Annotated in this window: 34 protein-coding genes, 1 pseudogene and 1 riboswitch; of the genes and pseudogenes, 24 read left to right on the forward strand and 11 right to left on the reverse strand. The window is 49.7% G+C overall.

Features of this window, described 5'->3' with window-relative positions:
- Both ABD846_RS04740 and ABD846_RS04745 read left to right on the forward strand, forming a co-directional pair.
- Nucleotides 1–845, forward strand: an 845-nt coding sequence (locus ABD846_RS04740) for an IS3 family transposase (protein WP_344823187.1), incomplete at its 5' end; no start/stop codon positions are given.
- 42 nt (nt 846–887) lie between these two features.
- Nucleotides 888–1,436, forward strand: a pseudogene (locus ABD846_RS04745) (nucleotidyl transferase AbiEii/AbiGii toxin family protein); the annotation flags it as partial.
- A 95-nt stretch (nt 1,437–1,531) separates the two neighbouring features.
- Here ABD846_RS04745 and ABD846_RS04750 read toward each other — a convergent pair.
- The 4 genes from ABD846_RS04750 to ABD846_RS04765 all read right to left on the reverse strand — a co-directional run bounded on the left by ABD846_RS04750 (nt 1,532) and on the right by ABD846_RS04765 (nt 5,136).
- Nucleotides 1,532–2,263 carry an XAC2610-related protein gene (locus tag ABD846_RS04750; RefSeq protein WP_344823189.1) on the reverse strand — a complete coding sequence of 244 codons (732 nt, stop codon included), beginning with the start codon at nt 2,261–2,263 and terminating at the stop codon, nt 1,532–1,534.
- Between the two features lie 187 nt (nt 2,264–2,450).
- Nucleotides 2,451–3,260 carry a helix-turn-helix domain-containing protein gene (locus ABD846_RS04755; protein ID WP_344823191.1) on the reverse strand — a complete coding sequence of 270 codons (810 nt, stop codon included), beginning with the start codon at nt 3,258–3,260 and terminating at the stop codon, nt 2,451–2,453.
- Between the two features lie 129 nt (nt 3,261–3,389).
- Nucleotides 3,390–4,118, reverse strand: coding sequence for an SDR family NAD(P)-dependent oxidoreductase (locus tag ABD846_RS04760; RefSeq protein ID WP_344823193.1), 729 nt, complete (start codon nt 4,116–4,118; stop codon nt 3,390–3,392).
- Between the two features lie 25 nt (nt 4,119–4,143).
- Nucleotides 4,144–5,136 (reverse strand): SDR family NAD(P)-dependent oxidoreductase, encoded by a 993-nt coding sequence (locus tag ABD846_RS04765; RefSeq protein ID WP_344823195.1) that lies wholly within the window; start codon nt 5,134–5,136, stop codon nt 4,144–4,146.
- A 236-nt stretch (nt 5,137–5,372) separates the two neighbouring features.
- On the opposite strand from ABD846_RS04765, the gene ABD846_RS04770 reads away from it, so the two are divergent.
- Complete coding sequence (locus ABD846_RS04770) at nt 5,373–5,942, forward strand: Crp/Fnr family transcriptional regulator (protein WP_344823197.1); 570 nt, start codon at nt 5,373–5,375, stop codon at nt 5,940–5,942.
- Between the two features lie 81 nt (nt 5,943–6,023).
- Nucleotides 6,024–6,998 (forward strand): aldo/keto reductase, encoded by a 975-nt coding sequence (locus ABD846_RS04775; RefSeq protein ID WP_344823199.1) that lies wholly within the window; start codon nt 6,024–6,026, stop codon nt 6,996–6,998.
- A gap of 62 nt (nt 6,999–7,060) precedes the next feature.
- Here the strand turns inward: ABD846_RS04775 and ABD846_RS04780 are convergent, their stop codons facing one another.
- From ABD846_RS04780 to ABD846_RS04800, 5 genes are read right to left on the reverse strand one after another with little or no spacing between them, the layout of a single operon-like run.
- The gene (locus ABD846_RS04780) at nt 7,061–7,972 is read right to left on the reverse strand and encodes a helix-turn-helix domain-containing protein (protein WP_344823201.1); all 912 of its coding nucleotides are present in this window, start codon (nt 7,970–7,972) and stop codon (nt 7,061–7,063) included.
- Nucleotides 7,973–7,981: 9 nt separating this feature from the next.
- Nucleotides 7,982–8,335 (reverse strand): hypothetical protein, encoded by a 354-nt coding sequence (locus ABD846_RS04785; protein ID WP_344823203.1) that lies wholly within the window; start codon nt 8,333–8,335, stop codon nt 7,982–7,984.
- Entirely contained in the window at nt 8,332–8,535 is a 204-nt protein-coding gene (locus tag ABD846_RS04790; RefSeq protein ID WP_344823205.1) for a hypothetical protein, read from the reverse strand. Before ABD846_RS04790 ends, ABD846_RS04785 begins: the two co-directional genes overlap by 4 nt.
- A gap of 10 nt (nt 8,536–8,545) precedes the next feature.
- The gene (locus ABD846_RS04795; RefSeq protein WP_344823207.1) at nt 8,546–8,989 is read right to left on the reverse strand and encodes a DUF2147 domain-containing protein; all 444 of its coding nucleotides are present in this window, start codon (nt 8,987–8,989) and stop codon (nt 8,546–8,548) included.
- A 6-nt stretch (nt 8,990–8,995) separates the two neighbouring features.
- Nucleotides 8,996–9,784 (reverse strand): SDR family oxidoreductase, encoded by a 789-nt coding sequence (locus ABD846_RS04800; protein WP_344823209.1) that lies wholly within the window; start codon nt 9,782–9,784, stop codon nt 8,996–8,998.
- A 268-nt stretch (nt 9,785–10,052) separates the two neighbouring features.
- On the opposite strand from ABD846_RS04800, the gene ABD846_RS04805 reads away from it, so the two are divergent.
- Entirely contained in the window at nt 10,053–10,916 is an 864-nt protein-coding gene (locus ABD846_RS04805) for a class I SAM-dependent methyltransferase (RefSeq protein ID WP_344823212.1), read from the forward strand.
- A gap of 86 nt (nt 10,917–11,002) precedes the next feature.
- Here the strand turns inward: ABD846_RS04805 and ABD846_RS04810 are convergent, their stop codons facing one another.
- Complete coding sequence (locus ABD846_RS04810) at nt 11,003–12,637, reverse strand: esterase-like activity of phytase family protein (protein ID WP_344823214.1); 1,635 nt, start codon at nt 12,635–12,637, stop codon at nt 11,003–11,005.
- 291 nt (nt 12,638–12,928) lie between these two features.
- On the opposite strand from ABD846_RS04810, the gene ABD846_RS04815 reads away from it, so the two are divergent.
- From ABD846_RS04815 to ABD846_RS04885, 15 genes are all read left to right on the forward strand, one after another.
- On the forward strand, nt 12,929–13,594 hold the full coding sequence (locus tag ABD846_RS04815; protein WP_344823216.1) for a hypothetical protein: 666 nt from the start codon (nt 12,929–12,931) through the stop codon (nt 13,592–13,594).
- A 59-nt stretch (nt 13,595–13,653) separates the two neighbouring features.
- A complete protein-coding gene (locus ABD846_RS04820; RefSeq protein WP_344823218.1) occupies nt 13,654–14,172 on the forward strand; it encodes a GNAT family N-acetyltransferase in 519 nt (172 codons plus the stop codon).
- Nucleotides 14,173–14,267: 95 nt separating this feature from the next.
- Nucleotides 14,268–17,186, forward strand: a complete 2,919-nt coding sequence (locus tag ABD846_RS04825; protein ID WP_344823220.1) for a sensor histidine kinase — start codon at nt 14,268–14,270, stop codon at nt 17,184–17,186.
- A gap of 9 nt (nt 17,187–17,195) precedes the next feature.
- Nucleotides 17,196–17,936: a LytR/AlgR family response regulator transcription factor gene (locus tag ABD846_RS04830; protein ID WP_344823222.1), complete on the forward strand. Its 741-nt coding sequence runs from the start codon at nt 17,196–17,198 to the stop codon at nt 17,934–17,936.
- A 707-nt stretch (nt 17,937–18,643) separates the two neighbouring features.
- Entirely contained in the window at nt 18,644–20,611 is a 1,968-nt protein-coding gene (locus ABD846_RS04835) for a T9SS type B sorting domain-containing protein (RefSeq protein ID WP_344823224.1), read from the forward strand.
- Nucleotides 20,612–20,637: 26 nt separating this feature from the next.
- Nucleotides 20,638–21,675: a PorP/SprF family type IX secretion system membrane protein gene (locus ABD846_RS04840; protein ID WP_344823226.1), complete on the forward strand. Its 1,038-nt coding sequence runs from the start codon at nt 20,638–20,640 to the stop codon at nt 21,673–21,675.
- 39 nt (nt 21,676–21,714) lie between these two features.
- Nucleotides 21,715–21,779: riboswitch (Fluoride riboswitch) on the forward strand.
- A 50-nt stretch (nt 21,780–21,829) separates the two neighbouring features.
- Nucleotides 21,830–23,101, forward strand: a complete 1,272-nt coding sequence (locus tag ABD846_RS04845; protein ID WP_344823228.1) for a voltage-gated chloride channel family protein — start codon at nt 21,830–21,832, stop codon at nt 23,099–23,101.
- Nucleotides 23,102–23,156: 55 nt separating this feature from the next.
- Nucleotides 23,157–23,837 (forward strand): response regulator transcription factor, encoded by a 681-nt coding sequence (locus ABD846_RS04850; protein WP_344823230.1) that lies wholly within the window; start codon nt 23,157–23,159, stop codon nt 23,835–23,837.
- Nucleotides 23,834–25,201 (forward strand): sensor histidine kinase, encoded by a 1,368-nt coding sequence (locus ABD846_RS04855; RefSeq protein ID WP_344823232.1) that lies wholly within the window; start codon nt 23,834–23,836, stop codon nt 25,199–25,201. Before ABD846_RS04850 ends, ABD846_RS04855 begins: the two co-directional genes overlap by 4 nt.
- A 120-nt stretch (nt 25,202–25,321) precedes the next feature.
- Complete coding sequence (locus tag ABD846_RS04860; RefSeq protein ID WP_344823234.1) at nt 25,322–26,569, forward strand: TolC family protein; 1,248 nt, start codon at nt 25,322–25,324, stop codon at nt 26,567–26,569.
- Between the two features lie 3 nt (nt 26,570–26,572).
- Nucleotides 26,573–27,628, forward strand: coding sequence for an efflux RND transporter periplasmic adaptor subunit (locus ABD846_RS04865; RefSeq protein ID WP_344823236.1), 1,056 nt, complete (start codon nt 26,573–26,575; stop codon nt 27,626–27,628).
- Nucleotides 27,629–27,649: 21 nt separating this feature from the next.
- Nucleotides 27,650–27,955, forward strand: coding sequence for a DUF190 domain-containing protein (locus ABD846_RS04870; protein ID WP_344823238.1), 306 nt, complete (start codon nt 27,650–27,652; stop codon nt 27,953–27,955).
- The gene (locus tag ABD846_RS04875) at nt 27,952–31,098 is read left to right on the forward strand and encodes an efflux RND transporter permease subunit (RefSeq protein ID WP_344823240.1); all 3,147 of its coding nucleotides are present in this window, start codon (nt 27,952–27,954) and stop codon (nt 31,096–31,098) included. Before ABD846_RS04870 ends, ABD846_RS04875 begins: the two co-directional genes overlap by 4 nt.
- A gap of 119 nt (nt 31,099–31,217) precedes the next feature.
- On the forward strand, nt 31,218–31,907 hold the full coding sequence (locus ABD846_RS04880) for a response regulator transcription factor (protein WP_344823242.1): 690 nt from the start codon (nt 31,218–31,220) through the stop codon (nt 31,905–31,907).
- On the forward strand, nt 31,891–33,198 hold the full coding sequence (locus ABD846_RS04885; protein ID WP_344823244.1) for a sensor histidine kinase: 1,308 nt from the start codon (nt 31,891–31,893) through the stop codon (nt 33,196–33,198). Before ABD846_RS04880 ends, ABD846_RS04885 begins: the two co-directional genes overlap by 17 nt.
- 40 nt (nt 33,199–33,238) lie before the next feature.
- Here the strand turns inward: ABD846_RS04885 and ABD846_RS04890 are convergent, their stop codons facing one another.
- Nucleotides 33,239–33,862, reverse strand: a complete 624-nt coding sequence (locus tag ABD846_RS04890; protein WP_344823246.1) for a hypothetical protein — start codon at nt 33,860–33,862, stop codon at nt 33,239–33,241.
- 333 nt (nt 33,863–34,195) lie between these two features.
- Between ABD846_RS04890 and ABD846_RS04895 the strand changes: the two genes are divergently transcribed.
- The 4 genes from ABD846_RS04895 (at nt 34,196) to ABD846_RS04910 (ending at nt 41,303) form a co-directional block, all read left to right on the forward strand.
- Nucleotides 34,196–35,581, forward strand: a complete 1,386-nt coding sequence (locus ABD846_RS04895; RefSeq protein ID WP_344823248.1) for a TolC family protein — start codon at nt 34,196–34,198, stop codon at nt 35,579–35,581.
- A gap of 20 nt (nt 35,582–35,601) precedes the next feature.
- Nucleotides 35,602–38,820, forward strand: coding sequence for an efflux RND transporter permease subunit (locus ABD846_RS04900; RefSeq protein ID WP_344823250.1), 3,219 nt, complete (start codon nt 35,602–35,604; stop codon nt 38,818–38,820).
- Nucleotides 38,821–38,830: 10 nt separating this feature from the next.
- Complete coding sequence (locus ABD846_RS04905) at nt 38,831–39,946, forward strand: efflux RND transporter periplasmic adaptor subunit (protein WP_344823253.1); 1,116 nt, start codon at nt 38,831–38,833, stop codon at nt 39,944–39,946.
- Nucleotides 39,947–40,082: 136 nt separating this feature from the next.
- Nucleotides 40,083–41,303 carry an MFS transporter gene (locus ABD846_RS04910; RefSeq protein ID WP_344823255.1) on the forward strand — a complete coding sequence of 407 codons (1,221 nt, stop codon included), beginning with the start codon at nt 40,083–40,085 and terminating at the stop codon, nt 41,301–41,303.
- The last annotated feature ends 435 nt before the right edge of the window (nt 41,304–41,738 follow it).

Raw genomic sequence — 41,738 nt, forward strand, 5'->3', positions numbered from 1 at the left:
CTGTCAAAAAAGTGGTAAGGCCCGGTGATCGGAAGAACATTGTTGCTTACCTGGGTCAAACTTTCCAGGTAAGTATCCGCCGGGCCTGCAAGACCATTAATCTGGCCAAATCATTGTATTACTATGACTCCGTCAGGGATGATAGCGAAGTGATCAGTAAGCTCCGTGAACTGGCAGACAATAAGCCTGCAGAAGGTCAGGACAAGCTGTATGCGCGCATCCGTCAACAGGGATATAACTGGAACTATAAACGGGTGCGCAGGGTATACCTGCTCATGGGATTGAATAAACGCAGCAAGCGCCGTAAACGATTGCCGGTACGGGTTAAGGAACCATTGACCCGGACAGGAGAGCTGAACAGGAGCTGGTCTATGGATTTTATGCATGATACATTAATGAACAGCAGAAAGTTCCGTACACTTAATATCATTGACGATTGTAACCGCAAGGCTCTGGCTATTGAAGCAGACTTCAGCTTCCCGGCTCAAAGTGTGGTGGCTACGCTGAAAAAGGTAATACACGAATACGGCAAACCTAACAAGATCAGGGTAGATAACGGACCTGAGTTTATCAGTACGCTATTTACAGACTGGTGCCAGCAACAGGAAATATCCGTCCAACATATACAACCAGGTAAACCTTGTCAGAATGGATACATAGAACGATTTAACCGGACTTACAGACAGGATGTACTAGACGCTTATCTGTTTGAAAGTATCCACCAGGTAAGAATGATCACTGAGGATTGGATCAATGACTACAATAACCAAAGACCACATGAAGCATTAAACGGATTAACTCCGAAACAATTTGAAGAATCGCTTAGCTTTGAATTGTTAGTTTAAAACCGGTCCTACTTTGGGGAGGGTTACAGTGGGACATCGCTTAGCCTGCAAACAGGTCACCGTATGTCTATTGATATCGATCTTTTTACTGATGCCCCTTATGGTTCTTTAGACTTCGGAAAAATTGACCGCTATCTGAGAAATTCCTTTACTTATGTCAGCCCGGCGAGGCTGCCGGAGATAGTCGGCTTGGGCATGTCCTATATTGTGGGAAGTACACCGGAAAATTCCTTCAAACTGGATCTGTTCTATGTTACCGACCCGTTTATATTTCCAGTACTTAATGCGGAGCGTATCCGGTTGGCACCTACACCAGAAATTGCCGCCATGAAAATGGATGTGGTGCAGCGTGGTGGCAGGAAAAAGGACTTTTGGGATATACATGCGCTAATGGATCAATACACTCTGGCAGATATGATCAGGTTTCACAAAGAACGATACCCTTACTCGCATGACGGTACTTTACTGAATACTAATCTTACCAACTTTGCAACAGCAGACGAAGATTTCGATCCGGTGTGTTTATTAGGTAAGCATTGGGAAATTATAAAGCTGGATATTATCGATACCATGGGCGGTGTTCAAGGCTAACTATATCAATCTGTCATCGCTTCTTTCACTGGTTACTATCACACAGGAAAAACGCTCCCCATTCCAGTAAGTTCAGTCTCTCTGTCTACCTGTGCTTACATTCTAAATAGTAATGTGTCAAATAAACTATTGAGACCCTCTACCTGCAACACCTGTTTTTCGATACCGTTAAGTGTTGTATAAACGCTGGTAGTGACCTGATCAGGATTTGTCAGATTCAGCTCTGCACGCTTTAAAAGGATCAGGCTATCTGCACTCCAGATATACACCGCCTTTGTATGAATACAACTTGCACAACCTTCATAATAAGACTCGATTGTTTTGTTTGCGGCGTTGAATCTGATGTTGCTCAATTGAAGATCTTTCCGATAATGCAGCAATTGATCTGCTGCACTGAACAGAAATACGAATGGTGTTGTCTGGCCGTGAATATCCGGTTCAGAGTGAATGATGAAATCACTATTACCGTCACCGTTTAAATCTGTGACTTCAAAAGAATAAGCATAAGCATCAAACGGAATGCTATCCGTTTGCAATAGCCGGTCCTTATTGGCCTGGAAAAGAATCAGTCCGCTATCGGTGCAGGCTATCAGTGCGATTTTCCGGTTATTGATCTCCTCGCCATGCAATACATATTTGTCGCTATCATCCCTGTAAGTGTAGTCATTTAAAAAGGATAATCTTTCAATGGAATCCCTTAGCGACTGATACAGGGAAAGCTTTGTTTCCGTCGGGTCATGCCCTTCTCCTGACGCTGATTGAGCATGATAAGAACAACTTGCAAGCGTCGTCAACAGGGATAGCAGACTTATTATTAATAACCTCATTGAAATAGTATAGTTATGGATTGTAGTTTCGTTGAACTGCCAGTTGCTGCGCAAAGTGACGGACCCGGAAATAAGCATCTTCATGCTTTAGCTGGTTTATTGCCAGTAAAGATAATCGTAAACGGGCGCCGATCCTGAAAAGAACGCGAATAATGACCTCTTCCGGCATTACAGGTTACCTCATGGTTTACCTGTGTTCCGTCAACTGGCTGGGTGCCAGACCGAATTGCTTTTTAAAAGCAAATGAAAAATGCGACAGGTTTTCAAAACCTACTTCGTAACACACATCCAGTGGTTTCTTCTTTTTCTCCGTCAGCTGGTAATAAGCCAGTTCCAACCGCTTTTGTGTCAGCCAGCGTTGCGGTGTAGTGCTGAAGGCTTTTTTAAAATCCCGCTTAAACGTAGTAAGGCTTCTGCCCGTGAGGTAACCGAATTTTTCCATCGGCAGGTTGAACATAAAATTCCTTTCCATGTAGTCTACCAGGTTCAGCTTTCCCGGCTCTTCAAAATTGGCCAGCACCTGGTCGATCTCCTTATTGAGTGTCCTCAGAATGCTGATGGCCTCGGCAATCTTGATAGCTGCCAGATCCGCCGGTAAGTCCTTCATATCAAAATAAGGGATCAGCGAAGCAAGGCAGCTTTCCAGCAAGGGGTGATTGCTGAAGCTGTAGATCTTCGGGAATCTGAGCGGGGCGGACGGTATATCCTTGCCGGCATAAAAATCCTTCAGCTTTTCTACTGATAAATGCATGACGACCGTCTTATGCGGCTGGCCGTCTTTGGGATAATTGATAATAGTGGCCAGCTGGTTCCTTGGGATCAGGAAAATATCTCCCTTTTTAAAATAGTACGTCGCATCTGCCTGTACGATCTTCGTTTCGCCGGAAAGAAACCATACCAGCATGTGGTGGTCGAACATAATATCCGACTTGAAAAATTTATCCTCATAGCTGGAGAGCTTTATATCTTCGGTAATATACCGGGCCTGGTAATCCATTGGTTTATTTTTAAGGAGATCAGTAGATCAAAGTTAGCGGATGAAACACACACTTTACTTTGTTTAAAAGGCCAAACTTTAAAAAAGTGGGAGGAGCATTACTAAGATTCGCCCCTCCCCCTGCAGTTGTTAAACAGACTGCCCGCCGTCTACCAGGAAGTTCGCCCCCGTCAGGAAGGAAGCCTCTTCGCCTGCCAGGTAATGGATCATACCGGCTACCTCCTCCGGTTTGCCCATTCTTCCTGCAGGAATACTCTGCAGCAATTGGTGTTCCAAGGTTTCATTTAAGCCGATCTTTTGCATGATCTCGGTTGCTACAGGCCCCGGGCTTACCGCATTGACGCGGATCTTCCTGGGCGCCAGTTCCAGCGCGGCTATTTTTACCACCGCATTGATGGCCGCTTTACTGGCTGCATATACGGACGCGCTTTGAGGAGATATAGTGGCAGAAGTAGAAGAAAGCATGATCACGGAAGCGCCTTCGTTGAGCAAAGGAATAAACCGGCTCAGCGTAAAGTAAGCGCCTTTGAAATTAATGTCCATCATTTCATCAAACCGGCTTTCTTCCATCTCCTCAATGGTAGCGAATTTGGTAATGCCGGCGTTGATCAGCAGGATGTCCACCTTGCCGAATTGTGCTTTCACTTCAGCTGCAAGTTGTTCAATATCCGGCACCCTGGACTGATCGGCCACCAGCCCCGTTATGTTGAGCTCTTGTGCAGCCGCCGCTACCGCATCTTTTCTTCTCCCGGTAATCACAACCCGGGCACCGCTTTCTTTCAGTCTTTTTGCAGCGGCATATCCGATACCACTGTTACCGCCGGTAATCACCGCTACTTTATTTTCTAAATTGTTCATTGTTCTGTTTTTTAAAAAGTGAATATTATAGGTCAAACTTCAAACCGGTCATATCTTCTGTGAGCGTCCAGAGTTGTCTGGCACTGGCTTCATCCAGGGAATAGGGATGTACACCCTTCTGGCCGGTAATATCAGCACATAAAGGGGCTATGTCTGCATCCTCGCAATACACACCGCCAATATCGTTTAACAGAGGTGATGTAGCGCACCACACCGTTGTTGCAGCGCCTTGCGGAATTGTTTTTAATGATGCAGCCACCTCGGGCAGCATTTGTCCGTCAGCATCTACGAATCCCATTTTCTGAAACAGTTCCAGCGGGGCTTCCCTACCGAGTTCCGTGCCGCCGATAGAGCCCGGATGCACCGCGTATGCCCTTACCTGGTATGCGCGCGCACGATGGTCCAGCTCCATGGAGAAAAGATTGACGGCTGTTTTAGATTGTCCGTAGCCCAGCAAAGTCTCATACTCCCGGTGTTCAAAATTGGGATCTTCAAAATGGAAGGGAGCGAAATGATGCCCGTGCGAAGAGACATTGATTACCCTGGCGCCATTGGCCTGTTTAAGTGCCGGCCACAATTTTGCTGTAAGCCGGAACGGAGCCAGGTAATTGGTGGCTAATTGCGATTCTATACCTCGGCTGTCCCTGCGCAACGGCACCCACATAATACCCGCGTTGTTGATGAGCAGATGCAGCGGCCTTCCGGAAGCAAGGAACCTGTCTGCAAATGCATCAACAGATACCGGCGACATCAGATCCATAGCGGCTATCTCCACGTTCGGAATACCTTGCAGGTTTTTGGCGGCCTTGTCCATGTCCCGCGCCGGTACGATAACCGTTGCGCCTGCCGCAGCAAGGGTACGGGTGGTTTCCAGTCCTATGCCCGTGTTGCCGCCGGTGACGATGGCTATTTTCCCGGTAAGGTCCATTCCTTTAATGACATCGCCGGTTGTTGATGTTGCGTTGAAGCCGGAGCCGGCTGGTCGTTGCAGCGCTCCCTGATAATTGTTCTGTTCCATTTTTTAATTTGTTTTGTTGGAACAAAAGTAGAGCGCCCTCAAAGCTGTGGCTTTGTTTAAAAGGCCGAATTTGTTTGTTTAAAAGACCAGTGGGAAATTGTATAGGTTTCCATCCAATCATCTCCTTGATTGACCGCTGTATTATCGAGGATCAATTCCGGCGGAGCAGCATACCAGGAACGCATCTTTTGCCAAATGGCAAATGGCCGGAGGGCCAGGATAGTTAACTTTGAGCTATGGAAGCTTTCATCGACTATATCCTGCAATTCGGCAATCTGAACAGGCAACAGATCGATCTTATCCTCAGCAAAGCATCAATCCTGACCTTACGCAAGGACGACTACTATTGGGAAGCGGGTAAGCGGGTGAATCAGGTCGGTTTTCTTACCGAAGGGATAATACGGGTGCATTACTACAATCATAAAGGAGAAGAGATCACCCGCTACTTTATCGACGAAAATCACCTGATCTTATCGGGACCTGTCCCCGAAGAAATGTACACGCCTTCGGAATACCTCTCAGCCGTTACCGATTGCAGCCTGATCGTATTTTCAAAACAGGACTGGAAGGAAATTACCAATACGATTATCGGCTGGGACGCAATCATTCAAAAGATAACGGCCAGATACCATAAGGAAAAGATAGCACGGAGAAGCGAACTGGTATCGCAGGATGCCGCAACCCGTTATCTTGAGTTTATGGAGCAGTTCCCTTCGCTGGCCAACCGTGTGCCGCTGTCCTACATTGCTTCCTACCTGGGCATCACCCCATCCTCTTTGAGTCGGATCAGGAAAAATATACGCTGATACTGCTTTTTGCCAAATGGCAAGTGTTATCCTGATTCGTTGAGCAACCTTTGTGTGATCTATCTTAAAAAAAGACAAAGCATGAACACACGAACATTAGGATCCGGCGGATTGGAAGTATCGGCATTAGGATTTGGCGCTATGGGCCTCAGCTTCCCTAACGCACCCACGAGGACTGAAAGCATACAGCTGATACGTTCTGCCGTTGCGCTCGGCATTACCTTTTTTGACACGGCACAGGGCTATGGCGATAATGAGCTGCTGGTGGGCGAAGCTCTGGAACCTTTGCGACAGCAACTGATCATTGCCACCAAGTTCGGATTGAAAAACGGTAATGTGCGGGAAGGCCTGGACAGCCGGCCGGAAACGATCAGGGCGGTGGCCGAAGCTTCACTGAAGCGATTAAGGACCGACGTGATCGACTTGTTTTATCAGCACCGGGTTGATCCGGAAGTACCTGTTGAAGACGTGGCTGGTGCGGTAGCAGACCTGATCCGTGAGGGCAAAGTAAAATACTTCGGACTCTCCGAAGCCAATGCGGACACCATTCGCCGGGCACATGCCGTATTGCCGGTAACCGCTCTGCAAAGCGAATACTCGATGTTTTATCGCGAACCGGAAACCGACATTATTCCCGTATTGGAAGAACTGGGTATCGGCTTTGTTCCCTTTAGTCCGCTGGGCAAGGGATTCCTGACCGGAACCATCAATGCGGATGTGACCCTGGACAAAGAGGACACCCGGAATATGCTGCCGCGGTTCAGCAAAGAAAACCGGGAAGCCAATCAGGCATTGGTAGACCTGGTGACTTCCATTGCCAGGGATAAAAACGCCACACCGGCACAGATTGCCCTGGGCTGGCTGCTGGCGCAAAAGCCGTTTATCGTACCCATACCCGGTACGTCTAAGCTGCAGCGCTTAGAGGAAAATATTGGTGCGCTCCGGGTGACACTCACCCGCGATGAGCTGGACCACATCCATGCGGCGCTCGCCACTATTAAGATTGTCGGCGAGCGCTATCCCGCATCCATACAGGCAGCAACGGGAAGGAAATAACAGTAAGGAAACCGAATCGGGTTCCTTGTATAAAGCAGTGAAGTTGTTTGGCAAAAGCGTCCTCAACTGAACCCTGCCCGGAACGCCAGCGGACTTTGATTGGTCTTGCTTTTAAACAATTTGCTGAAGCTCTGCGGATGCTCGAAGCCCAGCTCATAGGCGATCTCCGCAACGGATAAGCTGGTGGTAGAGAGTTTTTCCTTGGCTTTATCAATGAGCTTTTCGTGGATGTACTGCTGGGTGCTTTGCCCGGTCAGTGTTTTGAGCAGGCCGCGCAGGTAGCTCTGCGAGATGTGGAGCTGGTCTGATAGGTACTGTACGCTGGGCAGTCCCTGGGAGCATAAGGCCTCATCGGTGAAATAAGCATTCATGAGCTGCTCCAGCCGGTCGAGCACCTGGTGATTGCTTTTCCTGCGGGTGAGGAACTGCCGCTGGTAAAAACGCTCGGCATAGTTCAGCAGGGTTTCCAGGTGGGAGATCAGGATGTCCTGGCTGAAGCGGTCCATATTGTTGTGGTACTCCGTCTTCAGGTTGTCGATGATGCCATTGATGATCGCCTCTTCTTTGTCGGACAGGAAGAGCGCTTCATTGACTGCGTAATCGAAGAATTCATACTGCTTGATCTTTTTTGCCAGCGCCGTGCCCCACAGCAGATCGGGATGCACCAGCAATACCCAGCCGGCGAGATCGTCATCAGGACCGGGTCCGGAGCCGCGTAGTATCTGGTTCGGCGCTACGAAGTACATCATGCCTTCATCAAAATCATATGTCTGCTGCCCGTAAAAGAGCTTGTTGGAGAATCCACGCTTTAAGGAGATATAATAAAAATCGAACATCGCGCTTAATTCCACCATGCCTTCAGGCATTTGCAAGGCAGCATAATTCACGACGCTGATCAGCGGATGCTCCGGCTTAGGCAGGCCGAGGATACGATGTGCATCGGCAATAGTCTTTATTTTTAAGGGCGCTGACATACAACAAATTTAATTTCTAAAAGGGTATTTCAACCAGATCATTACCAATGGGATAACCAGGAAAGGAATTTCCATTATAACCATGTGCATATTTCCCGCACGCAGCGCCAATGCCATGATCAGCACGATAGACAGGGCATTCAACAAATTACCCAGGAAGAACGTCCTGGGAAACAACAGCAATACACCGGTCAATATAGCCAGGGTGCCCATAACGGGAATTATCCATTCGCTGATGCCCAGCGCGTCCATCATTTTTACAGACTGAGGATTGCCTTTGTAATGAAACGTATCCCAACCATGCTTGAAACTGAGTGCTGCCGATACGATCAACAGGACCAGGGAGGCGATATTTCTTATCATTTCAGAAGGTAGTTATTAAAGAAGTAACCTAACGCAATCGCAACCGGAACACCTATCGCTGCACTGGTCAACGCTTTCCGGGCTTTGTTCGGAAATTGCTTCCGGTGACGGAAATACAGAAAAAAGCCAATGGGCGGAATTGCATTTGAAATCATAAACCAGAGCCGGGACAGCTCGTCTTCTCTGTTGTTGCTTTTCATGTTTTATGCTTTACGGAACGCGTTTAAACTTCATGGTTTTCCCCAGCAACGAAAAGCCGATATAGCCACGAAAATCCATTTCGTTATCGCTTTTCAGCTTTGCCTTTACCCGGTAATTCCGGCCTTCGGAAGGATTGTACAGGTTGCCGCCGGTGTATTCGCCATCTTCATAAGAAAGGTTGGTGATATTGGTAATGCCGTACCGCGACCGGCCACGCAGACTTTTGTCGGGATTCTTGTCATCTTTTTTGGGCGTCTTTCCATCCGCTTCAAACATATCGGAAGCGTACAACAGCCTTCCGGAATACTTCCCGCCTGCTTTGTAGAATTCAAACTTCAGCCTGGGATCAGCATCTGTGCTTTCCCAGACCCCGAGTATCTTATCAGCAGGTATTTGTGCAAAGGATACGATGGATACCAGCAGCATGAGGGCTGTAAGCAATGACCTTTTCATTTCCTGTTACTTTTGAGGGTTAGTATTTAAAGCTTTGAATTTTTTGAACTCCTTGTGCCCGAAGCGGATCAGGGCATCAGGCATGATCCTGCCGGCCATTTTGATAACGCCTATCAGGAACGGCCTGAGCTCTTTCCTGTCGTTCAGCAATTGTTTGATGGCAATGCGCACCATTTGATCTGCATCCATCATCTGCTTGGGGTTGACAGGCATTACCCAGTCGTTCTGAAGATTGGTATTGACGCCCGGCGGTATCATTTCAAACACTTTTATATTCGTATCTTCCAGCTGCAACCGCAATGCCTGCGTGTAAGCATGGACCCCCGCTTTTGAAGCACTGTAAACCGGTGCAAGGGTATAGGGCATTAAAGCAATACCTGACGAAACATTAATGATGGCAGCTGATTGTTGCTTTTTTAGATGCGGCAGGAACTGATGTACCATCCGGATGGTGCCGGAAAGATTGGTGGCAATTTCACGGTTGATATTGTCCAGGTCCGGGCTGGCATCCTGCAGATCGATCAGCCGCATCAGTCCGGCGTTGTTGATGAGTATATTCAGGCTGGGGAATTGCCGGGTGACTTCCTTATACAACTGTTCGATATCCTGCGGCTGGCTTACATCACTCTGGAAGATATGTACCTGAGGGAACTTACTTTTTGTTGCGTTCAGGGCATCGGCATTGCGACCGGTAACGATGATATGTGCCCCTTGTCCGGTAAGTTGTCTGACCAATTCAAGTCCGATCCCGCTGGTGCCACCGGTGATCAGGACGGTGCTGTCTTTTAATTGCATATAGCTGCTTTTTTGTAGATACAAAGGTGTAGCCGTATGCAAAAAGACCTGTAGCGTAAACGACTTTTGATGTAGCCGAAAGTGAAAGGAGCTTAATAGTAACTGCTGAGGGCGGTTTCTGTTTTTCAATAAATGGGATATGCTTTTGCAGGCCGGAAGCCGATCGCCGGCAACCCGGACAATGGCGTCATACGTTTTAAAGTAGCTTTTGCAATCTTCCGCCTCATAATCGTTTACATTTGAGTGTACCGCAAAAAAATACATACCTATGTCGTCCAAAGATTACAGCAGCGTGAGCCCTTCGGCCAAATCCCTATTGATGCTGAAAGGCTATACCAATATTCCTTTTGCACGGGAAACGGCGGCCTTACTGCAGGGTCCTGAAGTATTCGGACTGAATTTTGAAGATAAGGATCTGGGATTCTGGATGCGGGTGATGCATTTTGAAAGCCGCTACTGGAGCATCGATCAACTGCTGCGCGACGCCGGGACCAACAATATACTTGAATTATCGTCGGGCTATTCGCTTCGCGGCCTGGACCTGTGCCGGAAGAATGCTAAGGTACATTATATAGATACCGACCTGCCGGATGTGGTGGGCGTAAAACAACGCATGATTGAACACCTGCAACTGTATGCGGACCTGAAAGGCTTGCTTGACCTGCGCCCCCTGAATGCGATGGACGAACAGGAGTTTGAACAGGTAAGCGAAAAATTTGATGAGCAACCGCTCGGCATTGTCAATGAAGGCCTGCTCATGTACCTGAATATCGACGAGAAAATTCAGTTGTGCCACTCTGTCCGCAAAGCACTGCTAAAAAACGGGGGGTACTGGATAACAGCAGATGTATATGTGAAACGTCCGGCGGAGCTGATGAGCAAATTGCCGCAAAGCGCATCTGAGTCTGCCTTTTTTGAGCAGCACCATATCGAAGAGAATAAGTTTGACAGCTACGAACAGGCAGCATCATTCTTTCGCGAACAGGGTCTGGAATTTGTGAAAGAGGCCGTTCCGGATTATGCTTCGCTCAGTGCAATGCCACACCTGGTAAAGCTCCTGCCGGAGGAAGTACGGAACAGCAAACAGGCTCCGCCTAAAATACAGGCTACCTGGATGCTCAAAGCAATCTAAACTTTTACGGGGTCGCCGCTGAGCGGTATGCATGAAAAAGGGTCGCATCTTCATCAGACGCGACCCTTTTACTGTTCAATAACTGCTTAGTGCATCACGACCATCCTGATCGTTCCGGATACCGACTCCGACTGGTAGCGGACGAAATACAGTCCGTTCTGCAAGCTGGCTATATTCAGCTCCAGCTGCTGCGTTCCGGCCTGCATGGCTCCTTTCACCGGTGCGATCATTTCCCTGCCCTGTATATCGGTAACAATTACCGTTATTGTTCCGGCTGTGGCTGCGCTGATCGACAGAACTGCTTTGTCCGCTGCCGGGTTCGGATACAGGTTTACAGAAAGCTTGCGCTGTTCTATATCCCTAACGCTTACAGGAACCGAAGGTGCAATGAAGTTCGGAATCTTGTTCGCTCCTTTAAGACCATATACTACGATGTGGCTGAGATTCGTAGTAGCGACAGGCACTCCGTTTGCGGAGGGGCAGGTCTGACCGAAGTCATTGTCGTTGCATAGTGCAATCGTACTGTCGTTGATGATCGTAATTCCTTCCGCCTTATCGAGGCTCGCATCCCAACCATTCGCCAGCAAATCCATCACCAAAGTTTTTTCAACGGCTTTAATACCTGCGCCGGCCAGGCCTGCAGAATCCACCAGTGCTTCCGCCGTGAGCCCACCGTACAAACCGGAACTGATCACAGTAGCAGAGGCAATATTAATACGGTACATACGCTTGATATCAGTAGTACCGCGTGCAGCAGCTTCGAGTACCAGGAAGGTAGAGTCGTTGATCGCGGTCATATCACCGAGCTTCCAGTCCTGAAGACGGATCTGGTTGGCACCGGATGCTCCGATAACACCATCATTCAGATATGCAAACATCCTCGTCGCATTCGTAACAGGGTCGATCTCGATGATCCGGTGTACACGGGAAGCTTCGCCAACTGCTTTTGTAGGGTACAGCAACGGACTCTGAATAATAGCATACACTTTACCACTCGGACTGATAGTCATATTCTCGAAACCACGGTTGTTCTTACGGTATTTGAAGCAGGTATCGATCAGCACATCCTGCGGTTGCGCGCCGCTGAGATTTGCATAAGGCGAGTAGCGCTTCTGCACTACTGCGTTCGTATCGAGTTTCCATACGGAAGGACCATTCTCTTCCGCCAGCCAGAAGTTTCCTTTCTTATCCACGGAGATTGCCTCACAATCGATACTCCAGGCATCCTTGGGAGCAATCTTTGACGCGAAATTGGTGCAATCCTGAACGGTATCGGTAGAAGCCTGTTCGGTAGCCGTACTTCCGAAACCTGTCGGCAACAGATATCCGACAGTCGGTGTTTTATCCGGACGCCTGATGGAAAGTGTCTTCAGGATCTGCACGGAGTCTCCCTGAATGCGCACGCGATGTATCTTCGGTGCATAAGAGGGAAAGCAAAACAGTTTATCGTACGTAGGACGGCAGGAAGAAGTGTTTGCACTTCCGCAATCCACGTTCACGCCCCTGTCGGAGCAGGTCCAGAACTCTTTCCCATCCGTACCGGGAATCACATACAATGCGGAAAAACCCGCCTCACGGAACGTAATTCCGTCGAAAGTTCCGATTGTGGCAGAGTAATTATTTTTATAGTCGGCAATTTTTGTAATCTGCGCGCTACTGCTGTTATGCAGGCACAGTAATGCCGCTACAGATAATATTGTGTTTGTAACTGTTTTTTTCATCCGGATCTGTTTTGAGCTGCAAAGCTATTCCGCACGTATTTCGGGATTGTTACAATCGTATTAAGCCTGTGTTATCAGCATGTACATTCAGAAACGGAAATCTGACATCTCCCACGGTTCAGGGACGGCAAGGCTCGAGCTTCCCATGCTGTATACCTGCGGAGGTAAACGGCCAGGCGAAATCCTGCAAAATGACCTTATCCGTACCTTTCCGGAATGAGGAATAAGGTGAATGACACTCCAAGCTGCGAAGCAATAAACAGAGGTTCTTTACGTTTCTTTCGCATGCGTATGCTTCGCCTTCTGCTTTTACTGTTGCCCTTTCAGCTCACTGCACAGCAAAAATATACACTGACTGCTGAAGCAGATGTGGCTTTGAAGTTTACGATACTTAACGACCCGGCAGATCATTACCGCCGCTGGAGCAATAAGGCGATTGCCGCCGGAATACTTATTGACGATGAAGATCCGACCAGGATCGGATTCTACGGCAGGGTCGGATTAGCGGAAGACATCATACGGTTCCCGTTACGCATCAATTCGGCCAGCTTCGCAATGGAGCGGCTCTATATTCCGCTGAGCGGACTGATCGTCTTCCCTACCCGGCTGGAACAGCTGAAGATCTGCGCGGGTATCGGCATTGATATAAATCTTGATTACGGTGCATCCATACGGCAAACCGATGCCATCGGCTATTTCCGGCTGGACCTGGAAAAGGCAGGATCGGAAACCGAACAACTCGGTAATAAAATCATTCCTTCAATGCAGGTGGGATGCATGTATGAGCTGAATCCGCAAAAGCATCAATGGGCCGTCAAACTATTGCTCCGGCAAGCGGTAATGCGGGTACTATCTGGAGAACAGACCGTGAATTACTCCATCAACCAGCAAGCGATGACCTTACGCTTCAATCCAAGGCCGACCTATCTCAGTCTGGGTATCGTACACTTCTTTTAGAACAGGTAACAGCGCACATGGTTTCAGAGCCTTAAGTATCTTTGTGCCTGATCGACGCCATGACCAACCGTTACATTATCCCTGCCACACCGGATCACCTTACGGATCTGCAGCATATCAGCCGTCAGACTTTCGTGGAAGCATTTGCCGCGGACAACAGCGAAGAAAATATGCGCCATTACCTGGAAGAACGTTTGTCTGCTGCGCAACTGTCAACGGAACTGAGCAATCCCGATTCGGCCTTTTTCTTCGTCCTGGATGAAGATGCTATTGCCGGTTACCTGAAACTGAATTTCAATACGGCACAAACGGAACCGATGGGCAATACGCACGTTGAGATTGAAAGGATATATGTGCTCAGAGCATTTTATGGAAAACAAATGGGTCAGGCACTTCTCGAACAGGCATTTCAGACAGCGCGTGAAAGCAATGCCTCTTTTATCTGGCTGGGTGTATGGGAACACAATTACCGCGCTTTGCGCTTTTACGAAAAGAACGGTTTTGTTGCGTTCGATCGCCATCCCTTTATTCTTGGCGATGATGTGCAGACAGATATCCTGATGAAAAGGGAGCTGTAGACGGGCCGCTTTATCGCGCACGCTTTACTGTTGCAGATACGCTTCTTTCCTTTCCATTGCCTATTTTTAAGGTCTGAAACAAGCGCCCGGATCCTTTGAAACCGATAATCAGATACTGTCTTCCTTTACTGCTGTTGCTCCTGTCGTTGCATTCCCGCGCGGATTATACTTCTGTATCCCATTATGCCTGGGGCGGAGGATTGCCCGGGAGGTACGCTTTCACACTTGATCAGGATAAACTGGGTTACATCTGGATAGGTACCGAGAACGGTCTGGCACGGTTCAATGGCTACGAGTTCAAACTATTCACAACCAAAGACGGACTCCCGGATAATGAAATTCTGTTCTTATCGCTGGACCGCCGGAACAGATTGTGGTTCTGCCCCTTTGCCAATACCGTCGGGTACATAAAGGATGACCAGATTTACAATTCAAGAAATGATTCGGTATTGAAAAACCTGCACATGACTGCCAAGGCAGAACGTGTACTGCCGGACCGTTTCGGCAATATTGCTATCGCGGAAAAGAAGAAGGTGATCATTATTACGAGCGACAATAAAATTAAGGTCTTCGATTTTGATACTCCTGAAAGCAGAATACAGACTTTCTCCATGTTTGCAAGTCCCGGCGGAGAAATACATGTGGTCGATTTTAAAAACCAGTTGTATCGCTACAACAATGAAAAATGGGTTCCTTCCTTCCGGATGCCCGCACAGTTGTCCACGTTCACATGCTGCGAAGTAATCGAACGATTGGGATACGAAAAAGGCCTTGCGTTATTGCAGATAGCCGCTAAAAAAAAACTACCGTACTTCCAGGATAAAGCAGAGATCGCCCAATTCCATTCCATCAATTTATTAGGTCCCAATCAGATAGGAATGGCGCGCTCGGACGGTTATTTCATTCTGGATCGTAATACAGCCGAAGTTGTAGACACCCTGCTCTATGGTGTATCTGTGGCGGTGGGACTCATTGCCGCCGACAGTTCGCTCTGGCTCTCCACACATGGCGACGGTGTTTACAGATTTATCAGTTCTCCCGTAAGATCGCTGCATCTGAAAGGCGAACCCGGTCAGGAAGTATCCTTTATTCATGCCGAGCACAATGAAGTGTATGCCACCCTGGAGAAAGGAAAATTTGTGAAGGCCAGTGTATCCGCAGGCAATCTGCAGGCGGAGGAAATCCAGGCGGTCGGGCTCAAAAGACAGGATCAGTTGTTCCGCTATCTGGGCAGGAACAGCAGAGGAGAATGGGTGGGTATTTCGAACCAGATACTCGTCTTTGACGGATTGAACCAGGAACCCCGGGATATCGGCCTTACCAGCGCTTTTAAGGATATCATGCAGGAAGACAGCCGTCACCTGCTCACAGCCACTTTTATGGGTGTGCAGCGTTTCGACATAGACGAAAAAAGATATACCGACACGCTCTTACAACAAAGGGCAACCTGCGTGACGGAACTGGACGGTATTGTTTACGCAGGCGGCCTGGACGGGATCTTTTATGGAACCCGGAAAGATAATTTCCGGCGGATGCCGAATCTTCCGCAGGACCTGCAAACGCGGATACTCAAATTATCTGCCGGAACGGATCACGTGTTATGGGCTGCAAACAGCACTGCAGCGCTGATCGGACTGAAGGATAACAAAGTGATTGCGCGCATCGACGAACAGAACGGGCTCCAATGCAACAAGATCAATGCGATACGTGTGACGCAGCAGCTGATCCTCGTGGGCACCGATAACGGGCTGTACATCCTTGAAAACAAATCGCCCTATCGCGTGATCCGCCACCTGAACGAAACGCTTGGATTGTACAGCAATGAGATCAGCAGCCTCGATGTGGCCGGCGATAATATCTGGGTGGGCACCATTGCAGGTATCAACTATTTCCAGCAGCACGACCTGTTCCGCAAGGGTGTTGCCCCGCGCCTGGTGATCAACAGCATCATCAACGACGAGACGAGGATTACCCCATCTGAAAAGAACATGTCTCTGCACTCCGGTCCGCTGAGTATCGACTTCGATATTATTGATCATACGGGCGGGCAAAAGCCTGTGCTGCAGTACCGGCTCGACGGGGAAAGCGGCTGGACTCAGATAGACAACAGCGAATTGTACTTCCCCAAAGTATCCTACGGCACTTTCACCGTAGAGCTGAAAGCAGAATCACCCAACTGGGCCGAACCGCAATACCGGACCCTGCATTTTTACCACCCTTACCCTTTCTACGAACGTTGGTGGTTCCTGACATTCGTGTTCTTCGCCTTACTGGCTTCCACCATATTCCTGGTGCGCCGTTACGTAAAACAGGCCCGGAGAAAAGATGAAGAACAGGCGGCCGTGCAAAGACGACTGCTGCAACTCGAACAAATGGCACTGCAGGGGCAGATGAATCCCCACTTTATCTTTAACTGTATTTCCGCCATCAAACAGTTTTACAACATCGGAGACAATACCAAGGCCAACATTTTCGTCGATCAGTTTGCCGCGCTCATCCGCCAGACATTTGAAATGGGTTCCCAACTGTTCATTCCGCTGAGCAATGAAATGAGTTACCTCAACCATTATCTGTCGATCGAGAAAATCCGGTTCAATGATTCATTCGATTTTTCGATCACTACCAATATCCAGATGTCTGCCGCTTCGGTATATGTGCCGGTAATGTTGCTACAGCCACTCGCAGAGAATTCGGTACGGCACGGTATCCGACATTTGAGCGACAGGCGCGGCCATATCAGTATTCACGTGCAGCAGAACGCAGACAGGGTTACCATAACGGTGACGGACAATGGCGTAGGAAGGGAGAAAAGCAAAACATTCGGACAATTCCTGCAGCATAGCAGTTCGCTTACCAGCACCAAGGTGAACACGAAGCGAATAGAACTCCTCAACGAACTGTTCCTCCGGCAGATAGACTTCAGTACCGAAGATATAACGGATATAAAAGGTGAAGTCGCCGGAACAAAAACAACGATATCCTATCCCCTGTCCATTCATAAACGTTATCATTAAATTTACACCATGAAAGTTCTGATCGTTGAAGACGAGTTTGCCTCACAGCAATACCTCAGCAAATTTCTGCAACAGTTTTTCCCCGAACTCAAAATTGCCGGCATAGCAGATAATGTTCCCGATGCGGTAAGGCTTATCCGGGAGGAAGAGCCAGACATCCTGTTTCTCGATATCGAATTGAAAATGGGAACCGGATTTGACGTGCTGCAGCAATATCCCGATCTGAAAGCAGAAGTCATATTTACAACAGCTTTTAATCAGTTTGCCGTTCATGCGTTCGAATACCATGCAGTGGATTACCTGCTGAAACCGCTTGAAGACTCACGGCTGAAGCGTTCACTGGAATTCTGCATCGAACGTGTGGAACAAAAAAGCAGCAAACAACAGATAAGTGCGCTGCTTGAGCACATACAGCCAGGTTCGTCAAGAAAACGGCTCAGCATTCATACTGCTGACGGAATAGAATTTATCGAAGCAGAGGAAATATTGTATGCTATGGCCAAAGGCAATTACACCGAGCTCAAATTAAAGAACGGCCATAAGATCACGGTCACCAAAAAGCTGAAAGAAATCGAAGAAAAACTTCCCGCATCACTGTTTTTCCGCATACATAACTCATACATCGTACAATCTTCCTGCATTAAAAAATATTACAAAGGGCGCGGAGGATCTATCGTCCTGAACGACGATACCGCCTTGCCGGTGTCGTCTGCACGCCGCGACGAACTGATGAAGCATTTCGGCGCATAGCACATAATTCCGTCTGTATCAGGCCCCTGAGTAAATCAACTCAGGGGCCTGCACATTTATACAATGAACCTGCGCATTTATACAATGTGGTCTTAGAGGGCTAAAAACACTCGCTACTTTTGACATTGATGTGAACTTATTATCATAAAACAGCACAAAACAGCCCCAGCCCATCCAATGGACAAACCCTTAAAGTACTACGGAAGCCGATGACAACAGTGTACCGGAATACTTATCCGGTTAGCCGGCAACGGCAAACCGGGAACAAATGAAGCAACCCTAAATCGCACAGAAAATAAACAAACCGATATCAGTGAAACCCCTTAATCGGGCAGGATGCCTTTAAAGGCCCTGCCTTTAAACTAAAACAAAACCCTCTATAGTACCCTTCATCATGAAAACAGTGGCGGCTGACCCCACAGCCGGCGCATTTTTCCACCCCGCAAAGAGACCCTCTGGTCTCTTTTTGCGTTTTTATACGGTTCCGAAAAAAAGGAAAAGCCATTCATCACAAATTTGAGGACTTTTACCCCTTTCCGTCCGACCTTACAACTCATTTGAAAGACCTTACACATTCAAATAAATCAACAGGCCTATTTCGGCGAAAATAAAGCGGGATTTCCGCTCGTTAGAAAGGCTGAACAGTAACCGGAACAGCACGTAAAAGAAGCTGCCCGTCTACTTGTTTTTTTTTGAATTTATCGTCTATGAGTTATTCTGTTTACGGCATATTCCGATGCCATCCGCGCCCCAATACAATTGCATTTGGCAGACTGATGTTATCATTTCTGACAACAGGCTTCCTGCTGCTGCCGGCCACCGATACGACCGCCCAACTGTGCACCGGAAGCCTCGGCGACCCCGTGGTAAAGCTGGACTTCGGATCCGGCAGTACAACACACGGAGCGGCTCTCGGCAGCGCCATTACCAGCTATACCTATACCTCAGCTGATTTCCCGTCAGACGGGTATTACACAATAGAAAGTACCACCAATACCCCTAATACCTGGTGGACTACCACCGACCATACCGGCGGCGGTTATATGATGGTGGTGAATGCCAGTTTTTCCATTACTGACTATTTCTACAAAAATACCGTGAGCGGCCTTTGTCCGGAAACAACATATGAGTTTGCCGCCTGGATCATGAACCTGCTGCGCAATTCGGATACCAGTCCGCCCGATATCACATTTACCATCGAAACTACCGGCGGCACGATCCTGAACACCTACACCACCGGCAGCATTCCATTGCAATCTGCCCCGGTTTGGAAGCAATATGGATTCTACTTCACCACCCCTGCGGGTATTTCCACAGTTGTGATACGCATGCGCAACAATAAAGCAGGGGCCGCCCCCGGAAACGACATTGCACTGGATGATATCACCTTCAGGCCCTGCGGACCGGCAATAAGCGTTGCCCTTTCGGGAGGAGATACCAGTATAGAGATATGCCAGGGACTTACCACTGCTCCGCAGATGCTGGGCAATCTTTCCGGCGGTTATTCTTCCCCTTCCTATCAATGGCAGGTAAGCAAAGATAACGGGGTTACCTGGAGCGATATCGCCGGAGCCACTGCCGCTAACTATACACTGGACCTTACTTTGAGCAACGGCACTTACCTCTTTCGCCTCACGGCGGCCAATGGTGGGAATATCAGTTCAGCCAAGTGCCGCATTGTTTCCAGCCATATCACGGTAAAGGTAAATGCACAGCCGGTAGCCGGTTCCAACAACCCGCTTTGTCAGGGCAGCACGCTCGAATTGTATGCAAGCGGCAGCAGCAGTTATACTTATGCATGGACAGGACCAAACGGCTTCAGCAGTTCGGCACAAAACCCGGTAATCAACAATATTACTGCCGCGAATAATGGCATGTATTATCTGACCGTTTCAGGCTATTGCAGCGGCCACGATTCTGTGTTTGTATCTGCACACGATCTGCCGGACGTAGACGCAGGGGCAGACGTATCGATATGTGAAGGTGCTACGGTTGCATTGAACGGCACCGCTTCCGGATCAATGTTCTATTGGTCTCCGGGGAGTTCACTTTCCGACTCACTTTCACTTACCCCTACCGCCAATCCGGTCACAACCACAGATTATGTATTTACAGCCTCAAATGAAGTTTGTGACGCTCACGATACTGTTGTTGTCTTTGTATGGCAAAAACCGGAAGTCGACGCAGGTCCCGATAAATATATTATCAAAGGCACCTCCACCATTCTGGATGCCACCAGCGTGGGTGGCGATCTCTTGTATGCATGGACTCCCGGATACAATATTACTGCAAGCGATGTGCTGAATCCGGAAGTGAGCCCGGAAACCGACACTCGTTACACTATAGTCGCAACTTCATCCCATGGCTGCGGTACTGCCAGTGACACGGTTCTCGTTAAGGTCTATGAAAAATTATCTGTTCCCAATATATTTTCTCCCAATGGAGACGGCATCAACGATACATGGCGCATCCTGCAATTAAGCAACTACCCGGATGCGGGCATCACCGTATTTAACCGCTACGGACAGGAAGTATATAAAGGAACCGGATATGCCGTCGAATGGGACGGACGCCACAAAGGACAACTCGTTCCCGTCGGCACTTATTATTATGTGATCGATCTGAAGATCAATAAGTCTTTCGAATACAAAGGCTGGCTGGAGATCGTGTATTGATCCCTTTTCAAGTTAAAAATATGACGATGAAATCCGCACTTACCATAGTATGCGCACTGGGCGCATGCGGTGTATGCTACGCTCAGCAAAAACCGCATTACACGCAATATATCCAGAACCAGTATATTATTAATCCTGCCTTATCCGGCATTGAAAATTACACAGATGTAAACCTCAGCCACCGGCATCAATGGACCAATTTCGACGGTTCTCCTGTGACGACTTACCTGACAGTTCAGGGAGCGATCAATAAAAAAGATTACAGAACCACTCCCACTTCCTATGAGGTGCAGGATGGGGAAAATCCCGTCGGAAGGGAATATTGGGATCAATACACCGCAGCTCCCGCGCATCACGGAGTGGGATTTCAATTCCTGAAAGACAATGCCGGAGCTTTAAGCAATGTATCCGCCTATGCAACTTATGCATACCATATCGGACTAAGCCCTAAGCTGAACCTTTCAGCAGGCTTCGGAGCCGGATTCACCAGGTACAGCCTCGACGTTTCCAAACTGGACTTCATGAACACAACCGTGGACCCTTCCGTTTACAACAGCGATGCGATCAACAAGACAAAGTTTGACATGAATGCAGGTGTATACCTGTACTCATCCAAATATTTTATCGGACTTTCCGCACTACAGCTTACGGCCTCAAGACTGATATTTTCCGGCAGCCAGATCACCACATTAACGGGCACCACGGTCCCGCATTTATTCCTCACCGGAGGGTACAGGGTGCAGCTGAGCGACGACTTCTTTATGCTGCCCTCGCTGATGTTCAAGTATATTCAGCCATTACCCATGCAGGCTGAAGCCAATGTAAAATTTCAGTACAGGGATGCACTATGGGCAGGAGTCAGTTACCGGCATAAAGACGGCATAGCAGGGATGATCGGAATGCACTGCTTCAACACGATGAATATCAGCTATTCCTATGACTATACCACCTCGACCCTGAGCACCTATAATTCAGGATCACACGAGATCATACTGGGACTGATCATCGGTAATAAATATAACCGTACCAGGATGTATTCCTGCACCAGAAAAAGACTGTGGTAGCACGCAGTCTTTCCCGCTGAACAAAATGCACTACCTTTGTCCCTCACAGGAAATGGTGTCTTCCTGACCCAACCGCTGCTTCAGCTGATGGCGCCTGCATATGAATAACGAGACTGTTTCTCCCGGGAACAGCTAATCAATATTTGCAGGAACTATGAACTCAGATTCAAAACCACTTACGCTTACTGAAAGCATCAGCTATACATTTCGCCGGATGCTGCGCTCCATACCTGTTGCGGCCATTACCGGAACGCTGGTCGCAGTATTCTTATGGTCACTGGATAAGGTTACGGATATACGTCTGCATCATGCGTGGCTGCTGTACCTTTTACCATTTGCAGGTATTGCTATTCATTTGTTGTACAAGGCCTGGGGTAAAGAATCAGAATCCGGCAACAATCTCATTATCGATGAAATTCATCGCCCGGACAAAGGTGTGCCTCCCCGTATGGCTCCGCTTATCCTGGTCAGCACAGTGATCACGCATCTGTTCGGAGGATCGGCCGGCCGGGAAGGAACAGCGGTGCAGATAGGCGGAAGTATGGCCCAATGGATCGGGAACAGGCTGAAAGTGCCGGCTGATGAGATACACATGATATTGATATGCGGTATTGCTGCCGGGTTCGGCGCTGTATTCGGAACTCCTTTTGCAGGAGCGGTGTTTGCAGTAGAGGTGCTGGCAATTGGCACGACATCCTACCGTAAGATCCTGCCGCCATTATTTGCGGCGGTCCTGGCAGATTATGTTTGCAGCACATGGGGTATCCATCATACCGTGTATCCTATCCGCAAAGCAATTGGCGGTCAGAATCTTTATTTGTGCGCTATGGCGCTGCTGATGGGAGCAGCATCGGGCCTGTGCGGCACGCTGTTTGCCCGCATTGCGCACCACGTGAAGCATCTGTCGCATCGGTTCATTCCGGGACCTGCATGGCTTATTCCGTTCTGCGGCGGAATCATTATCGTGTTACTGAGCCTGTTGCTGCATACCAGCGACTACCTGGGGCTCGGCGTTTATCCGCAGCATCCCGGCGGCGTGTCTGTTGTAAATGCTTTTAAAGAAGGCGGGGCCGGCGGGTTCAGCTGGTGGTGGAAAATGCTGTTTACCGCGATCACACTCGGCACAGGCTTTAAAGGCGGAGAAGTAACGCCGCTTTTCTTTATCGGCGCGACCCTCGGAAATACGATCGCTACACTGGCGGGCGTTCCCGTAGATTTGTTCGCCGGACTCGGATTTATTGCAGTCTTTGCCGGAGCGACCAATACGCCCGTTGCCTGCACCATCATGGGTATCGAATTGTTCGGGCCAGAATACGCCCTTTACTATACACTCGCATGTTTCGCGGCTTATTACTGTAGCGGGCATAAAGGTATTTACACCGCACAGAGGATACATAAACACAAATATGGCAAACGGATAGCATAGCTGTGTTGGCGGCTACAGAAAGACTACTTTTGCCTGTGAAAAGCAATTGCATCCTATGCATATTCTTATTATCGAAGACGATCTGCGCGTTGCCGAACTGATCCGCAGAGGCCTTGAGGAGCAAGGGTTCAGTACCGGGACAGCCCAGAACGGTATCGACGGCAAAAAGCTTGCAATGCTGCACGACTTCGACGCGGTGATCATGGATGTGATGTTGCCGCACCTGAACGGACTGGATCTCTGCAGGCAGCTCAGAGCCGCAAAACCACAGTTGCCGGTTATTATGCTCACCGCTTTGGGAACCACCGACGATAAAATAGACGGACTGGATTCGGGAGCGGATGATTATCTCGTGAAACCTTTTGACTTCCGCGAATTGCTGGCACGTATACGCGCGGTCACAAAACGTGCACGGGTGGCACAGGAGAAAACACCGGACAAAATCTGCATCGGAGACCTTACCTTATTTCCGATGACGCAACTGGTGAAGCGGGGAAGCACGGAGATCAGTCTTACGCCAAAAGAATTCAAATTACTGCACTTCATGATGCAGCACCAGGGCCGCGTACTTTCGCGTTCGGAGATCGCGGAAAAAGTATGGGACACCACTTTTGACACGGGCACCAACTTTATTGATGTATACATCAATTACCTGCGCAAAAAGATCGACAGGGATTTCGAAACGAAATTGATTCACACAAAACCCGGTATCGGATTTATTTTTAAAGAAGGATGACCATTCGCCTGCGGCTTACGCTATTGTTCACGATCCTGATCGCAAGCATCCTGGCGGTGTTTGCCTGCGCGATCTATTTTGCTTATGCATTCAATCGCGAAGAAGAATATTACAAGCGGTTGAAACAGCAGGCAATTACCAAAGCGAAGTTGTTGTTCGAAGTGAAAATAAGTCCCGGCGTATTGCAGCAGATACAGGCCTATTCTTCAAACGGACTCCACCGTGAGGAAGTAGCCATCTTCGACACAGCCAATCACCTGTTGTACCATGATGCCGTTGAACGCGACAAGGTTAAAGAAACACCGGAAATGATGCGGAAAATCCTGTCAAGGAAGGAGATACATTTTCTGCAGGGCGATCAGCAGGCGATCGGTATATTATATACTCAGGGAGGCAAACCGTATATCATCACGGCCGCAGCGCTGGATACCATCGGACTGGCCAAACAGCAGGCACTGCTGTATATACTTATTGTCAGCTTTTTGTTTGCAGTCGCACTTACCGCCCGCGCCGGAGTGTTCTTTTCACGCAAGGCATTGCAACCGGTATCAGACATGGTGGATCAGGCGGCGGAGATCAGCGCGCGGCACCTCGACCTGAGATTGCAGGCAGGAAGCGGTAAAGACGAACTCGCAGAGCTGGCGGCCACTTTTAATAAGATGCTGGACCGGCTTGAACAGTCGTTCGACGCGCAAAAGCAATTCGTATCTAATATCTCTCACGAACTCCGGACGCCGCTTTCGGCTATTATTACGGAACTCGAGCTGGCGCTATCGCAGTACCGCACAGAGGCTGATTACAAACACGCGATCGGCCTCGCACTTGCAGATGCGAAACGACTGGCCCGGCTCAGCAATGGTCTGCTGGATATGGCAAAAGCAAGCTACGACGAGTCGGAAATCATATTCCGCACCCTGCGTATCGACGAGCTGCTGCTTGATGCAAGACAATTTGTATTAAAATCCAATCCGGATTATCATATAGACCTGCATTTTGCCGGCAATACCGAAGAACCCGAAACACCGGAATGTTCCGGTAATGAATACCTGCTGCGCGTCGCATTTATCAACCTGCTGGAAAATGCCTGCAAATTTTCAGAAGATCACCGGTGCATGGTCAGCATATTGCAAACAGGAAACGCACTTGAGATCAGCTTCTCAGACAAGGGTATAGGCATACCGCCGCAGGACATTCCAAAATTATCCCAGACATTTTTCCGCGGACAGAACGGACATTATGCGCAGGGAAGCGGCATCGGATTGTCCCTCACCTACAAGATCATCGGTCTTCATAAAGGATCTATAGATATCAAAAGCACGCCCGGAGCAGGCACTTCCTTTACGGTATATATACCAAATTCTTAAACATTAGTTGCCGGAACCGGAAAATTCTAATAATTTTCTAATAGGTTTCCGATGGTATGCACAAAAGCCGCATGGTATTTTTGCGCGCTTCCGGGAATCGGTACAAATCTCCGGCCGACAATGATATCACTACGACATACAACTTTACTGATACTGACCGGGTTTTTATGGATGCCTGCCACCGCTCAGACACTGGGCTTCCGGCAGGCACTGAACAAAGCCCGCAGCTCCAGTCCTACGCTTAAGGTACTGAAGTATAATACCGGCATGGCGGAAGCCGACCTGATTACAGCGCGTACGCGGCAAAATCTGAACCTGAACAATCAGACCCTGCAGATGGTGCATCCGGAAAACTTCGCAAAAGACACCAGGTTCAACCAGCCGCAGAACAGACAGGTATGGTGGCAATTGACAAAACCGGTTGCCCTCAATAACCAACGCCACTATAAAATTGAGGCTGCTCGCAAATCCATTACCGTGGCAGAGCAAAATTATATGGATGCAGAACGGAGTGTACTGCTGGAAGTGGGCAACAAATGGCTGGATGTGTGGTACAATAAAATGACGCTCGACCTCGCAGAGCAGGCCCGGCGCAATGTAGATACGCTTTCCCAGACACAACAGATCCGCTTAAAGAACGAAGTAATCAGCAAAGCGGATTATACGCGTACGCAATTGCTGCTTTCCCAATACAACCTGCAACTAAAATCAGCACAGCAAAACTATCAGAACGAACTGCTGAACCTGGCCTTCCTGACCGGAACCGCTGTGGACGGCATCGACGCTAATGATGGTGTGGCGGAACAGGTGTTTTCCTGCACAGCAGACAGCCTTGTCGAACGCGCATTAAGACAGCGTCCCGATGTTCTGGCTGCACAAAGCGGTATCGAGGCCGCACAGGCAAATGCAATACTGCAGCGTAAGCTCGCACTGCCGGTTCCGGAACTCGGAGGTATTTGGAACCCTCAGAACACCGTCCCCTACGCAGGTATTTTTGCAACGATCCAGATACCCATCTTCGACAGAAACCAGGGCGCCATACGCAAAGCGCGTGTGAGCCTCGAACAGGCGAGAGAAACCTTGAACGGATTGCAGACACAGATGCAGACGGAAATACAGATAAGCTGTGCCAGCTATTATGTCAACAAGAATATTGTAGAGCAATACGGAGATATCCTCAATCAGTCGGAAGATGTACTGCACTCGGTTCAGTATGCCTACACCAGAGGCGGAACCACCATCATCGACTTTCTCGATGCGCAACGCAACTGGTACGACACGCGAAAGCTTTATTACGAGGCCCTGTACAATTACCGGAAAAGCTACCTGCAACTATTATTCACCACCGGAATCATTAATCAACTGTAGCCGATGCAAACACGACTCATACACCTGGGGATCATCGCCGGCCTGTTTTTCAGCGCCTGCCACAGCCCGCAGAAAGACCAGCAGAAAAAACCTTCAGACAAACCTGTCGTTACCGAAAACGGCGCACACATATTATTACCGGACGACACGGCAACCACTTCATTTTTTAAAGTGAGTCCGGTACTGCATGGCAACGAGAACGGCGCCTTTGTCGCACCGGCACGGGTGGTGGCAACTGTCGTGCGTTCGCGCGAGAATCCGGATCAGAACCTGGTGTTGTTTGACAACCCGGATCTTACAGCCAACTATACCGCATTGCTGCAGCACGTAATGAGCATACGTCAGCATCTGAACATTGTGCGTCAGAAAAACGCCATAGCGAGCCAGAAAGAAATAGAGGTATCCCGCTTCAGCGACCTTGCCGCACATGGAGCCGGTACCGGTAAAGAAGTGGCCGACGCCAAAACAGACCTGATCTCTGCCGAAACAGAAAAGGCCGTTGCGGAAACAGAACTGGCTAATGAAAAAACAGGTATCATCGAACACGAGGCGCGCCTGAAGCTCGCCGGCTTCGACCCGGAAAGTTTGATCCACGCCGACCTCGGAAAAGTCTGGCTTATCTGCGAGATTCCGGAAACCTTCGTGACAAAAGTACAGGAAGGCAATAGCTGCACCCTGTTCTTTACTGCATTCCCCGATACGAGCTTCACAGGCACCATAGAGGATGTGGGCGAAGTGATCGACAATATTACCCGCATGGTAAAGCTGCGCATAGGCATGCAGCATACAGGCTACCAGTTGAGAGCAGGCATGTTTGCGCAGGTACAGTTTGGGGTAAGCGAGGGAAACGTGCTTTCCGTTCCGAGATCTGCCGTGGTAACGGTGCAGGGCAAACAATATGTCTTCGTACGCGAGAACGCGAGATCCTACATCCGGAAACCGGTAACTACCGGTCCGCAAATAGGCGAACATATCCTTGTGTATGATGGCCTGCAAACCGGAGACCAGGTGGTGACGGAAGGAACCATGCAATTAAAAGGCATTTCGTTCGGCTATTAAACGGATTAAAAAAACTGCATCATGCTACAGGCTCAGATATACATCGATCGCGAAGATCTGCACGGCACGCAACCCGCATTTGAATTCATCATGTCCTTTTTGATCCGGCACGGCATAAAGGGCGCTACGCTCTTCAAAGCAATGATGGGCTTCGGACGCAACCACCGGCTGCAACGGCCTGAAGAGCTGTTCTCATTCGACGAACCGCCGCTGATGATCACTTTTATTGACAACGAAGAAACGGTAAAGAACGCCCTGCGCCTGCTCCGTAAGGAGTTTACAGGCGGACTCATCATCACTCATCGGGTAGACTTATTTGAAGCATGATCCGCAAAATACTCTTATTCTCTTTACGCAATCGCTGGGCAGTGATCATTGCCGCAGTGGTATTGTCTCTGGTTGGCTACTGGTGTTTCACCAAACTCAAGATTGAGGCCTACCCGGACATTGCAGACACCAATGTTATCATTGTAGCCCCCTACGACGGCCGCGCGGCGGAAGAAGTGGAACAGCAGGTGACCATTCCTATCGAACGTGCACTGAACAATGTTCCCCGCGTGCTGGATCGCCGCAGCCGCACGATATTCGGTCTTTCCGTAGTGCAGCTCACCTTCCAGGACGGAACGGATGATTACTTCGCAAGGCAGCAGGTGATCGAACGCCTTTCCTCACTTGATCTCCCAAATGGTGTAAGTCCTGAGCTCGCACCGCTGACCACGGCTGTCGGCGAAATTTACCGCTACGTGGTGGAAGCTCCCGCCAGCTTCACGCCGATGCAGTTGCGCGATCTCCAGGACTGGACCATCCGCCCGGCAATACTGCAGGTACCCGGCATCGCCGATGTGACCAATTTCGGCGGTCCCCTGAAACAATACCATATTCTTACCTCACCTGATAAACTCCGCAAGTACAATCTCACCTTACAGAACGTGATCGACGCGGTTCAGAAAAACAACCAGAACACCGGTGGAAACGTGATCGAACGCGGCGGTCAGGGCTTTGCCGTACGCGGACTCGGTGCGGTAAAAACGGAGACCGATATCCAGAACATTGTGATCAGCGCAATCGGCGGCGTTCCGGTATATGTCCGGGATGTGGCGAGTGTGGAAACAGCACCGCCTCCCCCATCCGGCGTGCTCGGATATGCCGTGCCCGATGAAGGAATCGACAAAGTAGGCTCGCCCGAAGGAATTATTCTGTTGCGGCGTGGTGAAAACCCCAGCGAGGTGCTGAAATTACTCAAGCAAAAAATTGCCGACCTGCAGGAAACCGAACTTCCGGAAGGTGTAAAACTGCGCGTACTGTACGACCGCAGCTTCCTGATCGACCATTCACTGGAGACCGTAGCCCATACGCTGTTTGAAGGTGTGAGCATCGTGATCATTGTATTGATATTTTTCCTGGGCAGCATCCGTTCCGCCCTTGTGGTAACGGCAACCATACCGTTTGCGCTGCTGTTTGCGTTTATCCTGATGCGCCTCACCGGTATTCCGGCAAACCTGCTTTCGCTGGGCGCCATCGATTTCGGGATCATTGTAGACGGCGCCTGTATTATGGCCGAACACCTGATACGGCGTTACAGGGAGGCCAGCGCCGAAGAACGCAAAGAAGGCATTATACGCATCACACTGAACGCTGCGCAGGAAGTGGGCCGGGAGATATTCTTCTCCGTTACGATCATCATCCTTGCCTATACGCCAATCCTGATGATGACACGCGTGGAAGGGAAATTATTTTCACCGATGGCGCTGACGCTTGCGTTTGCCGTGATCGGGTCCATGCTTTGCGCGCTCACCCTGATTCCGGTATTGATATCGTTTGCATACCGCAAAAACCTGGATGCCGGAGAAAATGTAAAAGCGCATAAGAACCGTATACTCGATTACCTGGAACAACGTTACCTCCGTTTGCTCGAAATACTGATGCGTCACTATAAAAGAACCGTGATCGTTTCCGGCACAATTATATTGATACTGATCGCACTGGGTGCGCGGCTCGGCTCCGAATTTCTTCCGGAACTGGACGAAGGCTCTATTTTTATGCGTGCGTTTCTGCCGGCAGGGGTTACGATACAGGAAAATGCCAAGATTGCTCCACGCATCAGAGAGATCATTTCCAAATACGGACCTGTGCGTTATGTGATCACACAGTCAGGACGCAACGACGACGGAACCGATCCCTTCCCTACGAACAGGACGGAAATACTGGTCGGACTGAAAGACTATAAACTATGGAGCGATACCATCAGTAAGAAGGAGCTGCTGAGCCGCATCCAGAAAGACCTCGAACGCAACCTGCCCGGTGCTTCATTCAACTCCGGGCAACCTATCATCGACCAGGTAATGGAGATCGTAACCGGCAGTGCCGCAGACCTGGCGATTTCCGTAGTGGGAGACGACCTGCACATGATGCGCCAGAAAGCAGACAGTATTGCGGCCATTGTACGCAACACACAAGGGTCTGCATCCGTAAACATCGAACAGGAAGGCAGGCAGGCACAGCTTTCCATCAACATCAACCGGGAAAATGCTGCCCGTTTCGGGATCAACGTTTCCGACATCCAGGCAATGATCGAAGCCGCAATCGGCGGAAAACCGATCGGCACGCTGTACGACGGCACCAAACGCTACGATATGGTGATCCGTTACCTGCCCGAAAACAGGAACACGATTGAAGCCATTAAAAACCTGCAGGTCCCCTCCGCATCCGGAGCGCTGATACCAATGGAACAACTGGCCGACATCCGTTTCATTGACGGCCAGACAAACATCTACCGCATCGACGGCAAGCGCATGGTTACCGTAAGAACCAATGTCCGCGGAAGAGACCAGGGTTCATTCGTAAGCGAACTGCAATCCAAAATCGGCAAACAGATCAAAGTGCCCAAAGGATATTCGATCATCTTCGGCGGTCAGTATGAGAACCTGGAGCGTGCGGGGAAACAGCTGTCCCTGACAATCCCGCTGACGATCATCATCGTATTCGTATTCCTGTTCATGCTGTTCAAAAACATGAAGCAGACCTTCGTAACGATGAGCTGTATCCTGTTTGCACTGGCGGGCGGCATCTTCGCATTATTCCTGCGCGGCTATCACTTCAACGTATCCGCAGGTGTCGGTTTTGTATCTATTTTCGGGATATCGGTAATGGCCGGGGTATTACTGGTGTCCGCATTTATGCGCGACACACACAGCGCCTGCGATCATTCCGCAGACTCGCTTAAGGCGGTTGCGGGAACCCAGTTCAGAGCAATACTCATGATGCTGATCGTAGCGATTATCGGTTTGATCCCTGCCGCCACCAGCACCGGCATCGGATCCGATGTGCAGCGCCCGCTGGCAACGGTGATCATCGGCGGACTCACCTTTACCTTGTTGTTCGCACCAACGGTACTCCCGTCCCTGTATTACTGGGCCGTTGTAAAAGCTGCAAAACCGGAGAAGATAAAACCAAAAGAAGATATACTTTAAAGGTCTGTTACCGCAGATAAGTCATTATCAGACTTTTTAATGATCACAAAGGGCTTCTGTCGCATTTTAACGACAGAAGCCTTTCCTTTTTAGCAAAATAAAGGACCTTTGCAGCAGCTATGAAAATTCTCGTCGTGGAAGACAATCATGATCTGGCCCTGAGCACACAGGAATTCCTGCTTAGGGAAGGATACATCTGCGAGATCAGCGCCTCTTATACCGAGACTGTGGAAAAGCTGAGCATCTTCACCTACGACTGTGTGCTCCTGGATATCATGCTTCCGGACGGCAACGGACTCGAGGTGCTCGATATGATGAAAAGCGAACACCAGAACACGAATATCCTGATCACCTCCGCCAAAAACTCACTCGACGATAAGATCACCGGTCTGGAAGGCGGCGCCGACGACTACCTGACAAAGCCTTACCATTTATCAGAACTCAATGCCCGGATCAGAACCATCTACCGGCGCAAAACACTGCAGGGAAGCGCTCTCCTTCGGTTCAACGAACTGGAGCTGAACACCAATACGTTTGAGGCATTCGTCAACGGTCAGTTGCTGGACCTTACCCGTAAAGAATTTGACCTGTTGCTGTATTTCATCATCAACAAAAACCGTGTCCTGTCGCGACAGGCAATCGCGACGCACCTGTGGGGCGACTACACCGACGACCTTTCTAATTTCGACTTCGTATATCAGCACGTAAAAAACCTGCGCAAGAAAATCAGTCAGGCAGGAGGCAACGACTACGTAACGACCGTTTACGGTATGGGCTATAAATTCAACGCAAATGAAACTGGTAAATAAATTCACGCTCTGGTACCTTGCGATTGTGCTTGCCTGTACCGTGGTCGGCACAATGACCACTTACCATACAATCAAATACCGCATCGATAAAGCTTCTACAGAACACCTGAAACAGGTGAACAGGCAGGTGGCCGAAGATCTGAAGAAGGGCAAACCCGTTCCGGCATACATCAACACAAGGGCAGTAAGCGTTACAGAAGTAGCAAAAGCCGGTACGGCGGACGAGGTGAGCCGGGTATGCGGCAAAAATGAGGGTAAACCCGGGGAAGCGGTGCTCACGGTGAGCAGCTACCATACGATCAACAATAAGAACTATAAGATCACAACGCTCGATCATGTTCCAAGCTCGGAAGAGGTGCTCACCGGACTGGAAATTTCCATCATCTGGAAATGGGCGATGATATTGGGACTTATCGGCATATCGGCAAGATTTGTATCCCGCATCATACTCGGCCCCTTCAAAAAAACACTGAAACAGGTAGACCGGTTCAATCTCGCACAAAAACAGAAGCTTGAATTCGAGCCGACCAACACCGCAGAATTCCGCGAACTGAATGCATTCCTGAAGAAAATGACCGATAAAGCGGTAGACGACTATGTTTCGCTGAAGGAATTTTCTGAAAATGCATCACACGAATTACAAACTCCGGTAGCCATCATGCGCGGCAAGCTGGAGTTGCTGATGCAGTCGGGTGTGAGCGGACAACAGGCAGCAATGATCACGGATGTACAGAATGCGGTGGAAAAGCTATCGCGCATCAACAGTTCGCTTACACTGCTCGCTCGCCTGGAAAACCACGAATACCACAGCAATACGGCCATCTGCATCAGCGAAGTGCTGAAAGATACAGTGGAAGACTATGAAGAACTGATCGAAATGAAAGGCCTTTCCGTTCACATCGCTATCGAAGACGATGTACAGCTGATATTGCATAAAGACCTGCTGGTGCTGCTGCTCAACAACCTGCTCAGCAATGCTATACGGCACAATATAACCGGCGGTCGCATTGAAGTTTTCCTGAACCAAAACCAGCTGACCGTCCGCAATACAGGTCCGCGCCTGGAACATCCTTCAGCGGATATGTTCCAGCGTTTCAAAAAAGGCAATAAATGTGAACAAAGCGTGGGTATCGGCCTTGCGATCGTGAAACAGATATGCGAACTGCACCGGTATGCGCTCAGCTACGCTACGGAAGGAGACTGGCATATACTTTCAGTCGGATTTAAAGGCAAAATAGCCGCTGCGGGCGAGGTTGTTTCCCAATCACCTCTATTGTCTGAAGTGGCATAATTGATTTTCCGGGCTGCCCCCAAAACGTCAGAACGAAGTTCTATACCTTATTGAATTTGTCGTTAAATTTCTGAGGAAGAAAATAGCCCTTGATACAATTGGGATTTCGTATACAGATCTGAATGTGATTTTTCTCTCGGAAGCCCGCGTCTGGATAGAGCTCCTTTCCTTCCCAAAAAACACCTCTGACAGAGTCGTAGGGAGGGAGCCTGCTGTCTTTTCTAAACTGATGAATCGTTTCAATTACGGCACAATCCAATTCACGGAGTATCAAATCAGCATTGTCTTTAAGAGGTTTGTTTTGGGGAATAATTTTTCCTACATGTCCGTAGGAGGTAGACATAAGATCGTACCCATCCTTTAATAGCTCCAGATTTTTGTAATCCAGAAGATCCAGACAATGTCCCATATCTAAAACCGCTCCGATTACGGCAGGACTTGTAACCTGGTTGGACCTGTTATGTTTATTGGGTAACTTACTCAGAAACGTAGCAAATTCCAATGCTCTGCTTGGACTATTATCCCAGAAATAAACACCGTTACCTAACCAGTCATATTTGTTCTTGCTATCCTTTAGCGAAGTTTTGCCGTGTAACAAGTCAGGAATCAAACGCTCATCGCAACCATGAAAAGCAAGTACTAATCCTGGCCTTGTGGAATACATAGGTGTTTATAAGGTTTTCTCAAATTACCCTTCTCTGTAATAATGCCTGTGCGGACCAGAAAAGCTTTCGAAGCCCGCTTATCTTTAGCCAGTTTCTTGGTATATCTCTTCATAGCGTCGGAGAATTCTCTTAATTCCTTATCAGACATGAGCCAAAAGTAAGATTTAATTTTTAAGACCGGGTAATTTAACAACTCCTGAATAGCCCGAAACTATACTATGCCTGTCTTTGCAGAACTAAGACTGATTTTATCAATATTACACTGCCCGCTTCAAAATTGCTTCAAAATGATGTAGTCACTTTGCACCCGTATTCGCAAAGAGAGGAACACCATGCATCATAAAAGGTTCATACTGTCACTATTAATATTGCTTACCTCGGGCGGCATTTACGCCCAGACACTCACACTCAGGGAAGCCGTCGCCAAAGGAGTCGCCAATTATGAAACGCTGAAAGCCAAAGACGCCTATGCACGCTCTTCAGCAGCTTCGGCCAGCGCGGCACTCCGGGATATGTTCCCGAATCTCGTGCTCAGCGCGCAACAGGATTATGGTACCGTAAACGGACAAAACGGTCCTCTGTACGGATTCGGAGGATTCGCCGCATCATCGTCAGGGCTGCCGCTGCAACAGCAAAACTGGAATGCGGCATTCGGCGCATTGTACCTCGCCAATTTCAACTGGGAGGTATTTGCGTTCGGAAAAGCCCGCAACCGCATGGAGTCGGCCAGAGCCGTTGCCAACCGGGACCGACTGGACTGGCAGCAGGAACTGTTCAGGCATGAAATAAAAGTCGCAGGCACTTACCTGAACCTGCTCGCAGCGCAAAAGCTCGTTTACTCCTACGAAAAGAATTTACTGCGCGCCGATACTTTCCGCCGCGTTGTACGGGCAAAAGCACTGAACGGACTCGTCGCCGGCGTCGATTCCTCACAGGCCAATGCAGAAGTCTCCAATGCCCGGATCGCGCTAACCAAAGCCCGCGACCAGGAACAGGAACAGGCCAATCAGCTGGCGCTGCTCACCGGATTGCCCGAATCAGAGTTCCTGCTGGATTCCTCTTTCCTGCAAAAAATACCAACGGGCGTTCTGCAGACAGAAACCGTCGTGAGCACGCACCCCGTACTTCAATGGTATGACAGCCGCGTCTACCAGAGTAAAAAGCAAACAGATTACCTGCGCTCCTTCTATTACCCTTCTCTCTCCTTCGTATCCATTTACCAGACAAGAGCCTCCGGATTCGGAAACGGCTATGCCAGCAACCAGAACGACTATACCCATGACTATTGGACAGGCATTTCTCCGACACGCTCCAACTACCTGGTGGGGCTCGGACTCAACTGGAACCTTACACAACCCTATCGGAGCGCACAACAGGTAAAAGCACAGCGCCTGATAACACAGGGCTTACAGGATGAATACGATCTGGCGCAGCGTCAGTTGCAATTGCAATCAGAGCTTGCCGGCAATAAGATGCGCTTTGCACTCGACAACTATAATGAAGTGAACATCCAGGTAAAAGCGGCTTCAGATGCCTACCAGCAAAAGTCGGTGTTATACAAAAACGGACTGACCAACCTCGTGGATCTCACACAGTCAATGTACACGCTGATACGTGCAGAGACCGAACGCGATATAGCCTACTGCAATGTCTGGCAGGCCCTGCTGCTGAAAGCAGCCGCAAGCGGCGACTATAATCTTTTTGAATCCCAACTCTAAATCAATACCAGCTATATATTATGAATCTCATCCGCTTCGCGCTCAGAAAACCCATCACCATTCTTGTATTGGTTGCGGGACTGTTTTTCTTCGGAGTGAAGGCTGTGCGCAGCATCAAGATAGACATCTTCCCCAAGCTGGATATGCCGGTGATCTATGTCTCACATCCGTTCGGCGGATACACTCCCACGCAGATGGAAGCGTTCTTCGCAAAACAATACATCAACATATTCCTGTTTGTAAACGGGATCAAAAGCATTGAAACGAAAAACATCCAGGGCCTTACCCTGATGAAGATCAACTTCTACCCGGGCACCAATATGGCGCAGGCGGCAGCGGAAGTAAGTGCGTTCTCAAACCGCATCCAGGCTGCATTCCCACCCGGATCAAATCCACCGTTTATTATCCGCTTCGACGCTTCCACCCTACCCGTAGGCCAGATGGTACTCAGCAGCGAAAAACGCAGTAACAACGAATTGCTGGACCTTGCAAACGTATATGTACGCTCCTCTTTCACCTCCATACCGGGACTGGTTTCTTCGCCTCCTTTTGGCGGGAACGTAAGAACGGTGGTGATCAAAGCGGATCCGGAATTGCTGCGCCAGCACAACATGACGCCTGACCAGCTGGTGGAAGCCATGCGTCTGAACAACCAGACAGCGCCCTCCGGTAATGTGCGTATAGGCGACAAAAACTATATCACACCCGCCAATACCACGATCAAAACAATTAAAGATTTTGAAAACATTCCGCTGTTCAAAGGTTCGGTACAAAACCTGTACCTGCGCGATGTGGCCACAGTAGAGGATGGCGCAGATATCACTTCGGGGTATGCACTGGTAAACGGGCGCCGGTCGGTTTATCTCAGTATCGCAAAAAGTGCCGATGCATCCACCTGGGAAGTAGTGCAGAACCTGAAAGCCGCCATTCCGAAAATGCAGGCCCAGTTACCCGAAGACGTAAAGCTCAGTTATGAGTTCGACCAATCCACTTATGTGATCAACGCAGTGGAAAGCCTGCTTCACGAAGGCATTATCGGCGCTATACTGACCGGTCTTATGGTAATGCTTTTCCTGAAAGATGTGCGTGGTGCACTGATCGTGATCATGACCATCCCCACCTCCATCGTATCGGCAGTTCTGTTCCTGAACCTGTTCGGACAAACGATCAACATCATGACGCTGAGCGGACTTGCGCTTGCGATCGGTATTCTTGTGGATGAAAGCACGGTAACCATCGAGAACATACACCAGCACCTGGATATGGGCAAACCCAAATCGCTTGCCATATGGGACGCATGTAAGGAGATCGCGTTCCCCAAACTGCTGATCCTGTTCTGTATCCTCGCGGTGTTCGCTCCGGCATTTACGATGGGCGGGATACCCGGATCATTGTTCCTGCCGCTGGCATTGGCTATCGGTTTCTCCATGATCATTTCCTATTTTCTGGCGCAGACCTTTGTACCGGTAATGGCCAACTGGCTCATGAAGGTGAAGCACCATGGCCCGCAGCATGCGGAAGTCGGGACAACGGCAAAAGAGCACCTTGCACAACGTGCCGATACAAACAGTAATGGAAAAGTATCGGGTTTTGAAAAACTCAAGCAACGTTACCTGAGCCTCATCGACCGTATGATGCCCTACCGGAAACAGATCGTATCGGCTTACCTGGTGCTGATCACAGTATGTGCAGCTTTACTGTTGAATGGTATCGGACGGGATGTACTGCCTAAGGTAAACGGGAAACAATTCCAGCTGCGCATGCGCCTGCCCGACGGCACCCGTGTAGAGCGTACCGAAGAGCAGACGATCAGGCTGATCGAGGGTATCAGAGAGATCACGGGGAAAGACAATATTTCCATCACTTCGGCCTACGTCGGCACACACCCGCAACTGTTCTCTATCAGTCCGATATTCCTCTGGATGGCCGGACCGCATGAAGCAGTGGTACAGGTGGCGCTGAGCGAGCATTACCATACCGACCTGGATGAACTGAAAGATAAGATTCGCGCAAAGGCAAAACAGATCAACAATTCCATGAAGCTGTCCTTTGAACCGATCGAGCTTACGGATAAGATTCTGAGTCAGGGATCGCCCACACCTATAGAGGTGCGCTTCTCCGGACGTAATAAATCACAGAATGAAGCGTACGCCAAAAAGCTGGTTGCTGCCTTACAAAAAGTAGATTACCTGCGGGACGTGCAGATCGGCCAGTCAATCTCCTATCCTTCAGTGAACATCAGCATCGACCGCGTACGTGCTGCACAGCTGGGAGTGGATATGAGTGATGTGTCGCGTTCCCTGATTGCTTCCACCTCTTCTTCCCGTTTTACAGAAAAGAACGTATGGGTGGATGAGAAAGGCGGATACAGCTACAGCGTACAGGTGGAAGTTCCGGAAAGCAAAATGGCAAGCCAGGAAGACATCCGTGAAATCCCGTTGTTGAAAAACGCACCCCGTCCTGTATTGGGAGATGTGGCCACATTGAGTACCGGCACTACCTATGGCGAAACGGATAACCTCGGCGCAATGCCTACCCTCACGGTCACCGCGAATATATCCGGTGAAGACCTGGCTCAGGCAGGAAAAGATGTGCGTACGGCAATTGCCGGACTCGGGGAATTACCCCGTGGCCTGAACGTTGAATTGATCGGACTGAGCAATACGCTCAATGACACACTGGACAGTCTGCAAAACGGCCTGATCATTGCGATTGTGGTGATCTTCCTGATGCTGGCTGCCAATTTCCAGTCGTTTAAAGTATCGGGCGTAGTGCTTACCACGGTGCCCGCGGTGATCATGGGATCGCTGCTGCTCCTCCTTGCATGCCGCTCCACGCTGAACCTGCAGTCGTATATGGGTATCATCATGTCGGTAGGGGTGTCCATTTCCAACGCCGTACTGCTGATCACGAATGCGGAGCAACTGCGTAAGCATAACGGCAACGCGCTGCAATCCGCAAGAGAAGCCGCATCCCTGCGCCTGCGCCCGATCGTGATGACTGCCCTCGCAATGGTGGTGGGTATGATACCGATGGCAATGGGCATCGGTGATGCCGGAGATCAGACCTCTCCACTCGGGAGGGCCGTGATCGGCGGACTGATCGCATCCACCTTCGCGGCCTTACTGATCCTGCCGCTTGCCTTTGCATGGGGACAGGGAAAAGCGACCACGCAAAGCGTATCTCTTGATCCGGAAGACCCGGAAAGCAAATTCTTCTATGCAACACCCAACCAATAGTTTCTCAGCAATGATACTTTACCAACAATACAAACATTTGCCGGCAGCATTACTGCTCCTTGCAGGAACCGGCTTACTCAGCTGCTCAGACAAGCATAACGCAGCTGCGCCGCAACAACAGGAAGCACCGGCACTGCAGGCATTCCGCCTGTCTAAAGCCTCCCTGAACTCCGGCGTACAGATACCCGGTGAACTACAGGCATACCAGCAGGTGGATCTTTACGCCAAGGTCAACAGCTTCGTTAAAAAACTATATGCCGATGTGGGCACCCGCGTAAAAGCAGGACAGCTGCTGGCAACACTGGAGGCACCCGAACTGAGTGCACAGATGTCCGCCGCCACCTCCCGGCTCAAATCCCAGGAAGCGATCTATCTCTCCAGCAAAGCAACCTACGACCGCCTGCTGCAAACAAGCCAGACGCCCGGAACGATTTCACAAAACGACCTGGACCTGGCCCTCGCGCGCCAGAAATCCGACCTCGCACAACTGGAGGCCGCAAGGGCAGCACAGTCGGAAGTTGGTGTGAACAACGACTACCTGCAGATAAGAGCTCCTTTCGACGGAGTGATCACCGCGCGGAATGTAAGCGCCGGTGCATATGCAGGACCTTCCGGCAAAGGTTCCGAAATGCCCCTGTTCACCTTGCAGCAACAGGACAAACTTCGCCTGGTGGTGAGTGTGCCCGCTGCTTATGCAGGTGCTGTCAACGACAGCACCGGTGTGCGCTTTTCCGTAAAATCGTTACCTGATCAGCAATTCACGGCCCACGTAAGCCGGCTTGCCGGAGCGCTCGACAACCGACTGCGCGCCCAAAGGACCGAAATGGACGTAGAAAACAAAAACCACATCCTCCTTCCGGGAATGGTGGCCGAAGTACAGCTGCAGCTACGCGGAGCCGGCAATATTTTTGTCGTACCCAACAGCGCTGTGCTGCAATCCACGGAGGGTACCTTCGTGATCAAAGCAGATCAGCAGAAAGCCATATGGATTCCCGTAGCCACGGGGCGCAGCGATACCGCACAGACACAGGTATTCGGCGAACTGCACGACGGAGATGTGATCATTCGTAATGCCAGTGAGGAGATCCATAAGGGGAGTTCGCTCGGCAAACTCAACATACAGTAAACAAAACAGGAAACAGGAGAAGACCGGCTGATGCCGGTCTTTTTTTATGCATACCAAATTGCCAGCTTCGCACCTTCCCTTTCCGGAGGAAACCTTTATCTTGGAGCACAACAATCAAACGCCCTCAAATTTTTTTATGCAACAGGAATCTCGTAAAAATCTGGGACTGCTCATCCTGGTCGCCTCCCTCGGCTATTTTGTAGACATCTACGACCTGGTCATTTTCTCTATCGTGCGCGTCAAGAGCTTCAGGGAAATAGGCGTAGCCGAAGAACTGCTTCGTACCAAAGGTGAGTTTGTGATCAACATGCAGATGTTCGGTCTGCTCATCGGCGGCTTCATCTGGGGAATTATCGGAGACAAATACGGAAGGCTGAAAGTACTGTTCGGATCTATCCTGCTGTATTCGCTGGGTAATATTGCGAACGGATTCGTACACGACGTGAATACCTATGCGTGGATACGCCTTATTGCCGGGATCGGGCTTGCAGGCGAGCTCGGAGCGGGGATCACGCTCGTGAGTGAGAGCATGAGTAAGGAGAAGCGTGGCTACGGAACGATGATCGTTGCCGGCATCGGTGTATTGGGTGCGGCAGCGGCTTACTTTGTATCGGAACATTTCAACTGGCGCAATGCGTATTTCGTGGGAGGTGGCATGGGACTGCTGCTGTTATTAATGCGCGTGGGCATTTTCGAATCGGGCATGTTCCGCTCGGCCGAACTGCAACATGTGGCGAAAGGCAGATTCTCGATGATCCTCACCGACCGCAAGCGACTCATGCGCTACATTTACTGTCTCGGTATCGGACTGCCTTTATGGTACGTGGTGGGCATCCTGATCACGCAGGCACCGGAGATCGGTAAAGCGCTGAGCAGCACCGAAACGCTCAGCGCAGGGAAAGGAATCATGATCGCATACATAGGTCTGTCTATCGGGGAAGTACTCGCAGGTCTGCTGGCGCAGCTTACCAGATCCCGCCGCTTCGTGATGATGGTATTCCATATCGTGTCACTGGGCATCGCATGCCTGTATCTTTCCAGTAAAGGCATGGACGAATCTAAGTTTGCAACCATAGCCTTTTTCCTGGGTATGTCTGTCGGATACTGGGCCACTTTCGTAACCATTGCTTCGGAACAGTTCGGCACCAATCTGCGCGCGACGGTGACCACCACCGCACCCAACTTTATCCGCGGTGCACTGATCCCGATCACCTTCGCGTTTGAATTCTTTGTGGCACGTTACGGTATCATCCAGGCCGGATATATCATGATGTTTATCCTTAGCGGTCTGTCACTGATCTGCACATACAAAATACGCGAAAGCTTCGGGCTCGATCTGAATTATCTGGAAGAATAGCACAGCCGGATAAGATTGGTGTTGCTATGCCACGGTCGTCCCCGCACGACCATCAAACCCCACCCAGGGTGTGTCATTGCGCGCCAATGAGCGAAGGGTTGGAACAACCCAAGTGAAGAAGGCAAAGCAATCTCAAACGCGTACTGTAAAGATTGCTCCCGATAGCTATCGGGATCGGGAGGGGCCGGGGGTGGGTCTGAAAAATACGATGAGCGTAGCGTGTGCAAAAATAAGATTGCTTCGACGCGCCTCAGCGAAGGGCTATACGCGTCTCGCAATGACGAGAAACCGAAACCCACCCCTGCCCCCTCCGGGGAGGGGAAACCAGCGTGTGTGAGCAGCGTGCAAGCATTCTCGCACGACCATCAAACCCCACCCAGGGTGTGTCATTGCGCGCCAATGAGCGAAGGGTTGGAACAACCCAAGTGAAGAAGG

Origin of the sequence: Rurimicrobium arvi (assembly GCF_039540495.1) — a bacterium.
Classification (GTDB): Bacteria; Bacteroidota; Bacteroidia; order Chitinophagales; family Chitinophagaceae; genus Rurimicrobium; species Rurimicrobium arvi.

Excerpts from the sequence above, each read along its gene's own strand:
- ABD846_RS04750 (WP_344823189.1), bottom strand. The coding sequence starts at position 2,263 with ATGAGGTTATTAATAATAAGTCTGCTATCCCTGTTGACGACGCTTGCA.
- ABD846_RS04755 (WP_344823191.1), bottom strand. The coding sequence starts at position 3,260 with ATGGATTACCAGGCCCGGTATATTACCGAAGATATAAAGCTCTCCAGC.
- ABD846_RS04760 (WP_344823193.1), bottom strand. The coding sequence starts at position 4,118 with ATGAACAATTTAGAAAATAAAGTAGCGGTGATTACCGGCGGTAACAGT.
- ABD846_RS04765 (WP_344823195.1), bottom strand. The coding sequence starts at position 5,136 with ATGGAACAGAACAATTATCAGGGAGCGCTGCAACGACCAGCCGGCTCC.
- ABD846_RS04770 (WP_344823197.1), top strand. The coding sequence starts at position 5,373 with ATGGAAGCTTTCATCGACTATATCCTGCAATTCGGCAATCTGAACAGG.
- ABD846_RS04775 (WP_344823199.1), top strand. The coding sequence starts at position 6,024 with ATGAACACACGAACATTAGGATCCGGCGGATTGGAAGTATCGGCATTA.
- ABD846_RS04780 (WP_344823201.1), bottom strand. The coding sequence starts at position 7,972 with ATGTCAGCGCCCTTAAAAATAAAGACTATTGCCGATGCACATCGTATC.
- ABD846_RS04785 (WP_344823203.1), bottom strand. The coding sequence starts at position 8,335 with ATGATAAGAAATATCGCCTCCCTGGTCCTGTTGATCGTATCGGCAGCA.
- ABD846_RS04790 (WP_344823205.1), bottom strand. The coding sequence starts at position 8,535 with ATGAAAAGCAACAACAGAGAAGACGAGCTGTCCCGGCTCTGGTTTATG.
- ABD846_RS04795 (WP_344823207.1), bottom strand. The coding sequence starts at position 8,989 with ATGAAAAGGTCATTGCTTACAGCCCTCATGCTGCTGGTATCCATCGTA.
- ABD846_RS04800 (WP_344823209.1), bottom strand. The coding sequence starts at position 9,784 with ATGCAATTAAAAGACAGCACCGTCCTGATCACCGGTGGCACCAGCGGG.
- ABD846_RS04805 (WP_344823212.1), top strand. The coding sequence starts at position 10,053 with ATGTCGTCCAAAGATTACAGCAGCGTGAGCCCTTCGGCCAAATCCCTA.
- ABD846_RS04810 (WP_344823214.1), bottom strand. The coding sequence starts at position 12,637 with ATGAAAAAAACAGTTACAAACACAATATTATCTGTAGCGGCATTACTG.
- ABD846_RS04815 (WP_344823216.1), top strand. The coding sequence starts at position 12,929 with ATGCTTCGCCTTCTGCTTTTACTGTTGCCCTTTCAGCTCACTGCACAG.
- ABD846_RS04820 (WP_344823218.1), top strand. The coding sequence starts at position 13,654 with ATGACCAACCGTTACATTATCCCTGCCACACCGGATCACCTTACGGAT.
- ABD846_RS04830 (WP_344823222.1), top strand. The coding sequence starts at position 17,196 with ATGAAAGTTCTGATCGTTGAAGACGAGTTTGCCTCACAGCAATACCTC.
- ABD846_RS04835 (WP_344823224.1), top strand. The coding sequence starts at position 18,644 with ATGAGTTATTCTGTTTACGGCATATTCCGATGCCATCCGCGCCCCAAT.
- ABD846_RS04840 (WP_344823226.1), top strand. The coding sequence starts at position 20,638 with ATGAAATCCGCACTTACCATAGTATGCGCACTGGGCGCATGCGGTGTA.
- ABD846_RS04845 (WP_344823228.1), top strand. The coding sequence starts at position 21,830 with ATGAACTCAGATTCAAAACCACTTACGCTTACTGAAAGCATCAGCTAT.
- ABD846_RS04850 (WP_344823230.1), top strand. The coding sequence starts at position 23,157 with ATGCATATTCTTATTATCGAAGACGATCTGCGCGTTGCCGAACTGATC.
- ABD846_RS04855 (WP_344823232.1), top strand. The coding sequence starts at position 23,834 with ATGACCATTCGCCTGCGGCTTACGCTATTGTTCACGATCCTGATCGCA.
- ABD846_RS04860 (WP_344823234.1), top strand. The coding sequence starts at position 25,322 with ATGATATCACTACGACATACAACTTTACTGATACTGACCGGGTTTTTA.
- ABD846_RS04865 (WP_344823236.1), top strand. The coding sequence starts at position 26,573 with ATGCAAACACGACTCATACACCTGGGGATCATCGCCGGCCTGTTTTTC.
- ABD846_RS04870 (WP_344823238.1), top strand. The coding sequence starts at position 27,650 with ATGCTACAGGCTCAGATATACATCGATCGCGAAGATCTGCACGGCACG.
- ABD846_RS04875 (WP_344823240.1), top strand. The coding sequence starts at position 27,952 with ATGATCCGCAAAATACTCTTATTCTCTTTACGCAATCGCTGGGCAGTG.
- ABD846_RS04880 (WP_344823242.1), top strand. The coding sequence starts at position 31,218 with ATGAAAATTCTCGTCGTGGAAGACAATCATGATCTGGCCCTGAGCACA.
- ABD846_RS04885 (WP_344823244.1), top strand. The coding sequence starts at position 31,891 with ATGAAACTGGTAAATAAATTCACGCTCTGGTACCTTGCGATTGTGCTT.
- ABD846_RS04890 (WP_344823246.1), bottom strand. The coding sequence starts at position 33,862 with ATGTATTCCACAAGGCCAGGATTAGTACTTGCTTTTCATGGTTGCGAT.
- ABD846_RS04895 (WP_344823248.1), top strand. The coding sequence starts at position 34,196 with ATGCATCATAAAAGGTTCATACTGTCACTATTAATATTGCTTACCTCG.
- ABD846_RS04900 (WP_344823250.1), top strand. The coding sequence starts at position 35,602 with ATGAATCTCATCCGCTTCGCGCTCAGAAAACCCATCACCATTCTTGTA.
- ABD846_RS04905 (WP_344823253.1), top strand. The coding sequence starts at position 38,831 with ATGATACTTTACCAACAATACAAACATTTGCCGGCAGCATTACTGCTC.
- ABD846_RS04910 (WP_344823255.1), top strand. The coding sequence starts at position 40,083 with ATGCAACAGGAATCTCGTAAAAATCTGGGACTGCTCATCCTGGTCGCC.